The organism is Arthrobacter ginsengisoli (genome assembly GCF_031456935.1).
In the GTDB taxonomy this organism is placed as follows: domain Bacteria; phylum Actinomycetota; class Actinomycetes; order Actinomycetales; family Micrococcaceae; genus Arthrobacter; species Arthrobacter ginsengisoli.
This window is the reverse complement of record NZ_JAVDVQ010000010.1, coordinates 57,542-115,212: the sequence shown is the minus strand read 5'-3', so window position 1 is coordinate 115,212 and position 57,671 is coordinate 57,542. Positions and strand designations below refer to the sequence as shown.

Below are 57,671 nucleotides of genomic sequence, written 5' to 3'. Positions count from 1 at the left end.
CCGGCGTCGTGATCTCAGCCCCGTCGAGGTCACGGAAGCCTTCCTCGAAAGGATCGATGACGTCGACCAGGACCTTCACGCCTTCGTCACCGTGATGTCCGAGACGGCGCTGGCCCAGGCAACGAAGGCCGAACGCCAGTTCGCGGCAGCCGAGCCAGCCGGTGCCCTCACGGGCATACCGGTCGCCGTCAAGGATGCCTTCCATGTGGCCGGCATCCCGACGTCGCTCGGTTCCGTTGTTTACCGCGACATCGTCGCCAAGTCCGACTCCGGCGTTGTCCGCCGCCTCCGGGCCGCCGGCAGTGTGTTCACCGGCAAGACAAACACCGCCGAGTTCGGCCAGTCGGCCACCAGCGACAATCTGCTGGGGCCGGACACTGGCAACCCGTGGGACGTTACCAGGACACCCGGAGGCTCCAGCGGCGGTTCGGCAAGCGCCGTGGCAGCCCGGCTGTCGGCCGTTGCCGTGGGGTCCGACGGCGGCGGATCGATCCGCATTCCCGCTGCCTTCTGCGGTGTGTACGGTCTCAAGACGTCACCCGGGCTGTGCCCGGACGAGAAGGGCTTCCGAGCCATGACCGACTTCGTCGGTGCGGGACCGATGACCAGCACGGTGGCCGATGCCAGGCCGCTGCTGGGCGTACTCGCCGGCCGTGACTACTCCAGGAGGTCAGTGGGAAAACTGCGCGTCGCGTATTGCGCCCGGCCCGAAGGCATGCCCGTCGACCCCGGCGTGGCACAAGCCCTGGATACCGTGGCCCAGCAGCTGTCCGCGCTGGGGCACGAGGTCATCCCCACCGACCTGCCGCTCGAGGGCTGGAACGATGTCTTCGGCCCGCTCGTCCTCGAGGACGAACACCGGGAACGCGGTCACCTGCTGGTCCGCCACGCTGACCAGCTCACCAAGTATGAACGGTCCTCCCTGAGGGCGGCCCTCGCCCTGGATCCGGCAGCGGTGACACGGGCCCACGAACTGCTGCCACAGTACCGGCTGCGGATCGCGGCGCTCTTCACACACTACGACGTGGTCCTCACACCTGCGACGGCGGTTCCCTCGTTTCCGCTGGGCGAGCGTCCGTCGCACATCGACGGGCGGAAGGTGGACCAGCTGTGGGGACCCTTCCCGTTCGCTGTTCCCTTCAACGTCGCCGGCGTGGCGGCCGCGTCCGTGCCCTGCGGGTTCGCGGATGGCCTGCCCGTCGGGGCCCAGTTGGTAGTGGCCGCCGGAGCCGAGCAGCTGCTGCTCGACATTTCGGAAGATATCGAGGAAGCGATCAGCTTCGACCGCCTGGCCGTGGTGTCCCGCTGGAGCCGCGCGGCGGCGCCGACGCCATGAGCCGGTACGTGGCCAAGGAGCGCATCGGGGACGTGGTGTCGCTGGTCCTGGACGCACCGGAGCGCAGGAACGCCTTGTCCTTCGACCTGCTCGCTGAGCTGTCGAAGACCCTCACCGAGGGTACCGACGGAGCCACCGGGATCGTCATCTCGGGGTCAGGCGGCGCTTTCAGCGCAGGAGCGGACTTCACCAACCTGACCGGCACAAGCAGAGACATCGACTTCGACGACGCGCTGGAACGCGTCGTGGAGGCGATCATGTCCAGTCCCATTCCCGTCGTGGCGGCTGTCGAGGGCCCCTGCATTGGTGCCGGAGCGCATCTCGCACTCGCCTGCGACCTCCGCATTGCGGGGGCCGGGAGTTTCCTCCAGATCCCCGCCGTCCGGCTCGGCCTGCTCTACAGCCCACGCGCCATCGCCTGGCTGGCCGGAACGTTTCCCCGGGACACAGTACGTCGAATGCTCCTGCTGGGCGAACGCTTTGACGCAGCCGACGCCGTCGAGGCCCGGCTGTTCAGCAAGGTGGTCCCCACAGGCACAGCGCTCGACAAGGCAACCCAGGCGTTGGCCGCCTTGTCACCGGACCATCTCGACGCCCTGGCCAGCACGCGTGAACTCCTGAACTCGCTCGACGCCAACCAATATGACGAGGCAACGTGGCAGCAACGCCGGAAGAACCTGCTCGATTCGCCCGCCCGGGCGCAGGCCATCCGGCAAGCCCAAGCCCGACATACCTAACACCCGCTAACCACCAATGGAGAGGCAGCCTACCGATGAGCACCACCATGACCCTTTCGCTTGCAGATCTGGCCGGCGCAGACCTCGGCGAGCACACTGCGACCTACGACGATACGTCCGTCATCCTCTACGCGCTGGCGGTCGGTGCCGCCCCTGAAGACCTTGACCTCGTGTACGAACGGGACCTGCGCACCCTGCCGACCTACGCGTGCGCGTTGGGCCTCTGGGCCGTGGAGGCCGCCGGCCGGCTCGGTGCTTACGACCCCCAGCGCTCCCTTCATGGCTCCCAGCGTCTCGTCGTGCATAAGCCGCTGCCGACGTCGGGCTCTATCGTGATGAGCGGCCGCGTGGCCAATGTCTACGACAAGGGCAAGGCATCAATCGTGGAGATCGAGGCGACCTCGGAATTCTTCACCGCCACGTACAACATCTTCCTGCCGGGCCAGGGTGGCTGGGGCGGCGCCCGCGGCCCGTCCTCGTCCACGGCGGAACGCCCTGAACCGACGCACTCGACCGAGTTCCAGACCTCACTGAACCTCGCTGTCCTGTACCGCCTGACCGGTGACCGGCATCCGGTCCACATCGATCCCGCGGTGGCTGAGGCCAACGGCTTTGACCGTCCGATACTTCATGGCCTCTGCACGCTGGGCATCGCCGCCAGGGAAATTGCTGAACAGGTTGGCGCCCATCCTGCCGACCTGCAGGAGCTCGATGTGCGCCTCTCCGCCCCGGTACTGCCCGGACAGAAGCTCCATATCTCCTCCGCAAGTCAGGAAGGTCGCGTCTATTTTGAGGGAACAGCAGGCGAAACTGGCGTCTTGTCCGGTGGCACGGCCACCTTCCACACCACCATGAAAGGCACCAACAATGTCTGATATCAGCGACCTGATTGACTTTGATTCCCTCCTCACCGCCGACGAGCGTGCGCTGCGGGATTCCGTGCGGTCCTTCGTGGATAGCGAGATTAAACCGAACATCGCAGGCTGGTATGAAAAGGCCGTCTTCCCGCTGGAGATCGTCCCGGAACTGGCCAAGCTCGGCGTGCTCGGTATGCATTTAAAGGGGTACGGCTGCGCCGGACGTTCCGCCGTTGACTATGGTCTCGCCGGCGCGGAACTGGAGGCCGGGGACTCGGGGCTGCGCACCTTCGTCTCGGTGCAGGGCTCCCTGGCAATGAGCGCAATTTACAAGCACGGCTCCGAGGAGCAGAAACAGGAGTGGCTGCCGGCGATGGCCACAGGCGAGGCGATCGGCTGCTTCGGGCTGACCGAACCCACTGCCGGGTCGGATCCGGGCGGCATGACCACCTTCGCCCGCCGCGACGGTGGCGACTGGGTGCTCAACGGCACCAAGCGCTGGATCGGTCTGGCCTCCGTGGCCCAGGTCGCCGTCATCTGGGCCCAGACGGAGGAGGGCGTGCGTGGCTTCGTCGTGCCGACGTCGACCCCCGGATTCACGGCCACCCCGATCGAACCGAAGCTGTCGATGCGCGCCTCCATCCAGTGCGACATCGACCTGACTGACGTGCGCCTGCCCGAAACCGCGGTACTGCCGAACGTCGTCGGGCTCAAGGGCCCCTTCTCCTGCCTCAACGAGGCCCGCTACGGGATCATCTGGGGCGCCATGGGCGCGGCCCGCGACGCGTTCGAGGCCGCCCTGGACTACTCCAAGGGACGGATGCAGTTCGACAAACCGCTGGCCGGATACCAGCTGACCCAGCAGAAGCTCGTGGACATGGCCCTGGAAATCAACAAGGGCTTCCTGCTCGCCCTGCACCTGGGCCGCAAAAAGGACGCCGGCACGCTGCAGATAGAGCAGATCTCGGTGGGCAAACTGAACAACTGCCGCGAGGCCATCAAGATTGCCCGGGAGGCCCGCACGATCCTCGGCGGCAACGGCATCACCCTGGACTACTCACCACTGCGCCACGCAAATAACCTCGAATCCGTGCGCACCTACGAAGGCACTGACGAGGTCCACACCCTCATCCTGGGCAACAAGCTCACCGGCGTCCCCGCCTTCCGCTAAATCTTCCTCCACGGGTGGCCCCGCAACGTGGCCACCCCCTTCCTGCACTGCGGCGGTTAGTCGCGTCCAAAGGGGATCACAGTGAAGCCGGTACACACCAGAAAGCACCATGTGGCGCTGGGCGACGTTGATTCTGCCCTGGTGATCTACTTTGCCGCCGTTTTCCGCTGGCACGAGCAGAGCTTTTCTGAGTGGCTGGCCCAACGCTACATGCCCCTGAGCCGTATCCTGGCCTCAGGCCGCGGCCTGCCCATTGTGAACTGTTCAGCCAGCTATGCCGCTTCCATCCGGCAAGATGACATCGTGACACTCGACTCGTGGGTGTCCAACGCCGGCCGGTCTTCTTTCACGTTCGGCACCACTGTCCTCAGCGGCGGCACCGTCGCAGCAACGGTTGAAACCCGCCATGTCTGGGTTGAGGCGAGCCCAAGCGGCGCCTTCAAGTCCGCTAATTTGCCGGAAGCGCTGCGCGTTGCAGCGGGCGAGTTGGCTGGGTCGGAGCAACCATCGGAAGGTGCCCCTAGAATGCCGGCGCGGACCGAGCGACGCTAAAGAACAGGTGCCGGGGCGCGTGATGCAATCAGTGCCTGGAGGTCGGCGACTGTTCTGCTTTCAAGCGGTGCCAGGCGTGGGATGATCATCAGAGACGTCCCGCCGCTGCGCGCGGTTCCACCACGGTAACGAGGGCCTTCGCGTGCTCGGGAGCAGTGTCAGATGGGTTCTAAACGGCGTGTTCTTTCCTAGCGGCTCGCAGACGGACCTGTTGGAGGCATTCGTTCCGATCGGCGTCCAGACGACGGTCTGGGGGCGTGGTCTCAAAAGCGGCCCCCCGGCCGAACAAGAGGCACTCCCCAACGAGGGACACATTCTCGCCGTCCTTGAATGGGCCGAACCGGACTCCGAGTTGATACAAGGCGATTAGAAGGGCCTCGCCGGTCGACGCTTGCTGCATGCCGCTTAGATCGTCTTTGCAGGGGACGTTGCGCTATCCGGTTTCTTCACAGGGATTCATAAGGTTCAGGTACGCATAATGACCGAAGCTCCGGTCAACTGCTATTTGACCGGAGCTCCACCATTTGAGGGTCTCCCGTCGTACCTCAGTCGTTGGCCGCTGCCCTTCGGTGGGCGGCGGGGCTGGCTGGAGGTGGTGAATAGACCTAGTGACAGCGGACTTAGGGGAGTGGGCCCTTGATGTTCGTGTGGGCTTTTCTGTCAGATTTGCTTCTGAGACTGCCCAGCATGAGTGTGCAGGAATCGACTTTTGGACCCTATTCTGACGATGTTTGCGGGACTTCCTGACATCAGGGTGGGGTGTACTTCAATCCGCAGCCGCCTCACTGTTAACCAGGCGGTTGCAGCACCTGCTCCACGCATCCATCGACCCGCCCGAAGGGCCCGCACGGACCGTCACACTCAAGAAGTGCAGGCTGGGCTCATCCGCAGGCTGCTAGTCACCTGGGAAGCCCGGGTGAGGGCACCGTTGAAGGGATTCAGTACTACACCAAGCGCGTGGGGTGGTCAGAGAATACTGCAAGACCTTTAGAAATCCCGGTCGAGGGGTGTGTCATTTTTGTCCTACGCGGAAAACGAGAAGCCCTTCATCGTAGTGGAACATTGCGCGTCCTTTGCCTTCGTTTTGGATTAGCCAGAGGACGCCGCTGTTTAGGGCGAGCATGTCCACACGTCCCGATGTCACCTCTTTTCCATCGAGGCGGAGAGTGACCTCGTCGTTGGGCGACAGCATGTTCCAGTCGTCTATGGGCTCTAGCGGAGGGAAAATTGTCCAAGGCTGCAGTCGCGTCGTCTGGCTCAAGGTACGGACCAGCCTCCTGACAAGGGGGACATTTTTCTTCGGGCGGGGCAAAAGAGAGAGGACAGCTTGGTTCCTTTCCTTAGTATGAAATCAGAGGATGGCAGCAGTGAGATCGCCGGGAGAGGCGCGAGCACCGTGAGCGGGTCAAGGGCCTGGATGGCCGTGCCGTTGTGAATGGTGGGTGCACCGGATGATAGTCCTACGCGCCGGAGACAACCTTGCGGCAAAGGCAGCGCACCGCCCCAGAAGGGTTCGGCCTAAGCATCGGACCGGCCGCCTTCAGATCGTTGAGAGGTTCAAAGAACAACTCAGGGTCTTCTTGCGCGCGGCTCGCTGCCGACCCCGCTACAGCGAAAACCGAAGTCGAACGTTGGCCAGGCAGCCGAACAGGAGCTCCCGCCCGTCTGCCAAAGAGTGACTAGTTCGAGGTGTTGATCCCACCGGCCCTAGGGCGGGCAAGATCTCAGCCGACAGCACGGCATTAATATCTAAACGCACTGCCCAAGGCTTCGGCAGCCCGGCCAACTACAATTCGGCTATTCTCTTGAGGAGTGCCTGCCGGAGGGCGGCAGGACGCTCCAAAGGGACTGTGGACCCTCACTAATCACCAGTGCCTGGGTCAGTCCTCGTCAAGGTCGGGGAGGGCTGGCGCGGCCTCTTGACGCAGCAGATCGGCCAACTCGGCGGCAGTCCGATCGCCGCCGCCGTATAGCACGAGATCCTCAATCGCCCGGCTGCGCTTTTCCGGGATGAGGTGCGCAACGAGGCCACGATATTTCGTGATCACCTCGTCCGTGCTGAACTCGCGGTCCTGCGGTGGAATCGACTCAACCTGCATCGTTTTTCCGCTGCGGAGGCTAATGTCGAGTCGCGTCACGAACCGACGGTCGCGCCCGAGTGAGTCGATCGCTTCGTCGTGTACGACGTCAATCCGATCCATCAGGTCCCAGACTTCCGACCGGGCGAGGGAGGACGCCGAGAACTGGTCGACGTACGCCGAGCCGTCGATCAGGGCCACGGCCGCGCCGAAGCGAAGGTTCATCTGCGCACTCAGCGACTTTCCTGGGTGCTCCATTTTCCACGATGTGCGCCGTGCAACGCTCTCGCTTACGTGGATCGTGATGTGGTCGATGTTGTCCGCTGTGAGCCCCTCGGCACGTAGTTCGATGAGGGCGTCGATAGTGGAGTGAAGCATAATCAGGCAGGCGTGCCTCTTGATCCCGATCGTCTCAATTACCCACTCGGAGCCGAGCCCGCTCGTAAGCTTGTCGAAGTCAGCAGATTCGACCTCACCCAGAATGGTTGCCGCGAGCCCTCCGTACTCGTGCTCGAGAACCCGCTCGGTGCCAACGAATCCGGCGGATGCGAGAGCGGCACCGTAGAGTCCGGACTGCGCCGCCATGCCGTGGTGCATGCGTTTGACCATGGATTTGTACTGGGCGGCCATGAGGCCGCTCGCCCGAGTCGCGGCGTTGCCGATGGCGCTTTCCATCTGAGCGGCATCCAGTCCGAACACCGTACCGGCCGAAACAGCGGCGGCGACGGTACCAAACACCGCACCCGTGTGCCAGCCGATAGTACTGAGGCGCCCTCCGCCCATCGCCATGCCCACCCGTGGCCCTACTTCGTAGCCCAGCGCCAGTGCGCGGAGCAGCTGGGTAAGCGAGACATCGCCGCGAACCTCTGCCGCGGCGAGGCCCGCCGTGACCACGACCGATGATGAGTGCAGGGCGCCGTGTGCGTGAAAGTCATCGAGTTCGAATCCCTGTACGAACGTGCCGTTAAGCAGTGCCGCCGCCGCCGGCGAGACCGAGCGCCCCCAGCCCCACAGCGTCGCACCTGACCCGTTATCGACCAGCCCGATGCCCTCGACCGCCCGACGCGCCCACGGCAGCTTCGCCCCGACGAGCCCACACGCAATCCCGTCCAGCAGCAGCACCCGCGCTCGTTGGATTACATGCTCTGGGAGATCGTCAGCCGTACTCGCGACGAAACGCGCGAGTTCAGGAGTCGGCGATGTCTGCACCATAGTGTCCGTCATCGGGCCGCCTGTGTCGCTGCGTGCGCACCTGCACGACCACCGAAGACGATGTTACGCGTCATGCCGCTCGTGGAAGGGTAGTTGTGGTAGAAAAGGCCGACAATGTCGCCGTTCGCGTACAGCCCGCGGATGGGCTCAAGGGCGGTGTTGAGCACCTGGGCGTCGCGGTTGGTGCGCACTCCGCCGAAACTGAATGTGATGCCGCCCGTTACCTTGAACGCGAGGAATGGGCCGTCAACGATGGGTCGCGACCAGTTGGTGTGCGGCGGTGTCAGACCGACGATCCCGCGGCCGTCCTCGACCGTGGGGTCAAAAACCACACTGTCGTCGATGGCTGCGTTGTATTCTCTGACGGTGCGCTCAAGGGCGCCGGGGTCAACGCCGATCTTCTGGGCGAGTTCGCCAATCGAATCAGCCTCGACGGGCACCGCTGAGCGGTACGCCTCAGGGAAGAGGGGAACTGCTTTTTGGTCGTAAATCTGGAACGCGACCCCGTCTTGCTGGCGCGAAACCGCCCATCCGGTTTTCGCGTAGGTGTAGGTGCGGTGCCGCTCGGACTCGTCGAAAAAGCGTTGACCGTTGACGTCGACGCTAATGCCGTGCGGGTAAGCGTAGCGGTTCACTCCGTTATCCACCTCGACGTTAGGCGCGCTGGCGTCGATCGGCGACGCATGCCCGCCTTGCCACTGTCCAGAGGTGGCGGCACCCAGGGCAACGGCCATATCGAGCACCTCACCCGTGTTGTGCCGGCTACCGCGCACTTTCATGAGGTCAGCGCCTGGGGGCAGGTACCGTGCTCGGCGCTCTGCGCTTGCCTGGAAGCCACCACTCGCCAAAATGACCGCACCAGCCTGGATCTCGTAGCGGCCGTCGGGACCGTCGACGACCACGCCCGTGACTTGCTGGGAGTTGCCCACGATCTCCGAGACGCGCGAGTTGGTGCGGAGCTCAATACCGAGCTCCTCCCCGATCTTGATCCACCGCTCGACAAGCCCGAGGCCCCCTCCGACAGGTCCCAGCACAGTGCCGGGCGGGAACTCAAGGAAGCCATCGCGCTCAACGGGTTTGGGCCACGGGAGCCACTGGTGGCCGTGGTCGGTCATCCAGTCGATGGCGTCGCGCGAGTCGTCGACGAGGACATTTGCTAGCTCGCTGTCAATGAGCCCCTTGGTCACCTGGTTGAGGTCCGTGAGGAACTCGTCCGAGGTATAGGGGCGGACACGCAGGCGGCCCTTCAGTTCCTCACGGGAGTTGTCGGTCAGCAACGTCAAAAGATCGTCGCTTCCGTCGTGGACGAAGCGGAAGCCCATCTTCGAGAAACGGCAGTTGCCACCCATGTCGTCACGCGCCGCCTTCTCAAGCACGAGGACACGCTCTGCTCCCGCATCCGCTGCGGCAACGGCTGCGGCGTAACCCGCACTGGCCCCACCAACAACGACGACATCAAATTTCTCACTCATCAAGGCTCCTATCACAAGAGGCTGCCCGGTCGGCCAGCCACAGAATCTATCTTCTATAGACTGCATGATAGAAGCAAGGTGTACAAGTGGGAATCAATATTTAGTTGTTCTACTTCCCGCTACGGCCGCTTCGCGCTTGCCGCTCGTTGAATGCCACCAGGACGTGTTCCGCCATATGGCGGCATGCTTCCTCTGGCTGGCCTGCCTCCATCGCTGAAAGGACGGCTTCATGCTCCTCCAGGAACCGGGCGACATGGCCGCGACTGTCCCACATGCTCTCAGAGCTGGGGATCGCCTTCTCCCACAGTGGGCGCATCACTTGATCGGCGATGTAGGGGGAGCCGACCTGCATGAGGGCCAAGTGAAACTCGCGATTTTGCCGCGACAGGCTAGCTGCCGATGCGCCCTCCTTTACAAGTTCCCGCATATCGTCCTGCAGCTTCCGCAGCATCGCCAACGATTCACCGTTTGCGCGCTCCGTGGCCAGCTTGGCGAGAAAGCCCTCCACCTCGGCTCGGAACAGATAGAGGTCACGCAGGTCCTGCCTCGACATCTCGGTGACGGTGGCTCCGCGGTGGGGGGAGTAGTTGATCAAGCCCTCCGACTCAAGACGACGCAAGGCTTCGCGCACCGGCGTTGCGCTCACCCCGTAGCGAACACTGATCTCGGTCTGGCGAATCTGCGTCCCCGGCAGAATGTCGCCGTTTTGCAACTCCTTGCGAAGACGCTGCAAGACGTACTCAGCCTTACTCAACGGTCTTTGCCCAAAACCCGATTGTTCTGTGGACGAATCCATTCATGGCCCCCTTTCAAAATCTTCATCATGTACTCGACAGATTCTACAATGTTTGGTTAAGATACGATCTATAGAATGTAGATTGTCGAATAATGAGAGTTTGGAGCCGCCGGATGACGATCCGATTCGAGAAAGACGCCCAGGTCGCGCGGGTGACGATCGACCGCCCCGAGGCGATGAATGCAATCGATTCCCAAACGCGAGCGGAGTTGAGGCAGGTTTACGCCGAGATCGCATCAGATACCGAGATCCGCGTCGCCTTGTTGACCGGCGCGGGCGAGAAAGCCTTCTGCGCTGGCGCCGATCTGAAGAAGACGATGCCGACAGGAGACAATATGGCCTGCGAGGAGTTCGGCGGACGCTCGGACCACCTGCTGGCAGGGTTTCCTGTCGAGAAGCCCGTCGTGTGTGCGATCAACGGCTATGCGCTCGGCGGCGGACTAGAGCTCGCACTGATGTGCGATATCCGGGTGGCGTCGTCAACAGCAACATTCGGGCTTCCCGAGGTTCGCAGGGGAACCATCCCGGGCAGTTCCGGGACGCAGATGCTGCCGCGCATCGTCGGGCGTGCGCATGCGCTTCGGCTCATCCTCACGGGGGACCGGATCGACGCGGAGGAGGCTTTTCGGATCGGGCTGGTGGGCGAGGTGATCGAACCCGGCGCCCTGCAATCTCGGGCGAATGAGATCGCTCATCGCATCGCGCACAACGCGCCTTTGGCGGTCGTAGCGGCAAAGAAGCTGGTCATGCAGTCGCTTGAGATGCCTCTCGCCTCCGGCATGGCGCTGGAGCGCTACGCGTTCGGGCTGCTGCGCGACTCAGAGGACCGCATCGAGGGTCGCACTGCATTCGCCGAGAAGCGCGAACCCCACTATCAGGGGCGCTGACCGGTGCCCATTACTTCAAAGGACGGAACGAGTAGATGACGACATCACTTCGCGATAAGACCGCGATAGTCGGCGTGGGTGCGACCCCCCAGGGCCGGCTACCAGGGTCGACCGCACTGACGCTGGCCGTAGACGCGTTCAAGAACGCGCTCGAAGATTCTGGGCTGCGCAAGGAGGAAATCGACGGTCTTCTCACCTTCCCTGGCACAACCGCTCCCGAAGGTGCCCTCAACTATCTTCGGGTCGGCGAGGCTCTCGGCATCAACCCCCGCTTCACTGGGAGCATGGTGATGGGCGGCGGCACCGCCGGTGCACTTGTGCAGCAGGCAGTGATGGCTGTTGAGACTGGAATGGCCGACGTCGTAGCGTGCGTGTTCGGTGACGCCGCTAAGACCGGCGGGTCCCGGTTCAGTCGTGCCTCCGGCTGGGGAGACCCGTGGTCGTTGTGGGGAATGTACGGGGCCGCCGCGAACTCAGGCGTCGCGGCTAGCCGCCATATGGCGTTGTACGGCACGACGAGCGAACAGCTCGGCGCAGTTGCTGTCGCTTGTCGTAAGCACGCGTCGCTCAACCCGAACGCCGTCATGCGTGACCTCATCACGATCGAGGATCACCAGGCGTCTCGCTGGATCGTCGAACCGCTGCACTTACTAGACTGTTGCCTCATCTCCGACGGGGGCGTGTGCATCATCGTCACAAGTGCCGAGCGCGCCAAGACGATGAAGCAGCCGCCGGTCTATATCTCCGGCATGGGTCAGGCCTACACCAACGAGACCGTCGGCAGAGAGGACTGGTGGTACGTCCCTCACCAGAAGGAAGCGTTAGCGCGTGCATTTCAGATGGCGGGGGCGAAGCCGAGTGACATCGACGTCGCCCAGCTCTACGACAACTTCACTATCAGCGTGATTCTGTGGCTTGAGCACGCCGGGTTTTGCGGTGTCGGTGAGGGCGGCTCCTTTGTCGAGGGCGGCCGAATTGAGCTTGGCGGTGAACTGCCTGTCAACACCGCGGGCGGTAACCTCTCGGAATCTTATATGGAGGGCTGGCTGCACATCGTTGAAGGCGTACGCCAGATCCGCGGACAGGGAGATGCCCGCCAAGTCGAAGACGCGGAGCTATGCCTAGTGACCGGTCGAGGCATGTCCCTCAACACCTCAAACGCGATGATCCTCAGTAAGAACGGAGTCTCCTCATGATTGAGTCCACACCCACCATCTACACCAAACCGCTTCCGGACATTACCGACGAAAACCGCGAGTTTTGGGCCGCGCTAAAACGGAATGAGTTGCGCCTCCAGGAGTGTTCAAACTGCTCGCACCTGCGGTATCCGATCAACCCCTACTGTCCCCAGTGCCTCTCGACCGACCACTCATGGGAGGCACTTTCCGGCCGCGGGTCCGTGTTCTCCTACATTGTGTTTCATCAGGTCTACAACAGCGCGTTCGCCGGCGAGGCACCCTATAACGTCGCCCTCATTCAGCTGGACGAGGGACCACGCATGTTCTCCAATGTCGTAGGTGTCCCCAATGACGCGGTTAAAGTGGGCGACCGGGTGGAGATCTTGTTCGATCCCGTGACTGATGAAGTCACCCTTCCGCGGTTTCGGCCGGCCCAATACAATGCCTGACCTGGCCACGCGGGCGCTGGATGGCGTGCGTGTTGTGGAAATTGCCAACGAGCGTACCCACTACTGCGGAAAGGTCCTCGCAGGGCTCGGCGCCGACGTACTACTTGTCGAGCCGCCCGGGGGCGCCCCAACTAGAGGGGCGGAGCCGCTCGATGAGGCATCCGTCGGGTTCGCATACACGAATGCAGGCAAACGTTCGATCACGCTCGACTTGGACGACCCTGGTGACGTTCGCATGTTCCGCCGCATTCTTCAACAGACCGACATCCTGCTGACGGGTGATGTGCTCCCGATCCTCAAGAATCGAGGCTTAACCTACGGTGAGTTGTGTCAGGAGAACGAGTCGCTCGTGATGGTTTCGATAACCCCGTTCGGGCTTACAGGACCTCTGGCAGCCAGCGATGCGCCCGACCTGGTTTGCCTCGCCCAAGGCGGCCTGCTGTATCTCGGCGGCTACGCGGACGGCGCACCGATCGCCCCACCACAGGAACAGGCGCTGTTCGCCGGCGGATCGTTCGGCTCGGTCGCCGCCCTCATCGCGTTACTGCATGCCGAGGCAACCGGTGAAGGACAGCTGGCGGATGTCTCGCTGCAACAGTGCGTCACGATGGCGTTGGAGAACTCCGTGCAATTTTGGGAGCTGGAGCAACACGTGCGCCAGCGTACTGGCGGTGCACAGAAGAACGCCGGCACTGGACTTTTCACTACGGCCGATGGCTACGTCTACGTCCTTGCGGCCGGGATCGGAGGAAATCGGTTCTGGCCCAATCTCGTGCGCTGGATGCGCGAGGAGGGAGTCGATGGTGTAGACGCGCTAGAAGGCGATCGTTGGGGCGACCGTGACTTTATCGCATCCGACGAGGCGATAAAAACCTTTTCGTCGATCTTCAGCGTTTACGTCGCGTCTCGGTCTAAGAACGAAATTTACGAACGCTCCCAGCATTACCGCGTACCGTGCGCCCCGGTAAACACGACGAGCGACGTACTCCAGAACGAGCAGTTGCGCTTCCGCGGGTTCTTCACGGAGATTGAGTTGGCGCCAGGAACTGTGGCCGAGGCGCCGGGGGCGCCGTACCTGCTCTCGCGAACGCCTTGGACGGGCGGTCTGCGCGCGCCCAATCCAGGTGAGCACACGTCCGCCGTGCTGGCGGAACTCGCGGCGTGGGAGCACCAGACTGCGGGCATCGCATGACCGCGCACGCCGGAGCCTTGGAAGGAGTGCGCGTCATTGACTTCTGCTGGGTCGGTGCGGGGTCATTCGCTACGAAGATCCTTGCCGACCACGGAGCCGACGTAGTCAAAATTGAGAGCAGCGCGAAAGTCGACGGTCTACGCCTCAGTCCGCCATTTGCTGGACGGCTGCCGGGCGTGAACCGCAGCGGATACTTCGCCGACCGCAACTCAAGCAAGCGCAGCATGGCGCTTAACCTGAAGTCCGAGGATGGACGCCGACTGGCCCTTGAGTTGATCCGTGACGCCGACGTCGTGGCCAACAACTTCACCCCTGGAGTCATGGAACGATTTGGACTGGGGCCGGAGGTCGCGCTCGGGATTAACCCGCGAATCGTGTACCTGTCAATGTCAATGCAGGGTTCGGGGGGACCACATCGCCACCACATCGGATACGGTTCGACCATGGCAGCGATAGCTGGGCTTCACGACCTAACCGGTGAGTCCAGCCGTGATCCCATCGGCACCGGGACGAACTACCCCGATCACATCCCGAATCCTACACATGCCGCGATCGCCGTACTTGCAGCCGTGCGCCACAGCAGACGGTCCGGGCACGGGCAGGCTATTGACATTGCCCAGGTGGAGCCGATGGTTTCGGCTCTCGGAGCCGCGATCCTGCAATCATCCCTTTCTGGTAGGCCTCAGCACAGACGGGGCAACCACCACCCGACAGCTGCCCCGCACAATGTGTATCGCTGTGCCGGCGAGGATCGATGGATTGCAATTGCTACGATGACCGATGATCATTGGAGCCACCTCGTGGTCGAGCTGGGTCTTCGGCCGCCGGTGGCCTGGGCTTCAGCAACAGAACGCAAGGCTGCCGAAGCGGAGCTCGACGGGCTCGTTGCGGACGCAGTCGCCAGGCGCGACGCTGTTCAGCTCGCCCGTGCGCTCAATGCGCGGGGTGTGCCTGCTGGAGTGGTCTCGACGGCGGCGGATCTCGTCGACGATCCCCAACTGATCGCGAGAGAGCATTGGCAGCACCTTGAACATCCCGAGATGGGCCGCACAACGTACGCGTCCCCGCCGTTCCAGCTGTCCGCGACACCTGGGCGCCTGTCCCGACCGGCTCCGTTACTAGGGGAGCACACGATCGAAGCGGCGGAGCAGTTCTTAGGCATTGGCTCTGATGAAGCTGCCGAACTGGTTCGGTGCGGAGTCCTCAGGTGAAAACTGCGTTGCAACGGTGGAAAAGGAGAAGCTCATGAAGATCATCGTGCTCGTAAAAGAGGTCCCGGACACATACGGTGACCGGAAGCTCAATTTGGAGACTGGACTCGCCGACCGCGACGCGTCAGACCGCGTTCTCGATGAAGTGGGAGAGCGCGCTCTGGAGGCGGCCCTCCAATTCAAAGACAAGACTCCCGGGACGGAGGTCACGGTCATATGCGCCGGGCCAGAGTCTGTGCCGAAAAGCCTACGGAAGGCACTGGCAATGGGCGCGGATGCAGCTGTGCATGTCTGCGACGGTGCGCTGGCCGGTGCTGATCTCGGTCTGACGGCCGAGCTTCTCGCGGCAGCAGCCAAGAAAGCGGGATTCGACCTCATCCTAACGGGTAATCTCTCTACGGACGGTGCAGGAGGCGTGATCCCGGCGATGGTCGCCGAATGGCTCAACGCCCCGCACGCGACGTTCCTAAGTGCGTGGACGCTTACGACAGACAGAGTTGTTGGATCCCGCGCAACCGACGGCGGCGTTGTGGCCCTGGAGGCGCCTCTACCCGCTGTCGTGTCCATTACTGAAGCTTTTCCCGATCCTCGCATGCCCAGCTTCAAGGGCCTTATGGCGGCGAAGAAGAAACCGCTTCAGACCTGGACACTCTCTGACCTCGACGTGAATGCCGAGCCCGTCGTACCCCGATCCATCATGACCGCGATAGCCGAGAAACCTTCCCGGGCCGCGGGTATTAGAGTCGTCGATGACGGCAAGGCCGGCACACAGCTGGCGCAGTTCCTGCTCGAGAACCGATTGGTGTGAGGCCCTCATGAGTAACGTCACCCCCCCCAGCATCCTCGTCGTCGCCGAAGCAGACCCTAGCGGCACGCTCTCGAGTTCCGCCGCGGGCCTGATCGGCGCAGCGGCCGACGTCGGTACGCCGGTCGCCCTAGTCGTAGCCAAGCCTGGCACGGGTGCCAGCCTCGCCGCCGAGGCCGGCACGCTCGGCGCTGTGCGTGTGCTCGTAGCTGAGGTCGAGGACGTCGATAGGGCGCTGACCACACCCTTACTCGACGCCCTGGTGGCAGCGGTTGCGCTCGTCAGTCCCGAAGCGGTCCTCGTGTCAAACTCGATCGAAGGACGCGACCTCGCCGGACGCTTCGCAGTTCGAGAGAGGGCAGCTCTCGCAGTCGACGTCGTCGCGCTGATACGCGACGAGGATGGCATCCTCGCACACCACTCCGTCTACGGCGGAGCCTATAACGTCGCGTCGGCGGCGACATACGGACCTCTCGTTGTGACAGTCCGTCCCGGCGCAATCACCTCGCGTGCGGATGCCGCGGCCCCGGTCGTTGAGACGTTCACGCCGACGCTCACACAGCAACCCTCGACCGTAATAACCGGTTTCGAGGCAACGCTCGCGGCCTCGTTGCGTCCCGAGCTTCGCAGCGCCGCGACGGTCGTGTCGGGCGGGCACGGGCTGGGCTCTCAGGAGAACTTCGCGCTCGTCGAACAGCTTGCCGATGTGCTCGGGGGCGCAGTGGGCGCCTCCCGCGCTGCCGTAGACGCCGGCTGGATTCCTCACGCGCACCAAATCGGCCAAACCGGTTGCTCCGTCACGCCCGACCTCTACGTCGCCCTTGGCATCTCGGGGGCCATCCAGCACAAAGCAGGGATGCAAACAGCGAAGACGATCGTAGCGATCAATAAAGATGCGGATGCCCCGATCTTTGAAATAGCCGACTTCGGTGTGGTGGGAGATGTGTTCACGGTGGTGCCGCAGCTGATCGCGGCTCTCGAGTCAGAGAAGAAGTAGCATGGCTGTCCCCACCCGCCCGATCCGTCGCGGCCTGCCCCGTGAAGAAGGCGGGACTCCGTGGCCGCAGGCCGTCAAAGTCCCCGCCCCCGCTCCTTCGCCCGCAGCTCGGGTTGCAAAGCGGGCGGAAGCATCTGCTCCCCCCGCGACAGGTGAACGTCTCGAGGTATCCAGCCCGGACGCATCGTTGCATCGCTCAGCGAGCACGGGTGCCCGTCGACGCGTCCGTCACGGTCTTCCTCGAGTGCCGGGTGGGCGGCCGTGGCCGTCAGCCAATGACGCCGCCCTGGAGCTGGCTGATTTGCCCCGTTCAAATACGGCTTTTGCAAGTGCTAAAGCGGATGCTACCGCCGCCGCCGTCGTCCCTGGCGATGGTTCCCCAAGCAGAGGGGGCATTCAGGCTGTCGCGCCGGTTGCCAGTCCAAGCACCAGTTCGGCGGGTAGGAAGGGGGTGCGGCGGGGCTTGCCGCGGATTGGTGGCGGTGAGCCATGGCCTGGATCCAAGCAGATTGCCGATGCCGACGCTGCGGCTCTGGCTGACGCGTCCAGTGCAGTAGCCCCCCGAGCGCAAGACATGGCACCTGTGGATCAGCCCTCGTTGAACCACGTGCCGATCGCTGAACTTGTCGAAGCGTCCGATAGTAGGAAGATGGAGACTGACATCCCAGCGGCCACGGCACCTTCCGGGCCCAAGCTGGAGCGTCGCCGCATCCGGGAGTTCACTAAGGGAAAGCCTGTGGTCGCCGTACTACTAGGCGGGGCCGGTCTTTTGCTCGCTGCATCCATGGCGGTGGTCTTCACGCGATGGCTTATATCACTGGCGTTCATGCAGGACTTCCTGAACACTTATCCCGGGGAGGCTCATCTTCCCGAGGGCGTACCAGTCGGGATTCCCGCGTGGTTGGCGTGGCAGCACTTTTTCAACATCTTTCTTATGGTGCTTATCATCCGCAGCGGTCTACAGGTCAGGGCGGAAAAGCGGCCCCCGTCATACTGGTCACCGCGATGGAACCCCGCAAGGAAGATCAGCATCAACCTCTGGTTCCACCAGACTCTCGACGTGCTCTGGATCGTGAACGGAGCGGTGTTCGCCGTGCTGTTGTTCGTTACCGGACAGTGGATGCGTGTGCTTCCCACAACATGGGAAGTGTTCCCGAACGCATTGTCAGCGGCGGTCCAGTATCTGTCGCTGAACTGGCCAACGGAGAACGGCTGGGTGAACTACAACAGCCTCCAGGTGCTGGCTTACTTTACGACGATCTTCGTCGCTGCCCCCCTCGCTGTGATAACCGGTGTGCGGATGAGCGGAGTGTGGCCCAAGAATGCCAAAGCCCTCAACAAGGCATACCCCGTAGAGTGGGCGCGGGCGGTCCATTTCCCGGTGATGCTGTACTTCGTCACGTTCATCATCGTGCACGTCGCCTTGGTGTTCGCGACGGGTGCACTGCGAAATCTGAACCACATGTACGCTGCGCAGGGCTCGACAGACCCGTCGGCGTATGCAGCGAACTGGACAGGCTTCTGGATCCTTTTCGCCTCAATGGCCATTATTATGGCCGGCTGGGCTGCCGCACGTCCGCTCATCTTGTCTGGCCTCGCCCGCGCCTTCGGCAAGGTCTCCAGCCGATAACTCCACCCTCACAGGTGAGAGGTCGTCTTCGACGCCATGATCCCAACGGGGGTCGATGCAATCGCAACCGCATTTGATTTAGCCACTTGATGCAGAGTTGTCCTCCCGCTCCGTGCTCGCACGGGGCGGGCGGTCAAAACGCACGATCCTTTCTCGTGGTGAAACCAGATGACTAAGGTCCGATTGGATTTGGTGGCCATAGGTGATCATGGAGCGCCTGCGGGTTCGTTCCTGTGAGCCAGTTGTGCCAGATGCCGGCCGCGAGGGCCAGGAGCAGTGCAGCGACGCGTACCTGACGTCTTCGAGGTGGCCTTAGAGGGTGAGCCGGCCTTTGGGGGTATCGAAGACTGACTCTATATATTGCCGGATGCCTCCGAGTTTGCCCAAGCGTGGCTTCTCGTCCTTGCCGTCGGGCTTGATGAGGTGGGTGCCGAGGTCCTCGGCGATTGACCGTTCAAAGTCTTTGTTGGCGAAGCCTTTGTCACCCAGGAAGACCTGGCCCGCGCGAACGAGGTGGTGGTTCTTGTCCAGCACGGCCTGGGTGACTTTCCCGTTCCTTGCTTTCGGGTTCGCAGGCCCCAGATGAACGGCATTCTTCCGGGGTGCTGATCAGGTACAGGCGGAACCCAGAAGTATCGCGAGTGCGAGGCGCAATGGCCGGCATGTGCGCCCAGATCGCTGCGTTTGACGTTTCCCGATATCACGCAGGGCATCGGTGTGGAATCAACGCGCCGGAGCACCTCATGCCAGGACGAAGTGTACTTGGCCAGGAGGGTGATCGTCACAGAGATCAGTGTCCATGCGGCCCGGAGACGTTTGTTGTAGCCGAACTGCTGCGGGATGCTAAGGAAACATCCCGGTCAGTGCGTCCGGGCGTACCGATTCATCTGGTTTCTGAGGAGTATCCGAGCAGTTGCTGCGCCACCGCCAGGCAGAGCACCTCCGCATCCGACAAGCGGGCTTGCGCCCGGGGCCGCCGGTCCCGGGACACGCCATGATCCGGCAGGAAATGGTCGGTGAGAAGGACATAGTGTGTGGTCAGGAGAGTGCTTAGTTTCGTGTCACATACCGGGTGTGACACTCTCCGCCTGGCTTTAAAAGCTCCCCACCGTCCCGGGCAAGAGGAGTTACTCATCTAGGGAGGGGAGTCCACGCGGGAGAGGCGTCCCTGCCCGAGGAAACCGCTGCAGGCACTTGGTCAGCGCGCGGCGCGCGCCAGGATGCGCTCTGCACGGAGGAAGACCGGACGATCAACCATGGCACCGTCCACCGCAATGGCGCCATAGTCCCCAGCGTCCACAACACGCTGCGCCCAGGCGATCTCGGCGCGGGTCGGTGTAAAAGCGTCCGCAACTATCGGCACTTGATTTGGATGGATACAGAGCTGGCCGCCCATCCCGAGTGCGCGCGCTGATGTCGCGCTGCTACGGATGAGATTCTCGTTGCGGAACTCTGGGTTGGGAGAGTCGAGCGGGGGGCCGAGCCCTGCGGCGCGCGATGCGAGTACGAGGGCACACCGTGCGTGATCGAGCATGATGGCGCTTGTGGCATCTACGTCGACGCCAAAGTCCAGTGCCCCGAAGCCGAGCCTTACGACTGCGGGGCTCGCTGCCAGCTTGACCGCCACGGCCAGCCCTGCCGCGGTCTCCACGAGCGGCACGATCGGCACACCTGGCAGTGCGGCCGCGACCGTTTCGACATCGGCGAGAGACTCTGCTTTCGGTAATAGGACTGCGCGGAGGTGTGCACCTCTCGCTGTCGTGAATGCATTCCCCAAGGCATCGAGATCACCGGCGCCACCTTCGCTGAGCGCGTTGATACGCACCGCCGCCCAGAACGCCGGATCTGGACTGGTCAGGGCCGCCAGAGTGTCGCGACGGGACTGAACCTTCATGTCCGCCGGAACCGCGTCTTCCCAGTCGACGATCACGAGGTCAGCGCCGCATGATACGGCTTTGGCGAAGCGGTCGGCGCGATGGCCAGGAACGAACAGGGCTGTCGCAGCCTCCGCGATGGGCGAGCCGGTCATGCGGGCTCGCCCACGGGAAGCGAGCCGTCGCCGACAGTGTGCTCAACGAGCCTCACCGTCCCTCCTCGACCAGGCTGAACGACTTCATAAACACTCATTCCCCACTCCTTCATCGTTATCCTCGTGTCCTCGTGCATCCAACCCGCGTATGGGAATAGATCTGCTTGCAGGTGTCTCGTTAGGGTCTTCCCGTTCTTCGCTGAACGGAAACATGCCATCGCGTTCGGCACGGTTGCGAAGACGGTCCCTTCCCGCCTGGGTGCGTAAAACACCACAGTTTCGGGCAGGCTCGGGGGTTGGTGGGTTTCGATAATGAACTGCCGTGTCCCTCGATTGAAGGGGTGCTGGCAGCTTCGGCTAACTGCCCCTGTAAGCCTCTTTTCCAAGTTGAGTGCTTAGACACACTCCTCCCAAGCGACCACGGGGCCTTGTCTTCAGACACAATATTTACCAACCACGATGACTTCCGGATCGAGGAAGGAGCGGAGGGCCGCTGTTCACCGACCCTCCCCTCGCGGCCCCCTTTGGTGGTTCCGTCCTTGCCTCGCCCTAGTTCCGGTGGGTCATCCCGCAGCGCTGAGGGCGAGGATCTGAGCTGGACCGTCACTCACAGAATCCAGTGTCGTCACGGTCGCTAGGAGTTCGGCGGCGCGAGATAACCCGAGTCTTGCATCTACGCAGGCGTGGAATTTCTCAACGATGCGGGTAGCGGCGAGCATCTCGCCAGGTGCTCGCCCGAGGGCCACTGGTGTGAACTCGACATGCTCTGAACCGTCGCGGAGAGTCACCGTAACCCGAGCGCCGTAGCGGTCCTCGACCCGATCGTCCGGCGCGTCAAGATCGTGCACAACCGTACGTTCCAGTAGGGCGCGGATCTCTGGGGTGGACACCCGTTCACTCGTGAAATCATAGAGCGTCACGTTGCCCGACAACAGCGCACGGGCAACAGTGTACTGGACACTGAACTTGGCCTCTAGCGCCGTCGACGGCGCAGGACGATCGACGTGGGTGCGGCGTCGAGGATGTAGCTCAATGCGCACTTCCTTGATGTCATCGGCGGCGAGCGGCGACAGGGCCCTGGCGGACTCCACCGCCGAGTGAGTACTGCCGCAGCAGGGGTACTGCTTGATGATGATGCCTGGAGTCAGGATCGACCAGCCCTCGGACCCGAACCCGAGGGACACACCTTCGGGCCCCCGGCTGTCGAAGACGCGCAGGAAACCCTGCTTGTGCTCGAAGATGTCGGCTCGTGAGTACGCGCCGGATCGGGCGAGGTAGGCTGCCAGCACGCCCGACTCGGATGCTCGAGCGACCTGCAGGGGCTTGGCAGGCGTCCCGAATGACGCCTTCAATCCGTTCGCGAATGCAACGGCTAGTCCCAGCGCTGCAGCGGTCTGCTCGCTGGATAACCCGAGCAGCCGCGCGGACGCGGCCGCGGCCCCGATGCCCCCCAAAGTGGCGGATGGATGCCACCCGTGGTCATAGTGATGAGGGTTGACAATGCGCCCGAGCCGGCACGATACCTCGACGCCCACGATGTAGGCATCCAATAGGTCAGCACCCGTCGCGCCTACCTCGTTTGCGGTGGCCAACGCCGCCGGAAACACGACCGCGGTCGGATGCCCTGCCATGTCGCCGCTGGAGTCGTCGAAGTCGAGCAGGTGCGCCGCGTACGAGTTGACGAAGGCCGAGCGCGGGGCGTCGAGATGACCGGCCCTGCCCAGCAGGGTCGGCTCCCCCGTACCCCCGCCCGCCACGAGGAAGTCGAGAACGCCATAGTCGGGGCTACGCCGTGCGCCGATCGTCGTACCCAGCACGTCTAGAATCGCAAGGCGCGCAACCCGCCTCGCCTCGGCGGAGATTCCAGGGTCGGGCGAGCTCACCCAGTCAGCGAGTTGCTCTGTTATCGTGGCAGCCATCGTGTCCTTTCTGGTGTTGCTCAGAGTCCAAGGTAGAAAATGCCCTCGGGCAGTGGGATGACGAGCACCTGTGTGAGCCCGTAAATGGCGGCCGTGCCGATGAGCCCGGCGATCACCGCGGTCCTCCTACGCATTTCCGCACCGATAATCAGCGTAAGGACCAGGAAGACGAAAGCGGCGATGAGAAAGCCAACCAGCGCCGTCGTTAGGATGAAGCCCATAACGACGCCGAACCACAGCAGCCCTCGCTTCAACACGACAGACGGTGACATATCCGCGATCTGATAGTCGTAGGCCCCGGCGCTGAATGCCCCGCCCTTCTTCATGATGACGATCTCGCGGATGAGAACGATCGTGCCGATGATGACGATCCCGAGTGAAAGGTAGAAGGGAAAGCGACGCGCTACCTCCGAGAAACCCGAGGCCACAACAGCACCGAAGATACCGACGGCGACGATGAGGACAGCGAGCCCAATGCGGAGCAGTTTGGTGGTGAGCGTCTCGGTGGTGTCTCCGGCTTGGGTGCTTTCCCCCGCTACTTCGTTGTTACTGGTGATCATGACGGGTCTCTCCTGGCTGAATCGCTTCTCCCTGCACTGCTTCTGACTGTATCCTCGCCGTTTGTATTGCCATTGCTGTCGAACGTTTCAGTGGCCTCACCACCAGGCACCATGGCCGCAACGGTGACCGGGGCGGCGCCGGCGACCTTCTCCTTGATTTTCTTTGCCAAGGTGGCGAGCTTGCGCTGCTCGAGGACGGCGAATACGATCGCGGCCGCGAGAACGGCCATGAGGGCCAGTACGCCGGGGCGCGTCAGCCACTCGAAGCCGAATCGGCTCACGCTGACGGTGAAGTAGCGCTCGGAGGCAGGTCCGAGGACGAAGCCGATCAGGAGGGGGATGCGCGGCCACTGGAGCTGCTTCATCACGAAGGCGATAAGCCCGAGGATGAGCACCACGACGATATCGGCCCAGTTACGCGTCGTCTGGAAGGCAGCGAGGATGATCACGACGACGAGGAACGGCGCAACGCGACGGGCGGGCACGATCGTCATAAGCGAGATCGGACGAGCGAGGAGGATGCACAACCCTGTACCGAGGACGGTCGCTAAAGCGAGCGTCCATACGATCATGAGGAGGAGCGGCATATTCTCCTCTTCGAGCATTGACGGTCCAGGCTGCACCCCCATGAGCACGAGTGCACCGAGGATGATTGCGGTGGTAGCGCTGCTCGGGATGCCAAAGAGCATAGTGGGGACCATGTTGCCGCCCTCAGCGGCGTTGTTACCCGCCTCGGGAGCGATGACGCCGCGCACGTCGCCACGCCCGAACTGGTTGTCCTTGCGCACCGTGCTGGCCGCAAGTCCGTAGCAGAGCCAGTTGATAACGGCGCCGCCAATACCGGGGATCATGCCCAGCACAGAGCCGATCGCCGACCCTTGAATCACGAGAGGCCAGTTCTTGAGGGTGTCACGCATCCCCTCGCCTATACCACCGGAAAGCTTCTCGGAGTTCTTCGCAATTTTCTTGTTCTCGACGAATAGCTCGACGATCTCGGGAATCGCGAAGGCCCCCAGCGCAATCAGGACCAGACCGAAGCCACCATAGAGGTAGGCGATGTCGAAGGTGAACCGCAGGTCAGTAGTCGCGGGCGCGATTCCGACGGTGCTGATGAGCATACCCAGCAGTCCGGCGAGCACGCCCTTGAGCGGCGCCCCCTTGCTGAGAATCGCAACCAGGCTAAGGCCAATCAGCGTCATCATGAACAACTCGGGAGAACCGAACGCGAGGACAAGTGGACGGGCGATCGGCAGGATCGCGAACAATACGGCCGCACCGAAGAGCCCACCAAGCATCGAAGCGAAAAAGCCCGCGCCCAGCGCCCGCCCGGCTTGACCCTTCCTAGCCATCGGATAGCCGTCCATGATTGTCGCTTGACCACCGGCACTTCCCGGTAACCCGATGAGAACGGCGGGGAAAGTATCACCCGTGTGCATAACGGCGATCATGCCTATCATCAGCGCAATGCCGGTATAGGGATCCATCCCATACATGAACGGTAGGAGCAGCGACATCCCCACGACTCCGCCGATACCAGGCATGAATCCGAGGAAAAGCCCCAGGAATACACCACCCAACATCCACAGCATCCGCTCCAGCGTGAAAATCTGGTTTAGCGCCTCAAGTGCAGCCTCAAGCACCGTGCGGACCTCCCGCTTCGGTCGCAGAACCTACAGGCGCCGCGGCGAGCAGTAACTCGGTCGCGGCGAAGGCTTTCCAGATTTTTGACGACATTGGCAATCTCCAGGATCTTGTCGGGCCGTGCATGAATTGATTGGTGACGGTCGGGAGGACCGCAGTCAAGTTCAGTGAGCTTATTACACTTTCTATAGTCTGTATACCTTCCCAGTGATTTGCCTTTGCTCCAGCTTGTAGTCACCTTGCCCGACACATATGCACTCAAGAGAGCACTGGCGCAACCGAGGAACCCGCAAACTCCCGCGCCCCGAATCCGCTTTCGGCCCACTTGGGTCACCACTCTCGGCCGCGATTCTGGTCCTGCAATAGCGCCCAAACCCAGCGAAAACTCCAGCCCGGGGGGGGGTAGCGCCCATAGAGTTAAGGCTCGGCAGCACAACGTCACTGTCGCCCGCGCCGGTACATACCGCCCGCCCTTTTGCTGGCAAAGCGGTAGGCAAGAGCCGGATCTTTTTCGGGACAGGATGACAGGGCTTCCTAGGCCAACATGCGATGAGACACTTGCCTGCACGCAGTCTGTATTCTACTCTCTATAGAATCAGGTCTATCGGGTTGCTACTCTCACCCGGAATCCCGTCACAGGACAACAAGCAGAACTCAAAGTTGAGGAGAAGCATGAAGAATTTGTCGCATGATGCACGTAGCTTCCGACGTCGTACCTTCGCATCCATCGCTGGACTTAGTGTGGTCGCACTACTCTTCACAGGATGTGCCCGCCCGTCGGACACTCCGCAGACTGATGACCCCGCAAAGTTCTTCGCGGGCAAGACAATCCGGTGGGTTGTTCCCTACAAGGCCGGGGGTGGAACCGACACCTCCGCACGCGCCCTGTCCGCGCTGCTCAGCGATTACATCCCAGGCAACCCGAAGATCCAGATCGAGAACATCGAAGGCGGTAACGGCGTCCTCGGATCCAATGAGTTCGCGCAATCCGACCCGAGCGGACTGGCGATCCTCCTAACCTCCTCGTCAACCAACAACGCCGTGCTTTTCGGCGACCCCGCGGTTAAATTCGACTTCGCGGACTTCGCCCCAATTGTAGGTATCCCGGCTGGGGGGACACAGTATGTCGCGCCCGAAACCAAGATTTCAAAGCCACTCGAGCTCTGGAACTCCGCTGTACCGTTCGTCTACGGCGGCATCACGGCCGGCGGCGGCGAATTACCCCGCATCCTCGCAATGGACATGCTTGGCATCGACGTCGAGCATGTGTGGGGGTACGAGGCACGCAGTGCGGTGCAGATTGCCTTCAGCCAAGGCGAAGTCAATATCGATGGACAATCGACGGCCGCTTACCTTGAGTCGATCGCGCCCCTGGTGGACCGCGGGGAGGCTACTCCGGTCTACACGGCCGGCATGATGAAGGACGGCAAACTCGTTCGTGATCCCGCTTTCCCTGACCTCCCGCATGCCGTAGAGCTATACGAAGAGAAGTACGGCAAGCTTCCCGACGCCAAGCTGCTCGAAGCCTACAAGTTCCTGGTACTGACAGGCCACAATCTCCAGAAGGAACTATGGGTACAGAACGACGCTCCCAAGGTGGCGATCGATGCCTACCGCAAGGCGTTCGTCGACATGCAGAAAGACCCAAAGTTCGACGGGGTTCGCACCGCACTCGGTGGATACGATTTCCTGATGGGCGAATCCCTCGAATCTGACGTTAACACCGCACTTCTTGACCCGCCCCAGGACATCCTCGAATGGCTTGCCCAATACGCTAAAACCGAGTACGGAGCGGACCTTTCCCGGGGATGACCTCGAACATGGATTCCACCACGAACACACAGCAGTCGACAGAGACCAAAGCCGCACTGCCCGGCGGCGCGACCCGCGCCATTGGAAGGTGGGCTGCCTCGATAACAAACTCCTCCTTGCCCTCGCACGTCGCACACCACGGGCGCCGAATGATCGTCGACTACCTCGCAGCCAGCGTCGCAGGCTCGACTAACCCCCTATCCCAGCGGCTGCGGGAATTTCTGGCCGAAAACGAACCGGGCACTCGTGCCACCGCCATCCGCGGCGCCAGCATGACTGCCTCGGCGGCCGCATATACGAACGGCGTTGCAGCGCACGGGCTGGAATTGGACGACGGCTACACACCCGGTTCTGTGCATCCTGGGGCTGCGGTCATCCCCGCTGTCCTTGCCGTTGCGGAGGCCACAAGGGCAAGCATTGACGACGCCGCCCGAGCCGTCGCCGTCGCTGTAGAGGTGACGTCGCGGATCGCCGCTGCAGGCCACCCGGCCGTTCTCAACGCAGGCTTCCACAACACCGGGGTGACAGGCGTGTTCGGAGCGGCCGCGGGAGTAGTCAACCTCCTCGGCGGCAACGAACAGCAATACTGCGATGCTCTCGGCCTCGCCGGTTCGCACGCAGGCGCCCTCCGCGAATACCACACAGCAGCATCGGAGGTCAAGCGGCTGCACGCGGGCAAAGCAGCACGTGATGGCGTCATGTGTGGTGAAATGGCGATGGCAGGCATCTCCGGTCCCGACACTGTACTGGAGGGGCCCAATGGGTACTTCTCAGCATTCGCTCGGGGGGACTGGAATCCCGACGTGTTGCTCGGAGGGCTCGGTGAGGACTGGGTTTGCACCCGCACGTACATCAAGCCCTACCCATGCTGTCGTCACTTGCACGGACCCATTGACGCGGCCCTGGCGCTGCGGGAAACCGGGCAGTTCGACATCGATGACGTCGAATCGGTGGAAGTTTCGACGTTTGAGATCGCGACCCGATTGCGTCGTGCACCAGCGAGTACCCTCCTAGAAGCGCAGTTCAGCATTCCCTTCGCTGTCGCCGCAGCTCTTCGACTCGGGTCGGTGACGCTGGACTCTTTCCGCCCCGAGTGCATCGCGGACGCACGGGTACAGCAGCTTGCTGCACGCGTCACCATTGATGCGGATGCGAACGCGACAGCGGCCTACCCGCACGAACGCCCCGCGACGGTCACCGTTACAGCACGAGATGGACGCACTTTTGCACACCATGTCTCGCAGCCATTGGGTGAACCTGGAAACCCGATCGACGACGACGCGTTGAGCGCAAAGTTTGAATCTTTGGTCTTCCCGATCATGGGCGAAAGCCTCGGGTCCCAAATGCTTAACGCAGCGTGGCGAGGAAACGACATTACCGAAATCACTGCTGCACTCGGCGCCTGATGGTCTACATCTTGCAAATCTGAGCGGGCCGAGAAATTGCGTCCAGTCCGAGTTCGAGATCCTCGACTCCACCTGAAGACCAGACGCAGGAAGCGGCACGCTCGGAGCGCAGGTCCGTGTGTTCGTTTTGGCCAGGGGTTCAAAGGGCCGTAGTTGTGCGGGTTGGGATTGGGGGTGGGGGTGTTCCTGCCAGGGCAATTGAGTGATAGCTGGGGCCGACCGTCCCGCCCCCGATCTCTATTCGTGCATGGTCGCGGGTCCGAAGCAGATCTTCCACCTGTTTCCAACTTCGATGTGAGCATGGCGCTGGTTTCGAGTTGACCTGCCACTAAGCCTAGCAATCACTTCGGAAGAGGCGGCCCATATCGAATTTTCGTCTGGCGCCACAAAAGCCAGGGAACCTGACTCCGAAACGCAGAATGTTTCGCTTAATCGGTGTATCAGCCAAAAGCTCGATAAAAAGGAGATGTCCGTAATGACGCTCGAGAAGGTAAGGGTAAAAATTTACCCCAGTTCGGTGGAGAAAAGAGACCTTGACTTAGCTAGGGCAATCGACTATTTGCTACCCGTGGCATTCGAAAATCGGCAAGGACTATTAGTCACGCGTTGCAGTGCTTATGAGTACCATGTGGAGGTGTCCAGGGCCGTTCCCTGCGGCGTCATCCTGGAAAGTCGCACCTAAGGCGCAGGCCCGACATGGCCGTAACAGTCGAAGACTGAGCTAATCGGTTCCAACGATTGGGTCAGATTACGTTGGAGAATGGCCTGCTCGGCCAGCAGGAACATCCCGAGGTTCGCGCTGCGGTCGAACACTGCCTCGCCGCAGCCACGCCCACCGGAAAACCGGCAGGCGTCCTTAACAGCTGACACCATTCAGCACTACCTGCCCAACGGCACCAACTTCATCCTCGACGGCGCCGACGTCCCTCCTCGTCCGAGGCACTGAAGCCCTCGCCGCCCAATACGTCAAGCCAGGCGGCACCGCCGCCAGCTACGGACAACCTAGGACTTTCCCATGAGCGTTTCAGAGATTTCCTTTGCCATTTCATCCGAGCACGAAGCTGCGCTCCTCACCTCCGTGCCCACGGGCTTGCTGATCGGCGGGCAGTGGCGGGACGCGTCCGACGGCGGCACGTTCGACGTTCACGACCCCGCCACCGGACAGGTTCTCGCCACCCTCGCCTCGGCCACCAGCGAAGACGCCGTCGCGGCACTCGACGCGGCGGACAAGGTCCAGGCTTCCTGGGCGCGGACGGCACCGCGGGTGCGGGCGGAGATCCTGCGCCGGGCCTTTGATCTGGTCACCGAACGGGCCGAGGACTTCGCGCTGCTGATGACCCTCGAGATGGGCAAACCCCTGGCCGAGGCCCGCGGCGAGGTCACCTATGGCGCGGAGTTCCTGCGCTGGTTCTCCGAAGAAACCGTCCGCGATTACGGCCGGTACCTCACCGCCCCCGAGGAGAAGAACAAGATCCTGGTCCAGCACAAGCCCGTGGGACCGTGCCTGCTGATCACGCCGTGGAACTTCCCGCTCGCGATGGCCACGCGCAAGGTCGCCCCGGCCGTCGCCGCAGGCTGCACCATGGTCCTCAAACCGGCCAAGCTCACCCCGCTGACCGCGCAGTACTTCGCGCAGACCATGTTGGAGGCCGGCCTGCCCGCCGGAGTCCTGAACGTCGTCTCCTCCGCCAGCGCCTCCGGCATCTCCGGCCCGCTGCTGAAGGATTCCCGGCTGCGGAAGGTGTCCTTCACCGGCTCCACCCCGGTGGGCAAACGGCTCATGGCCGACGCCGCGCATAACGTGCTCCGCACTTCCATGGAGTTGGGCGGGAACGCACCGTTCATCGTGTTTGAGGACGCGGACCTGGATAAAGCCGTCGACGGGGCCATGGCGGCGAAGATGCGGAACATGGGCGAAGCCTGCACCGCGGCCAACCGGTTCCTCGTCCACGAATCCATCGGCGCCGAGTTCACGGCGAAGTTCGCCGCCGCGATGGGTTCCCTGGCCACGGGCCGCGGCACCGACCCCAAAACCCAGGTCGGCCCGCTCATCGATGCCGGCGCAAGGGTTGACGTGCACGCCCTCGTCACGGCCGCCGTCGATGCCGGCGCCACCGTCCTCACCGGCGGCACCCCCAACGAGGGTCCCGGTTACTTTTACCCGCCCACCGTCCTCGCGAACGTCCCGAACGACGCCGCGATCCTCGGTCGGGAAATCTTCGGCCCCGTCGCCCCCATCACAACCTTCACTACCGAGGACGATGCCATCCGTCTCGCCAACGCCAGCGAATACGGCCTCGCGTCCTACGTCTACAGCCGCGACTTCAACCGGCTCCTGCGCGTAACGGAGCAGATCGAATTCGGCATGGTCGGCTTCAACGCCGGTGTCATCTCCAATGCCGCCGCACCCTTCGGCGGCGTCAAGCAATCCGGCCTCGGCCGCGAAGGCGGCTCCGAAGGCATCGCCGAATACACCACCACCCAATACATCGGCATCGCCGACCCCTACGCCCCTTAGGCTAGAGCTCTCGGGAATCCCAGCCGGCGCCGGCTACTTCGACAAACACCAGAAACTGCAGGTTATCGCTGAGATTGAAATAGAGGACAAGCTCCCAGGGCCGCTCGGCCTGCGCAACAGCATGAAAACCGTTCTTAATCTGGGCCTTGATAAACCCCGATTTTTTTACCTTCCCTCCAGCTGTAGGGTGCGGCGGGAGAGTCAAGGCGCAGGACCGGTAGAGCATCCCCCTGCTCATCCGGTGGTCACGGCCAGGACGGCCTTCGGAACACGGCTGCCAGCGCGAGCTGAACCAACTCGGCAGCCCGTGGACGCCGTCCCAAAACCTCGAAGAGGCTGCTTTCCGTCCGCGTACCACCCAATCCTCGTTCGCGAGTTCCTGCATCGTCACGGACGTCCCGTGGGCGAGCCGAAGATCAGCGTCGACGATGACGCCTGTTTGGGTCGTCGATGAGGGGGACGAGAACGAACTTTTCCGAGGAAACCGTTTCGTGCACACCCAAAGCATTGAAATGTTCACCCCGCCTGAGCTCAGTCGATCCTGGAGGGCGTCCTGTTTCAGATTTTGGATCGAAAGTTCCATGCCTAGATACCGTTTCTTGAAGCGGCGGATAACCAAGGGAACAAAAGTGCTGGCAAGGTCCCGATCGCGCGTCTCCGCGGCATTCCCGCTACTTCGGCAAGGTCCGCTTTCGGCGGCATACAGCTGTTGTTCCACCAGAGGGTGTGGGCAACGAGCGTCTTGCTCTCTTACGTGAGCTGGACATCATCGGAGAGCCGCCTAACAAGGAATTGCCGCACATCGTTCTCGAACTTCATCCGTTGTTGCCAAGCAGCGGATGGCGTGTAGTAAAGCGCCCGGCGGCGGCCATGATTGGTCCGGCCTGGTCGACTTTCGCCAGCAAATCAGGCCGCGCTTCGTTGAGCATGCGCAACCTAAAGCGGGTGCCTACCTATTTGAAGCTCATGTAGTAGTGGCTGAAGAGCGTTTGGCTTTTCGATTTCGGGGAAATACGGCCCGGAGGTGCTGCCGCACGGTCAGCTCGCTGTACCGGCTGACAGCGATCAGCGAGGACAGTCCGGTCAGCAGGACGATAACGCCGCCGACGGCCACCGCCCAGCGCGGGCCAAATTCCGTGCCGATCCACCCCATCAGGGGCGCGCCCAAGGCAGTCCCGCCCTGCAAGACCGCCAGATACAGGGCCAGAACCCGCCCGCGGAACTGCGGCTCCACCGACAACTGGATGCTGGTGTTGCAGCTGTTGAGGAAGGTGATGGAGGCCAGGCCCACCGGAATCAGGACGGCGGCGTAGAGCCAGAACGACGGCGACAGACTGCCTACGAGCGTGAAGAACCCCAGCCCTAACGCGCCGCCGAGCAGGAAACGGAGCCGCGGGCCGGACCTGCGTGCCGCGAGTAGGGAGCCGGCCAGTGTCCCCACTGCCATGATGGAGCCAAGGAGGCCAAATTCTTCCGGTCCCATCCCGAACTCTGCGGTGGACATCAGCGCATTGGTAAGGGGGAAATTCATCCCGAAAGCTCCCAAGATTCCCCCCATAACAAGGATGAGTACCAGGTCGGGACGACTGCGGACATAGCGCAGGCCCTCCGCGACCTGGTGCTTGCCACGGGTTGCCGGCACGGCAGGATCCAGCTCGGATGTACGGATCCGCCAGAGGGAAAGTAGGACCGCGGCGAAGCTGGCCGCGTTGAGAAGAAAGACGGGGCCGGTGCCCATCCACTCAATAAGCACGCCGGCAATGGCCGGTCCGGTAAGCCGGGCCGTGTTGAACGACGCAGAGTTCAGGGACACGGCATTGGAAACGTGCTCCTTCCCCACCAATTCCGCGACAAACGCCTGACGCGCTGGACCGTCCATGGCGCTGGCCAGACCCAGACACAGAGCCGCAAGGTAGACGTGCCACAGCTGCGCCGACCCGGTCACCACCAGCAGCCCTACCGCCAGCCCACACAGGCCCATGGCCGCCTGAGTCCACAGCAGGATCAGGCGTTTACGGTAGCGGTCTGCAAGGACTCCAGCGTAGGGGCCCAGCAGCAGCATCGGCAGGAACTGCAGCCCGGTGGTGATGCCGACGGCGGTTCCGGAATGGTCCGTGAGGACGGTCAGCACAAGCCAGTCCTGCGCGATCCGCTGCATCCACGTGCCGATATTGGAGACGAGCGCCCCGCCTGCCCACAGCCGGTAGTTGCGGTTCTCGAGTGCCCGGAACATGGCGCTCATCGAGCACTCAACTTCTGCATGAGGTGGGCGGCGCGGCTGAGGATGAGTCTGTCTTCTGCGCTCAGTCCGGCGACCCGGTGGGCCAGCCAGGCTGTCCGCTGTTCGCGGGCTTCTGCGAGGACGTCCTCACCGGCAGGAGTGATAGTGACCCTTATCTGGCGGCCGTCTGTGGGATGGGCTGTCCGGGAAACGAACCCCTGCCCTGTGAGGGCGTTGACTATCCGGGTCATGGACGGTGCCTGGACGTGTTCCCGCTCTGCGAGTTCGCGGAGGGTCTGCGGGCCCTTGCGCAGTTGGGCGAGGACCGTGTACTGCCCCGGGGTGATGACATCACCGGTTGCCTCGGCGCGGAGCCTTCGGGATGTGCGCATCACCGCCGTGCGGAGTTCGATTGCCAGGATGTCCGGTCTGGTGCTGTCGCCAGCCTCGTGGTCACCAGTCTCTTTGGAAATGGTCATTGAATCCGTTGCGCCTCCTACATTTACAGTTAGCAATGCTAATTAGCTCCGCTAACGATTGTTTCCCGAATCAGGCGCGGCCGCAAGTGGCGCCGTCGAAGAACGTGTGGAAAGGACCGGCACCCGAAGGTGGCGACCCCTGGCACCCCAACGGCGGTGCTGAAAGCGTCCTACCTAGCCGGACGTCGCTGGCTGGCCCCTGGAGTTACGTCTACCTACTGTCTGCCATCGACGCACACCGCCAGTTCTGACCCCGGCGTTGGCGCACAACAAGACCAGGTCCTGATGCCGGAAGCCTTCCAAAACGCCGAAATAGTCATAGAGCGGGAGTTCTCGCAGCTACTTCTACTCCCGTGCTTTGAACGCCGATAACGGATCTTCCGTCAGCCTACGGCCGCTTTGGCTAAGCACAACGACGGCGGACGATAGCCTTGAGGCCCCCTTACCCTGACCGTCGACGCTCGTGGTACCGCCGTGAGCCGGCACTCGAGGCCGGGCTGCCCGTGCGGGGCGAGTGTCGTCAATATGACTGAGAAGCTCAGGTTCGTGTACCAGCAGTGTCTACCGTGTGGTGTTCGGTCACGAATGGCCCGAGCAGCGTCTTGAGGTGGGAGTGGACTTGGCCCGGCGTTTGGCCGGATTCGAGCATGCGGGTGCCGGCGTGGACGACGGAGTTGATCATTTCGGCCAGTGATTCGGGATCGGGAACCCCGAGTTCTGTGAGCGTCTCGATGAGCGGTTCCTGGAGCTGGCGGTGCATCCGGGTGGCTTGCTCGTCGAGTTCGGCACCGGGGGCCAATGCCGCCAAGGCTGCCCCGACGGCGTGGGCTCCTTCGGCGACAAGGTCCACGTTGGCCGTGGCGTAGGCCAGGATCCGGTCGGCTTTGGTGGGGGCGTCGGCCATGGCGGAGGTGACCCGTTCGGTCCAGCGCGGGAAGATGTCGCGGACCAGGGCCTGGAGCAGGTCCTGCCGGGAGTCGAAGTACTGGTAGACGCTGGGTCTTGAGAGGCCTGCCCGCAAGGCCACATCGGCCATGGTCGGCGCTTCCGAGGTTTCCTGCAGGAGTTCGTGGGCAGCGTCCAGTAGTGCGCGCTCCTGCGCGGCGCGGTGCTCCACGACGGTGGCGGCACTGATTCTGGGCATTACGGGATCCTTTGACGCTGACTAACCTACGCATCAAGAGTACGGCGGGCGACGGCGGCCTGCCGAGCGGGCCGCCGTCGTCGTACCCGGAGCCGTGGATGCTAGCGGACCGGGGCAGGGGCCCCTAGGCGGCCATCCACCATTTCAGCGACGCGGTCGCAGTAGACGAGGACGTCGTGGTCGTGGGTAACCATGATGGTGGCGACGCCGTGGTCATGGCTTTGCCGGGCGAGGAGTTCCACGACTTCGCGGCTGCGCGCCCGGTCCAGGGACGCAGTCGGTTCGTCCACGAGGAGGAGTTTCGCCCCGGTGACGAGTGCCCGCGCGATGCCGATGCGCTGGCGTTCGCCGCCGGAGAGCTGGGCGGGGCGGTTGGCGGCACGGTGGGCCATGCCGACGGATTCCAGCAGGGCGACGGGGTCGAAGGTCTTTGGTCCGCCCGCGAGCCGGTTGACCAGCCGGAGTTGGTCCGCTGCGGTCAGTGCCGGGATGAGGTTGCCGGACTGGAAGACGAAGCCGATGTTGGCGAGCCGGAAAGCGGCGCGCTTCCCCTGGCTCAGTTGGGAGAGGTCCTGGCCGTTGACCGTGACCGTTCCGGAATCCGGGGCGGCGAGGGCGCCGGCGACGGCGAGCAGGGAGGATTTGCCGGAACCGGACGGCCCGACAATGGCAAGGAACTCGCCCGGGGCAACATCGACGCTGACGTCATCGAGGGCTGTCACCTTGGTGTCGCCGTCGCCGAGTTCCATCACCGCGTGGCGGATGGACAGGCCGGTGGTTCGGGGTGCGTCGGCGAGGCTTGCGCCGGCCGCCGTGAATGTGGGGTTGGTCATCGCTGTCCTCCAAGGGCATTAAGCGGGTCGATCCGGGAAATACGGACCACGGCCACGGCGGCGCCGATCAGGCCCAGGCCAATGGTGAGAGCCGTGGCGATGGCGATCGGTGCGGCCTCGAGTGCGAATGGCATGGCCTCGGGCATGGCGGCACCCAGTCCGAGGCCGGCGGCCACGCCCAGCGCGGTGAATCCCACCAGCAGGATGGCGGCCTGGGCCAGTCCGTCCCGCAGCAGGTAGCCGGTAGAGGCACCGATGGCCCGCAGCACCGAGATTTCGTGCTTGCGTTGGATCGTCCACACGGTAAAGAACGCACCGACCACGAGGGCGCAGATCGCGTAAAGGAAGACCTGGATCATGCTCAGGGTCATGGTCTCGGCCTCATAACCGGGAGATGCATTAAAAGCGGCGGACAGGGATTTGCTGGACGTTCCGGCGGCGGTGTCGCCGGCGGCAAGGTCCAGCTTGGCGCCGGGCTTCGCCTGGACGGCAACGACGCTTGCGGTATCGAAGTCCAGCGAGGACAGCTGCGCAGCGCCGGGAGCTCCGGCCGCGGCCTGGCCGGAGGCGATCAACTGCCAGGTTTTCCAGGGCAGGTAGGCCACGTCGACGTGGCCGAAGGTGGCCTGGCCGTCGGTGAAGCCAACTACTTTGAGCTGCGTGCCGATCCGGTCCAGCGTCACGACCGTGCCGAGGTCGATGCCTTCAGCCTTTGCGGTCGAGGACACAACAATGCCGTCCGTATCGCCGAGTCCGCTGCCCGCGGAGCGGGACGGTTCCAGGAAGGATCCGGGTTCGATGCCGAAAAGCGTGAGGTCGACCTGCTTGCCGGAATCGGTGGTGGCATTGGCCATACCCACGCCCATCTTCTCAGCGGCGGCCACGCCCGTGACGCCCCGCCAGGCGGTGAGCTGCCGGTCATCGATCACGGAGCGGGAGAACGCGTTATCGGTCTTGGTGCCCTGGTCGAAGGCGAAAGCGGTGACCGGCATCGACTTGAGGCCGGACACGCCATCGTTGACGAGGCCCGAGGACAGGCCGGAGAGCATCACCATCAGTACGGCGACGAGGGCAATGACACCGCCCATCAGGCTGAAGCGGCCACGCGCGAACATCAATTCGCGGAGTGCAAGGAACATTGAAAGTCCTAATCTCGATGGGAAAGAAAGATCCTGACGCCATGTCGGCATCTTTCTGACATCTTGTCAGAAAGAGATCAAGCTTCCAAAATTCAGCCGCCGCGACCCAAGGGCCGCAGCTTCACAGTTTGAATCACGTGACTGCGGTCACTGAAATGGCGCAAAAGCAGCGCTGAGATGACTTCTGCAACCTACTTCCAGTCGTCCGTGAAATAGCCCAACGACCAGCGTTCGGCCCGCCGCATGGCTCCGATAGGGCCTACAGCGTCGGACTACCCAGGACCACCGCCGCCGCCGCCGCCGCGCCCCGACAGTGAGCGACTCCAAAATAGCCAGCAGCGGCTTTTTGATTCACCAGGACGACAGGCTTTACGGCCGGGATGTACTAGAACGCCAGCGAGCTCTTGCGAACGCCGAATCTAGAATCTACACTCTAGGGAAGCGGTCAAGTGTGGCCGTCATCACTGAGAGGGAAAGCAATGTCGCTTGCGCTAGCCGCGTTGTCACACGCGCCGTCATTTGGAAACGTCGATCCGGGCGGGACGATCTTCGCGGAAATCAACGATGCCCTGGGCGAGGTTCGGTCGTTCGTAGAGGATTTCGCTCCCGATGTCACGGTGATCTTCGGCCCGGATCACTTCAACGGCGTCCTTTACTCGATGATGCCGCCGTTCGCCATCGGCGCGCAGGCTGTCGGCGTCGGCGACTACGGGACATTCGAGGGCCACCTGCCCGTTGACTCCGAAGTGGCACGTGAGTTGCACGCGCTGACCATCGCGCAGGGGATCGATATCGCCCGTTCGGAACGGCTGGAGGTCGATCACGGCGTGATGCAGCCGCTGGAATTCCTCTTCGGCGCGGGATTCACCCGTCCGTTCGTGCCTGTTTTCGTCAACGCGCTTGGTAAGCCCCTCACGCCCATGTCCCGTATTCGGATGATGGGCGAGGCGATCGGCCGGGCGGCCCAGCAGCTGGACAAGCGCGTTCTCCTGGTGGCCTCGGGCGGCTTGTCGCATAACCCCCCGGTCCCGGTGTATGACGGTTCGCCTGAGCCGATTCAGCAGCGCCTCGTTTCCTATTCGCCGTCGAAGGCGGACCGGGCTGCCCGCGAGGGCAAGATCATTGAGGGCATCCAGGCCATTGCGGATGGCCGCGCCTCGAGTGCACCGCTTAACACTGAATGGGACCAGAAGCTGCTCGACGTGTTCCGTTCGGGCTCCCTGACCGACGTCGACAACTGGGATAACGACGAGTTCATCGCCGAAGGTGGCAGTGCCGCCCACGAGATGCGGTCCTGGATTGCAGCCTTCAGCGCCCTGTCCACCGCGGGCGACTACAACCTGGTGGTCGACCGGTACTGGCCCGTCCGGACCTGGGGCGCCGGGTTCGGCATCACAGCGGCCATCCCCAACGCAGTATGAGCCAGAAGACAATGTGGGAGCAGATCGCGGATCTGCCCCACACCCTTGAATACGTGCAGGTGGGGGAGTGGAACACCCGCGTCCTGTCCGTCGGCGCGGGGGAGCAGACGCTGGTGCTCCTCAACGGCACGAGCGGACACATCGAAGCGTGGACCCACAACATACGGGTACTGGCCCAGACGTACCGGGTCATCGGATACGACTATCCGGGGCACGGCTATTCGACGCTCGCCGACGCCGATCTGGAAATCCCGGACTATGAGGCACACTTGCTCGAACTCCTCGACGTACTCGGACTGGATCGGGTGCACCTCATCGGGGAGTCCCTGGGCGGCTGGATAGCGATCAAGTTCGCTGCGCACCACCCCGAGAGACTGCGAAGCGTTGTCCTCAGTGCACCCGGCGGTCGAATGATCAGCAACAGCTCGATGGCCCGGGTGAGTCCGGTGAGCCGGAAGGCTGTCGAGGAGCCGACGTACGGGAACGTCAAGGCTCGACTGCAAGTGGTCATTCACGATCCTGAACAGATCACCGACGAGCTCGTCGAGGTCCGTCGGGCCATTTATGGGCGCCCCGGCTTCATCAAGTCAATGGAGCACATCATGGCGCTCCAGGTGCCTGATATCCGGGCGCGAAACCAGGTCACCGAGGAAGATTATGCGGCCATCCCCGTGCCGGCATTGCTCGTGTGGACCGACCACGAGCCAACTGGTGGCGTAGCGACCGGCGAGTCTCTGGCGGCAGCAATACCGGACGGTGAATTCGTGCTGATTCGCAACGCCGCCCACTGGCCGCAGTGGGAGGACCCCACCAGCTTCAACGACAAGACACTCGACTTCCTCCGCAGAAAGGCCTGACACAGATGTCGGACATCATCACGGAGATCGCTGGAGATCTCTACAACGCGCGCACACTGCGCACCCCTATCGAGTTCGTGCGCCATCGACTGCCGGACAACGACAAGGATGCGGCCTACCGCATTTCCGAGCTCGTGACGCAGCGGCGGGAAGCCGCAGAAGGCCGCTATCGCGTCGGCCGCAAGGTAGGCCTGACCAACCCGATCGTGCAGCAGCGCGCCGGGGTGGACGAGCCCGACTACGGGATCATCCTCGACAACATGACGTTTGAGTCGCCGATTGAGCGGCCCGCGTCAGCGTACTTCCACCCGAAGATCGAAGCTGAGATTGCCTTCGTCCTGAAGTCCGACATCCTGGATTCGGACTTGGCCTCAGTCGAAGCCGCCATCGATTACGTCACGCCGGCAATGGAGCTGGTGGATAACCGCTACTTCAGCTACAAGATGGGCATCGTGGACACGATCGCCGACAACGCAGCCTGCGAGGGTATTGTCACCGGACCGGTTCGCATCCCCTATGGCGAAATCGACCTCAAGCAGGTCGAAATGGTCCTGTACCGGGGAGAGGAAGAACTGACACGCGGCACTGGCGGGAACGTTATGGGCGATCCCATCAACGCGATCCAGTGGCTGGCCGAGACGTCGATCAGGATCGGCAAGCCACTCCGTGCTGGCGAGATCCTGCTCTCCGGGTCCATTGGGCTGATCGTTGACTGGGATCCCAACGTGACGTACACCGCCAAGTATTCGCACGGGCTGGGAAGCGTCGTCGCCCTTCTGACGGAGGCCGTCGATGCGTGAGATCACCATGGAAACGCGTGTGGCCATCGAGCAGCTCATCTCGGAACTGCTATGGCGGCTGGACCACGGCAAGGCTGACACCACGTGGGAGCTGTACACGGAGGACGCAGTCACCACCGGACCACTCGGGAACATGGATGGCCGGGACGCCATCAAAGCCTGGGGCGAACGCCGCGCGAAGATTACAGGCGTCGTAGGACGACACATCATCGGTGGCATTCGGCTGGCATGGGTGGGTGAAGAACTCCACGGCTGGACGCAGTACATGACTTTCCGGGATTCCTCGGAGAACCCGTTGATGCCTGCCAGCGTAGGCGAATTCCGCGAGGTCTACCGGCAGGTCGACGGGGACTGGAAGATCGCACGGCGCGAGATCGCGCCCATCTTCGGCGGGCTGAACGCCGCTGCGCATGCGAAGCGGCTCGCAGAAAGCACAGCCGAATGAAGTGGGACAGCCGCGGCGGGCAACCGCCGGCGCTTTTGCACCAGGCGCTTCCGTCCCTGTCGGTGACGGAGTGGGCTCTGGCTGCAGGCTACGACGGCGTCGTCGTGGACCTCCAGCATGGCGAGGTCGGGCTGGAAGCAGGGTGCACAATGTTGCGCGCTGCGCCCCGGGATTCGGCGTACACCTATGCCCGGGTGGGAGGTCTGGATCCGGCCCCCATCCTGCGGCTGCTCGACAGCGGTGCACGCGGGATCATCGCACCGACCATCGAGTCCGGGGAACAAGCGCGCATGCTCGTGGAAGCGACCAAGTATCCGGGGGTGGGGAACCGGAGCCTCGGCCCCAGCCGCCCCAACCTGTATCCGGGCCAGCCCTACACCGAGGCGGGGAACCGCGCGGTGTCCACGATCGCCCAGATCGAGACAGTTGCCGGCGTCGAAAACGCGGAAAGTATCATCACCACTCCCGGGCTCGACTCGATCTATATCGGACCGGCGGATCTGGCAGTCTCTTACGGACTTCCGGGGAGGGGGGACTGGGCGGACGGTCCGGTGCGCGATGCCATAGTGCACTTGTCCAAGGTGACCAGGGCGCACGGCGTCACGCTGGGTATCTATTCCGGATCAAGCGCCTACGCAGCTGACCTTTTGGACCGGGAGCTTGTCGATTACGTCGGCCTCGGCATCGACCTCATATTCCTGAGCCGCGCGGCACAGGACTCCATCAAGACCCTGAGGGGTGCAAAATGAGCGACCGCAAGGACGTTATTATCATCGGAGCGGGCCCGGTCGGATTGACGCTCGCCAACCTTCTTGGACAGTTCGGCGTGAGCACGGTGGTCTTCGAAGGCCGCGACGAACTCATCGACTACCCCCGCGCCGTGGGCATCGATGACGAGGCACTGCGGACCATGCAGACCATCGGACTGGTGGACAAGGTGCTTCCGCACACCGTCCCGGATCAGAAGATCCGAATCGTCAATGGCGACCGAAAAATACTTGCGGAGATCAACCCCACAACCCGCGAGTTTGGCTGGCCCCGCAGAAATGGCTTTATCCAGCCTCTTGTCGACAAAGTACTCCTCGAAGGTCTCGCCCGGTACCCGCACGTCGAGGTGCGCTTCGGCAGCCAGGTGAGCGCCTTTGCCTCAGATTCCGACGGCGTGACGGCTACCATTAGTACTGCGTCGGGCGAAGAACAGGTGACCGGTAGCTACGTCGTCGGCTGCGACGGCGGCCGGTCCTTGACCCGGCAACACCTTGGGCTGGCATTCGAAGGCGAAACGCGGTCGACCCGCGGACTTGTCATCGACGTCGCCAATGACCCCATCGGCACCCCACATGCGGTCTTTGGCGGGGATCCAAGCCGTGGTTACGCGACACTCAGCCTGCCGCATGGAATCCGCCGCTGGGAATTCACGCTGTTCGAGGGTGAATCTGAAGAGGTCGCAGAGGACGATGCGTTCGTCTTCTCCCTCCTAGCCCCCCACGTGCCCGATCCCGCTGGCCTGAACATCATCCGCCGTCGGGTCTACGCCCACCACGCCCGTGTAGCCGAGAAGTTCCGCGTAGGACGATTCCTGCTGGCCGGCGATGCTGCCCACGTTATGCCGGTGGTTGCTGGCCAAGGCTGGAACTCCGGCATCCGGGACGCGCTGAACCTGGGGTGGAAACTGGCTGCAGTGGTTCAGGGGAAGGCCAGCGACAAGCTGCTCGATTCCTACGAAGGTGAACGGCGTGAACATGTCAAAGCCATGGTGGCGTTGTCGTTGAATATGGCGAACCTCGTCACCGACCACAACAGACTGCGCACGGCGGTGCGCGACATGGCCGCGGCAGTTCTAGACAAGCTGCCGAAGGCCCGCGCCCGGCTCAACAGCCAGGGCTACAAACCGATGCCCAAGTACGACCAAGGCGTCGTGGTTCCGTCCGAGCTCCCCACGTGGAAGGCGTTGCCTGATCGGGCGGATGCCCCGCGCGCAGTGGGCACGTTGTTCCCGCAGCCCACGGTCCGGAACGAGGACGGCTGTTCGGTCCTTCTGGACGACGCCACCGGCCAGGGATGGCGGGTCATCGTATGGAACAACGATCCACGCGCGTTCGTCAGCGAGGCTGAGGCGCAGACGCTGGCGGGTCTCGGCGGAACCCTTGTTCACGCCGTGCCGGCCTCGCAGCTGACGTGGGCGAAGGCTGCGGCAGCGCCTGGGGTACGAGTGGTTGGCGACGAAAGCGGCCTTTTGAAGGCCTGGTTCGACGAGAGGCCATTCTCTGCGATCGTTGTGCGACCCGATCACGTGGTCGCCGCCGAATGCATCGCCCAGGAACTGAACGACGTTCTAAAGAAAGTATTCAGGGCGGCCGACGTCACATTGGCCACTAAAACGCATAATAGCATTATGAATGCATAATTCATTGACAAATGCTTAATCAAGAATTACTGTTGCTGCAACTCGCCAGTACGGCGGTGGGCGTAGAGCCCGCGCAGCATTCACTCAAGGGAGAGCGAATCTTATGAACATCAAGAAAACCCGTGCAGCGACCGTTGGTGCCATGGCTCTTGCACTGACACTCAGCGGCTGTGCGTCCGGATCTGTTGACGGCAGCGGCTCCACGGCGGCCGCGAGTGGCTCCGCCGGGCTCACCAGGGTCACCTACGGGCTGTTTCCGTCCAGCACCGTTGCGGCTCTCCAAATTGCCATCGACAAGGGCTACTTCGAAAAGCAGGGCATCGATCTCAAATTGGTCGTGGGTGCTGGCAGCAGTGCGGCACAGTTGCCCGCTCTCGCAACCGGGGAGCTCGACTTCATGCTGGCCAGCCCGGTCACGGCCCTGACGGCAACCACGCAGGGTCTCGATGTCCGCATCGTTGATGGTGTTACCCAGAACGATCCCAAGATCGTGGAAGACTCCACCGCCGTGGTTGTCGGTGCCTCATCGGGCATCAAGAGCGCCCGTGATCTCGAAGGCAAGAAGGTCTCGGTCAACGCACTGGGCAGCATTGGAGAAATCGGCATCCGTGAAGCCGTGGCCAAGGATGGCGGGGACCCGAAGAAGGTGACGTTCGTCCAGTTGTCGTTCCCCGAGGTTGCAGCTCAGATCGAAGCTGGCCAGATTGACGCAGGGATGGCGGGTTCGCCTTTCATGCAGCAGGTAGTGGCCAAAGGTGGCCGGGTGGTCAGCGACTTTATCCATGACACAGGCCTGGGCGCGAATGAACTCGTTACGATCTCCAGTGGCAAACGCGTGGACAGCGACACTGACTTGGTCAAGCGGTTCACCGCGGCCATGAAAGAGGCTTTGCCGTTCCTGACTGAGAATAATGATCTGATCCGCGCGGCAATGCCTGCCGCGCTCGGCACTGATCCGGCCGCCGCGGCGAAAGTAAAACTCTCCATTTACAACCCGGACGTTTCGCAAGAGACCATCCAGTTGTTCGCGGACTTGCTCGTCAAATACGGCATCGTGAGCACTAAGCCAGACGTTGACAAGGTGATCTGGAAGCCGTAATCCCGCTGTCGGGGCCGCTCGTCGGCCCCGACCGCATATTGATCGCAACAACTGAGAGCAGAACAAAACCGTGGAAACGCAAACTCCAACCCTGAGCAGCGTGGCTGTGAGCACCCTGCCTACGCGGGAGCACAGAGTTCGTCGTGCTGCCCGGTGGACTGCTGTCGGGCCCTACGTCCTGGGTGTCGCCGGCATCCTCGCCGCACTCATCGTCTGGGAACTCTACTCAGCCTTTGGCCCGGTCAGTCAGCACCACCTGCCACCGCCGTCGGTGGTGCTTCCAACATTCTTCACCAACCTGACCTTCACCCAATTCTGGCTGACCATGGGGCAGACGATGTGGGCTTGGTTCCTTGGGCTCGGCATCGCCACCCTCGGTGGTGTCGCCATTGGCCTGCTCATCGGATCCAGCAACTTCCTGCGGTCTGCGACGCACACTACTATCGAGTTCCTCCGCCCCATCCCGGCCGTGGGACTGATCCCTTTGGCTGCACTGCTGTTCGGACCGAGGATCGGCGCCGAGCTCATGATCGTCGTTTACGGTTGCTTCTGGATCATCATGATCCAGGTCCTGTACGGCATCACCGATATCGACAAGGTGGCAAATGACACAGTTCACACCATGCGGATGACATGGCTGCAACGGGTCCGCCACCTCGTACTACCCACGCTTTTGCCATACCTGATGACCGGCATTCGGATCGCGGCCACAGTCGCACTGATCCTCGCGATCAGCTCCGAGCTCATCGTCGGCACGCCGGGGATCGGCCGGTCAGTCGCGCAGGCCCAGCTCAACGACAACCCGCCAGCCATGATCGCCCTTATCCTCACAGCCGGTCTGCTGGGCATCCTGGTAAACCTGATATTCCGCTTCATTGAGCGCAAAGTGCTCTTCTGGCACAGCTCAGTCCGTTCGGAGGTGGCGGTATGATCGTCCTCAAACGCCTAGGTATGTGGTTCGGCCTGCCGGCCATCCTCATCGCCATCTGGTGGGCGGCCACAGCCCAGGGAGTGAACTTCTTCGTACCCAAACCGGACAAGCTGGCCAGCACTTTTGCCAAAGTCTGGTTCAGCGAAAGGTTCTTCACGGACGTTCTCCCCAGCATGGGGCGACTGTCCATCAGCCTCTTGATCTCCATAGTCCTCGGGGTGGTCCTCGGGGTTGCGATTGGGCTCTCACGGAATTTGCGCTGGCTTCTCGAGCCACTGCTCGAATTCATCAGGGCGGTACCCTCAACGATCCTCATTCCGGTTCTGCTACTGCTGATCGGTATCAATGACACGATGAAGGTCACCGTCATCGTCCTCGGCTGCCTCTGGCCCATCCTGCTGAATACTGTGGAAGGCGTGCGATCCCTTGATGAAGTCCTGACCAATACCGCCCGCGTCTACGGCCTCCGTGGATTCGACCGCATCCGCTACCTCGTGCTGCCGGGCGCCTCACCGCTCATCATGGCCGGCATCCGCCACAGCCTCGCGGTCGGCCTCATCCTCTTGGTCGTCTCGGAGATGTTCGCTTCGACCGACGGCATTGGCTATTCGATTATTAACTTCCAAAACCGCGTCGCGATCCCGGAAATGTGGAGCGGCATCGTTCTCCTGGGAATCATAGGAGTGCTGCTGTCGGTAGCTTTCCAAGCGATCCAAAAGCGCGTTTTGGGATGGTACTACGGTCTAAAGGAGGCCTCAAATGACGGCTAACAAGTCGGAAGTCCGACTCAGTGTCCAGCAGTTGCGCAAGGTCTACGGTGTAGGCAGCCGCAACGAAGTAGAGGCCGTACGGTCCCTCACCTTCGATCTGCATGCCGGCGAGTTCGCCTGCCTGGTGGGGCCGTCCGGTTCGGGGAAAACGACGCTGCTGAAATGCATCGCCGGCCTCCTGGACCCCACATCCGGCGAGGTGGTGCTCGACGGCCGGCGCGTTGCCGGCCCTGCCGAGGGCATGGCAGTGGTCTTTCAGGAGTACAGCCGCAGCCTGTTCCCTTGGCTGAGCGTTGAAGAGAACGTCGAGCTGCCGCTGAAGACCTCCGGCGTGCCCAAGGCCGAACGCAAGGCACGTGTCAGCGAGGCGCTGGAGGCCGTCAGCCTCTCACACGCGACCAAGAGCTACCCGTGGCAGCTCTCCGGTGGCATGCAGCAGCGCGTCGCAATTGCCCGTGCTGTCGCCTCCAACCCCAGCGTGCTGCTCATGGACGAACCCTTCGCAGCAGTCGACGCGCAAACCCGCGGAGAGCTCGAAGACCTCGTCCGCGACGTCTGGCAGCGCCTCAATATGACGATCCTCTTTGTGACCCACGATATCGACGAGTCCGTCTACCTGGCTGAACGGGTGCTGGTGCTCTCAAGCTCACCGACCATCATCCAGGCTGACCTGCACATCGACCTTCCGGACGTGCGCAGCCAGGCTGACACCAGGTCGCTTCACCGCTTCGGCGAACTGCGCCATCAGGTCTACGAGGAGGTCCAGTTCGCCAAGATCAACCCGGGTGGCGAGCGGACGGCAGCCCACGGGGAGTTGCGCTCATGAGCCCCCGGGCAGCCGCTGACGTCAGCACTAATGGAACCGCCAAGCCGGAAACGGGCAAGCGTCGCCGGGTCCACCAGTCCACCCCTGAGAATGAACGGGCCATCCTGGAAGCGGTGCTACAGCTCGCTGTCACCGAAGGCTATGAAGGTACAACGATGGCTGAGGTGGCCCGTGTTGCCCATCTGCCGATCGGGTCCGTCTACTGGCACTTTGAAAACAAAGAAGGCTTGTTCGCCGCGCTGATCGACTACTGCTTCGAAAACTGGAAGACGCGTCACCGGGGACCGGAAAACAGGGCCATTCTCCGTACGAGCATCGCCGGATCTGCGGCTAATTCTGCCGACCCGGCGAACGCGCAGGAAGCATTCTGGATCATTGGACTGCTCTTTGCGCTGGAGAAGCGGCTGGCGGGGAATGCTGCACGCCAGAAATACCTGGAGGTGCGCGATGAGATGTACGAACTGATGGTCGAGGCTGTCACACCGGGTATCCCCGCCGCAGCCTTGCGGGTGAAACCAGACCTCGCCCGTAAGATCGTCATGCTTGGCCGCGCGCTAACGGACGGTTTTTACATATCGGCATCCGCGGGAGACGAGATCGACTTTGCCGAGGCGGCGGAGCTCTCTGCGCTGGCTATGGAGAAGCTCGTCCAGCACTACGCCGAGCTCGGGGCCGCGGCGGATCAACCATGAGCGGTTCGGACCGGGTGGCCCTGGTGATTGGCGGCGGCCGCGGCATTGCGGCCGCGGCTGTCCGCGCGCTGGCGGGCGATGGGTACCGTATTGCCGCGCTTTCTCCTTCCGGGAGCGCGATGGAGCTGGCCCGCAGCCTGGGCGGGGTGGGAACCCAGGGTTCCAACCGGTCCGTGGCGGACCTGCAAGCAATCACGGACTTGGCGCTGACCACATACGGACGCATCGACGTCGTGGTTAATAGTTCCGGACATGCCGCCAGAAAGCCTGTGCTGGAGATCAGCGATGACGAGTGGGCAGAGGGTTACGAGATGTACCTTCTCAACGTCATCCGCATGACTCGGATCGTTACCCCTCACATGGTTACCGCGGGTGGTGGGGCGATCGTCAACGTCTCCACGAGTTCCCCCTTCGAGCCCAACCCGAACTACCCGGTCTCAGGCACGTTCCGTGCGGCGCTGGGTACTTTCACCAAGTTGTATTCCGACGAGTACGGGCCCTCTGGAATCCGGATGAACAATGTTCTTCCAGGCTTCACCAAGGAGGATCCGAGCACTGTGCCGGGGGAATGGACCACCCGAATACCTTTGCGCAGGGCTGCCAGTACGAAAGAGGTGGCCCGCGTCATTCGGTTCCTCGCCAGCGAGGAATCCAGCTACATCACAGGCCAGAACATCCGCGTGGACGGCGGCGCGTCCCGCTCCGTTTAGGAGCCGACGCTGAAAGAGAGGTTACAGCTATGTCACTTGGTGTGATTACCGAAATGGGTTATCTCGCAATGCGGACCCGCGACTACGATGAGTCGCTCGAACTGGCGACTGACGTCCTCGGTCTGCGCATGACACTCAACGACGACAACCGGGCCTACTTGTCCGCGGCGGACCGTCACCACGAGCTCGTCTACGTGAAGAGCGAGGAGGACGGCATTGACCATATTGGCCTTGTTGCCGACAGCCCCGAGGGTTTGGAGATCATCCGGAAGCGCCTCGAGGCCGGAGGATTTCCGATCCTCACGCGCAGTCCCCTGGAACGGGAGATCGGCGAGGGCTTCGCCGTCATGGGCCCCGAGGGATACGTCTATCACGTCTATGTCGGAATGAAGTCGTTCCGGCATGGTCCAGCGTCCTTCGGGCCGGACCGCTACGGCCACATCAACATCCACCCCCAGAATCCGACGGCGATGAAGGACTTCCTGGTGGAGTTTTTCGGTTTCAAGGTATCCGACGTCATCGGTAAGGACTTCGGCTATTTCCTGCGCTGCAACCCGGACCACCATGGCATCGCGCTCATCAAAGGACGCGGCACACTGCACCACCATGCATGGCAGACGCAGTCCGTGGCCGACCTTGGACGGCTCGCGGACCGCTTGTTTGCCCGGGGCCGTCGTCTGATCTGGGGCCCGGTCCGTCATGGCGCGGGCCACAACATCGCCGCTTACTACGTGGAGCCCAACGGCACGGTAGTAGAGCTCTACACGGACCTTGAGCAGATCCACGAAATTGATCGTCCTCCCATCGAGTGGAGCCAGGACGACCGGACGTGGTTCAACCGGTGGGGCGTCTACAACGGCGAGGATTTCCGCTCACATGGGGTCTTCCCGGTCTCGCTGGGCTAAGAGGGGTGCCGTTCCTACTCCTGGGACGGCGCGGCCTCTGAAGCGGCGCGGAATTCAGCGTCTTCAATGATGTCGATGGTCCGCATGTAGTGCTCACGCAGCAGTTTGGTGGCCGTCGGTGCATCCCGCGCGATGGTCGCCTCGAGGATCGCGCGGTGCTCGGCCTCGATGTCCCGCGATTGTGCACGCTGATCCGGGGCGGTCCACAGCCGGTAAAGGGCGGTGGCTTCACCCAAGGTTGCTGCGAAGTCCTGCAGCAGCGGGACTCCGCACGCTTCCAGGAGCTTTGCGTGGAACCCTTGGTGGGCAACGAACCATTCGGCTGTGATGTGGTGCGGATCTTCACTGTCGCGACGTGGCGTCCGTTCCAGCCGATGGTGTAGTGCAACGAGGTCGGATTCCCAATCGACGTCTCCTCGCTCAATGGCCAGGGTCAGGCCGTATTCCTCCACGCGACAGCGGAGCCCGCCCAAACCACGCAATTCTTCGAGGCTGTACTCCGAGATGAAGAACCCGCGGTTGGGGCGGAACTGCAGCAGCTTTTCACCTGCCAACCGGACCATGGCCTCACGGACCACGGTCGAGCTGGCGGCGTAACGCTTTGTCAGCTCGCCGATCTGCAAGTTTGTTCCAGGGGCCCACTGTGCAGCGAAGATGTCGGCCCGCAGCATTTCGCGGACCCCCTCGCTAATCGTCTCTGCATTCGCTCGTCGTGCCATGCATTAAGCCTACACATACGCAATGATCGTTTGAAAGTGCGTTATTGCGCAGGGAATGCATTCTGCGTACTGTTCGAGCAATACGAAAAGTCTCCGATGGCGGATGCCGTCGGTACCAGAAAGGATTTACATGCGCTACGCGAGTTACCTCACCCCAGCAGGGCAGCCCACCTGGGGTCTAGAGGTGGACGGCCAGCTGTTCGACTTGGGTCCCAGCGGCGTCAATCTTTCTCCCTCGCTTCAATCAGCGATTGTGGATGGCCTGCTTACCAAGACGCCGGAATCGGACGGTGCGCCGGTTCAGCAGGTGGAAGGAACCCGATTCCTCCCCCTCCTGTCTGCGCCGGGCAAGGTGATCTGCATCGGTGTCAATTACCGCAGCCACCGCGAAGAGACCGGGCGGGCAGACGTCGGAAAGCCGACGGTGTTCGCACGTTTCTCCGACACGCTTGCCGCGCATGGAGCCGACTTGCCGATTCCCCGCGAGAGCGACATGTATGACTACGAGGGCGAGGTCGCCTTGGTCGTGGGAGCTCCCGCGGATCACGTCCGCCCGGAGGATGCGTTCAAGGTCGTCGCCGGCTACGCCGCTTTTAATGATTTCAGTGCCCGTGACTGGCAGCGCCACACCGGACAGTGGACCCCCGGGAAGAACTTTCCGCTCAGCGGCGCATTTGGTCCTTATTTCATGACCGCTTCCGAGGTCGGAGACGTCACCGAACTCGTCGTTGAGACGAGGGTCAATGGAGAAGTGCGGCAGCGCGCTGCGGTTTCGGACCTCATCTTCGACATCCCCGCGATCCTTGAGTACGTGACGGCATTCACCCCGCTGTCCCCGGGTGACGTCATTGTGACCGGCACCCCCGGAGGCGTGGGACTGTTCATGGAGCCGCCGACGTTCCTCGCCCCCGGCGACGTCGTCGAGGTTGAGGTCGGCAAGCTCGGTACCCTGCGCAACGTTCTCGTCGCCTAAAGATGCGTAAAGGCAACTCCATGGACGACTTCGATGTCGCGGTTGTAGGGGCTGGTCCGGTCGGCCTGACAGCGGCGCTGCTGCTCGCCGACGGCGGTGCCCGGGTCATTCTGCTTGAAGCAGCGGAGGCGCCGATGGACCTGCCGCGCGCCATCAGTATCGCCGACGAGACCTTCCGGACCATGGACCGGTTGGGTCTGGCCGGTGCCTTGAAGGCAGAGTCGCTCCTTGGCACCGGAAGCCGCTACTTCGGGCTGAACGATCGGCCTCTCGCCTCGTCCAAACCGGTTCCTTCGCGAATCGGACATCCAGCAAAGTCCCAGTTCGATCAACCTGTGCTGGAAAACCTACTGTGGACGAAGGCGCGCGACCACGAGCACATCGAATTTCTCGTGGACGCCCAGGTGAACGCCGTTACCCAAGATGCCCAGGGGATAACAGTCGGCTTCCGGTCCGCCCTCGGAGCCGGCACGGTTGCTGCGTCATGGCTAGTCGGCGCTGACGGCGGCCGCAGTTTCGTCCGTGAAGCTCTAGGCATTGACCTGGTCGGATCAACCCAACAGGAGCGTTGGATTGTCATTGACCTGCTCGACGTCCCGGGGACCCGCGAGCCGTACGCCGAGTTTCACGGCAACGGAACACGCCCCTACGTTCTTGTCCCTGGAATCAAGGGGCGGCTGCGCCTGGAGTTCATGCTTTTCGACGGCGAAGACGCGGACGCGATGACGTCTCCGGCACAAATTCTTGAGCTGTCCCGGCCTTTCCATCCGGAGGTGGGGCCAGAGGATGTCAGGCGTGCCGTCGTCTATGTCGCCCACCAGCGCATCGCGCGTACCTACCGTTCCGGCCGCTCCTTCCTGATCGGCGATGCCGCGCACCTCATGCCGCCCTTCTCAGGGCAGGGGCTGAACGCCGGGCTGCGCGACGCACTCAATCTCAGCTGGAAGCTGTTGGAAGTGCTCCGCGGCGCAGGTACGGACCGCCTCCTGTCCACCTACGAATCCGAACGCCGCACCCATGCAGCGAAAATGGTGAAGGTGTCGCGCCGGACCGGGGCCGTCGTTATGGCTGTGGGCGCACTGAAGACCAACGTCCGGGACATCGCCTTCCGCACGGTCAGCCTCATTCCCGCGGTTCACCGGTATCTGGGGTCCATGCGTTTCATCTCACCGCCGGATTACCGCAACGGCGTCGCCATCAAGGCGGGACGGGATGTCGATCGCCGTTTGGCGGCATCGGTCGGTTTCGCACTTAGCCAGCCGTCGGTGACCGACCCGGACGGCTGGACGACGCCGCTCGACGCTCACCTCGGCGACGGCTGGTCCCTGTTGACTCTGGAAGCAGAAAGCCCGTCATCGCATAGGCCGGATCCATTCTGGGCCTTGCTCGGCGCCCGCCAGCTTCGATTGGCTGGCACGCCCGTTTCGCCGACTGAGGAAGACAGTGCTCCGCTGCTGCTCGACGCCGGGCGGGTGCTCGCAGTCCCACACCTGGGGAAACCTCACACCCTGGTGGTTCGTCCGGACCGCTACGTCGCAGCGGTATTCACGGACGACAGCGAACAGTCAGTCATCCAAAGTCTGCGTTCGTACGTCAATCCACACCCACGGCGATAACAATTACAAGGAGTCACGGAATGCCCAACATGCAGGAATCGCGGTCCGAAACCGCCCGGTTCGATGATCTCTATTGGGAACCTCGCGCAGAGCCCATCGTCGAGGACGATGCCTTTCTGGCGGAGATCATCGCACAAGCGGAACTTCCCGTGCTGCTCGCCGCGATCGCGGCGGCGCTCGGCGATACGTCGTCACTGAGCAGCGACCTACAACCTCCGCTGAGCCCGGTGGACACCCAACCCCATCCGCACGGTGGCATGTCGCCCGATCAGCAGGAACGCGCAAAGGAAGTGGCGTTGGCCGGGTTGCGCGAGCTCCGGGACAACGGGATCACAGCAGTTGATCTGCTCCCGGATGAGACCGTCACTGATCTCCTGCGTTTCCTCACCGCTGGGCGTGAGCATTGGTACGGTTCGCTGAAACATGAGCTTGACCTCGCCGCGGACAAAGGCGGAGCGCCGCAATGGCATTTCGATGACGTAGCTGATGGTCGCGAGTTCCCCGTGCTCATCGTCGGGGCAGGGATCGCCGGTATCGCTGCGGCACACAGGTATAAGCAAGCTGGCGTGCCCTTCATCGTCGTCGAGGACGCTCCAATGCTGGGTGGGACGTGGGCCAAGAACTCCTATCCGGGTGTCCGGCTCGACACCCCGACTTTCGGGTATTCGTACTCGTTCGCGCAGAGAGGCGACTGGCCCCACCAGTTCGCGCAGGGAAGGGACGTTCTCGACTACGTCCGCGACGTCGCCGAGCGCGCGGGAATCATTGAGAATATCGAGTTCTCCACCCGGCTGAACCGGCTGCGCTGGGACGAGCGGGCCCGCATGTGGAAGGCAACCACCCGCGATGCCGCCGGGAAAGAGCAGACCAGGAGCTTCGCGGCTGTCGTGAGCGCCCTCGGTCAGTTGGACCGCCCCCACATCCCCCACTTCGAGGGCATCGACCAGTACCGCGGTGTCACCATGCACTCACAGGAGTGGTCACACGAGGCGGACTACGCGGGAAAGCGCGTAGCCGTGATTGGCACAGGCGCCAGCGCCTACCAGATTGTGCCGGCACTGGCAGATGACGTTGAGAAACTGGTGCTCTTCCAGCGCACCGCGCCCTGGATGCTGCCGGCACCGAACTATCACGACCGCGTCACCGACGCCTTCACCTGGCTGCGACGCAAGGTGCCGCACTACGCGCAGTGGAACCGCCTGTGGGCGACGGTCCAGGGTATCCCCGGCCGATTGCACACCGTGACGGCAGAGGAAGGCTGGGAGGGAGCACCATTGAGCGTCTCCCGCAAGAACCAAGAGGTCCGGGACGTGCTGACCGGGCTCCTCGCAGCTCAATTCGAGGAACGCCCGGACTTGCTCGCTCATGCTGTTCCCAACTACCCGCCGGGCGCAAAGCGGATGCTCCGTGACAACGGGGTGTGGGCCGACGCCCTCAAATCCCCGCACACGACGGTTGTGACTGCGGGTATCGATCGGTTCTCCGAGCACGGGATCATCGACAGCCATGGTGTTGAGCATGAAGTCGACATCGTCGTCTTCGCGACCGGATTCAAGCCGTCGGATTACCTCGATGAGGTGGAGGTCATCGGCCGCGACGGTGTGGAGATCCACGACTTCTGGAAGGGCGATGCGCGAGCCTACAACGGCATCACGGTTCCCGGCTTCCCCAACTTCTTCCTCATCTACGGCCCTAACGTCGGAGGTGTCGTCGCCGGGAGCCTGCACTTCATGATTGAACGGGCCGTCGAGTTTTCCCTCAAGTCTGTTTACGAGATCCTGCAAAGGGGTGTCTCCGCCATCGACGTGAGGCCCGCGGCCTTGGACCGCTTCGTGGACTGGATCGACGCCGGCAACCGCCGGATGGCATGGGGGCAACCCTATGTCCACACGTGGTATCAGAACGCGCACGGCCGTGTTTCGCAAGTCTGGCCCTATACGAACGCGGAGTATTGGCAAATTACCGAGGCGGTCAGCGAGAGCGATCACGAGTTTATTGCGTGAACCCCATGCTCAGGATTCCCACAGCTCAAGGTGCCGTGCGCGCGCATCTCCACGCAGGAGTGATCGATGCGCGGGGAGTGCGCTACGGGACACCGAGGACTGATCCCCGGTTCGGTGAGATCGACGCGATTTCGTCAGGCGAAGTACAGGCTCCGCCGATAGCCTTCCCACAGACGCCAGGTATGCTCGACAGCTTGCTGGGGCCCGCCCTCGGTGAGCTCGTGCAGCAGGAAGATGCGTTCACGCTTCGGGTCCAGGCGCCGACGGGTGCCGACGGACTTCCCGTCGTGTTCTTCATTCCCGGAGGCGGCTTCACGACCGGCTCGGGCGAAAGCCGATGGTACGAGTCGCCAACCTTCGTGCATGACGCGCGCATCGTCCTCGTCACGGTGAACTACCGGCTCGGTGTGTCGGGGCACTTCGGTCCGCTCGGGGACCCGGCAGAGTCGACCAAGCCGGTACGTGATCTCCAGGCCGCATTGGAGTGGGTGCGAGAGAACATCAGCTCTTTTGGCGGGGATCCCGGGAGAATAACGATCGCGGGAGATTCTGCGGGGGCGTGGTACGCCTACGCGCTCAGTACCGACCCCCGCATGCGCGGTTTGGCCGCGCGGACCCTGCTGATCAGCATGCCTCGGTTGGCACCGCTGCCCGTGGACATCTGGCTTCGGCATCGGGCGGCCGTCATCGACGCCGTGGGCTCAGAGACGTCTCTGCTGACCGCGCCGGTCGGGGCGCTACTTGCCGCGCAGGGACGCGCCCGGGCCGGCCTCCAGGCCTTTCCCTACATGCCCGCGGAATCACAGGAGACGCCAAGCGACCTTGCACGTTACGCCTCCTCCGCCCAGAGAATCCATACCGACGCTGTCCTTCTCATCACGACAGCCGAGGAGTCTGCCGGTTTCCTTCGTAACCAGCCGCGCGCAGATTATTCGAAGGCAGACGTGGAACGGTTTATCGAACGGACATTCACGGACCCGGCAAGCGTGGCGGCCTTTCTACAGGCCGATGACGATCCCGATGCCTACTTATGCATGGTGCGTGCCGCGACGTTGGCGCAGTTTCGTACTTCCGCACTCGAGATCGCTACGAATGCACCCGTCTCCGCCCAGGTCGTGCGGCTGGATCATCGGAGCAAGCTCGAGGCAGCCTACGCGCCACACTGCTTCGTTCTGCCGTTCATCTTCGGTGACGTCGCCCAATGGCGCGATTCCCCGATGCTCGACGGCGCTTCGATGTCAGAATCAGCGCGGGTAACCGTCGCCATGCGAAAGCTGGTCACTGATTTCGTTTACAGGGGAGTAACGACGTCCGATCGATTCGACCCTCTTACTCCACAGACACTCAGCCTTGATGCTGACGGTATCCGCCTGGAGCCGGCGCTCGAGGCCGGGCTGGGCGTGCGCGAGACTGACAGTAAATAGGCCACCGGTTGGAGTGCGGTCTTAAAAATCGTTGAGTTTTCCCCGATCAACGGATGACCGGCACGGCAAGGCAGTGAAAGCCGCAACAAGGTAAAGGATTCCTAGCTATGCATGCAGAGACAGATTGTCTCGTCGTTACCATTCACGCTCGAAGAGAATTGGATGCCGCTTTGGACCGGGCTGTCGATCTTTTGAAGCCCGTAGCCATCCTCAGACAGGTCGGCATCTCGGTAACGCGCTTGGCCCCTGACCGCTACGAAGTGTGTCTCAAGGGCGACATCCCACCTGGCACAACGATGGAAAGCTGGGGCACGTTCCGCAGGCGGGCAGGCGGAAGGTCCAGCCATTCACGCTACATCTAAGAGGAGAGCAAAGTGACACGTATAGGAATCGTGGCCGAGCTAGGCCGCGAGACGAGGGTGGCGGCGACGCCTGTCACCGTCAGGCAAATGGTGGAGTTGGGCTACGAGGTTGTAGTCGAGAAGGGTGCGGGGGAGGCGGCGTCTTTCCGTAATGAGGCGTATGCCGAAGCGGGTGCGCTCATTGTGGGTGCCGATGAGGCGTGGGGGAGCGAGGTGGTGCTGCGGATCAACCCGCCCACCGGGGAAGAAATCGGCCGCCTGGCCGACGGGGCGACGCTGATCGGGTCGCTGAGCCCGGGTCTGCGGCCGGAGCTGGTGGAGGCGCTGGCGGCGCGTCCGATCACGGCCCTTGCCTTGGATGCGGTGCCCCGGATTTCGCGGGCACAGTCGATGGACGTGCTCAGTTCGATGGCGAACATCGCCGGGTACCGGGCCGTGATCGAGGCCGCGCATGAGTTCGGGCGGTTCTTCACGGGCCAGGTGACCGCGGCGGGCAAGGTCCCGCCGGCGAAGGTCCTGGTCGCCGGCGCCGGCGTCGCGGGCCTGGCGGCGATCGGTGCTGCGAGCAGCCTCGGCGCGATCGTCCGCGCGACCGACCCGAGGCCCGAGGTCGCCGACCAGGTCAAATCCATCGGCGGGACCTACCTCAAGGTCGAGGTCGCCGAGGAGATGAAGTCCACCGACGGATACGCCAAGGCCACATCTGAGGCGTACAACGCCCGCGCTGCGGAGATCTACTCCGAGCAGGCACGGGATGTGGACATCATCATTACCACCGCCCTGATTCCGGGGCGTCCGGCGCCGAAGCTGCTCACGGCCGATGACGTGGCGGGGATGAAGTCCGGCAGCGTGATCGTTGACATGGCCGCCGGCCAGGGCGGCAACGTGGAAGGCTCTGTCGCCGGAGAACGCGTAGTCACCGACAACGGCGTGGTCATCCTGGGTTACACGGATCTGCCGGCCCGGTTGCCGGTTCAGGCGTCCCAGCTGTACGGGACGAATATGCTGAACTTGCTCAAGCTCCTGACCAAGGACAAGGACGGGGTCCTGCGGATCGACTTTGATGACGTGGTGCAGCGCTCGGTGACGGTGGTGCGGGACGGGGAGAAGACCTGGCCGCCGCCCCCGGTGCAGGTCTCCGCAGCACCTGCAGCCACGACCCAGGTCCCGGCCGCCGAAAGCACTGCGCCGAAGAAGACGGGGCTCAGCGCCGCCGGTAAGGCCGGGCTCTTCGCCGCGGGTATCGCGGTGCTGTTCCTGGTGAACGCGGTGGCCCCGGCGCCGCTGCCGCAGCACTTCACGGTGCTGATGCTCTCGATCGTGGTCGGTTTCTACGTCATCGGAAAAGTGCATCATGCCCTGCACACGCCGCTGATGTCCGTGACCAACGCGATCTCGGGGATCATCGTGGTCGGTGCGCTGCTGCAGGTCACCTCCGACAACATCGTCATGCAGGTGCTCGCCGCCGTCGCGGTCCTGCTGGCCAGCATTAACATTTTCGGCGGCTTCGCTGTGACCCGCCGGATGCTCGCGATGTTCTCCCGCGGTGAGAAGGCCCGTTCATGAGCGCCGTCCCCGAAGCAGCAGCCCGAATCGTATCGAGGAGCCTTACCGTGTCTGACACCGTGTCCGGTCCGTTGACCGCGGAATCCATTGCGGGGGCGGCCTACATCGTCGCGGCCCTGCTGTTTATCCTCAGCCTGGCCGGCCTGAGCAAACACGAGAAGGCCCGCGCCGGGGTCATCTACGGCATCACCGGCATGGTGATTGCCCTCGCCGCGACCGTCTGGCTGACCCTGCAGGGCGCCTGGGGGACCGGCCACGGCCTGACCGGGCTGGTGCTGCTGGTCGCCGCGGTGCTGGTCGGCGGCGCCATCGGGCTCTGGCGCGCCCGCGTCGTGGAAATGACGGGCATGCCCGAACTCATCGCACTGCTGCACAGTTTTGTTGGCCTCGCCGCGGTGCTCGTGGGCTGGAACGGGCACCTCGAAGCCCCGGACCTGGCCGGGGACCTGATGGCTGTCCACCATGCCGAGGTGTTCATCGGCGTCTTCATCGGCGCGGTGACGTTCACGGGGTCGATCGTGGCGTTCCTGAAACTCTCGGCCCGGATGAAATCCTCACCCCTGATGCTGCCGGGCAAGAACGCGATCAATCTCGGCGCCTTGGCCGGGTTCGTCGCCCTGACGGTCTGGTACGTCAACGACTCCCAGCTCTGGCTCCTCATTGTGGTCACCGTCCTGGCTTTGGGGCTGGGCTGGCACCTGGTGGCCTCCATCGGCGGCGGCGACATGCCCGTCGTCGTGTCCATGCTCAACAGCTACTCCGGCTGGGCCGCGGCCGCGGCGGGTTTCCTGCTGAACAACGACCTGCTTATCATCACCGGGGCCCTGGTGGGTTCCTCGGGCGCGTACTTGTCCTACATTATGTGCAAGGCCATGAACCGGTCC

49 protein-coding genes and 2 pseudogenes (2 of these 51 running past the window's edge) are annotated in these 57,671 nt (G+C 62.9%); 36 read left to right on the top strand and 15 right to left on the bottom strand.

The annotated features are described in order from the left end of the window. From J2X01_RS13085 to J2X01_RS13065, 5 genes are all read left to right on the top strand, one after another. Positions 1-1,336 carry the 3' portion of an amidase gene (locus J2X01_RS13085; protein WP_310057905.1) on the top strand. The gene continues 47 nt to the left of window position 1, outside the view, so only the last 1,336 of its 1,383 coding nucleotides appear in the window; its start codon lies beyond the left edge, outside the window; it ends in the stop codon at positions 1,334-1,336. Beyond that, positions 1,333-2,073 (top strand): enoyl-CoA hydratase/isomerase family protein, encoded by a 741-nt coding sequence (locus J2X01_RS13080; RefSeq protein WP_310057902.1) that lies wholly within the window; start codon positions 1,333-1,335, stop codon positions 2,071-2,073. Before J2X01_RS13085 ends, J2X01_RS13080 begins: the two co-directional genes overlap by 4 nt. A gap of 47 nt (positions 2,074-2,120) precedes the next feature. Next, positions 2,121-2,948: a MaoC/PaaZ C-terminal domain-containing protein gene (locus J2X01_RS13075; protein ID WP_310057898.1), complete on the top strand. Its 828-nt coding sequence runs from the start codon at positions 2,121-2,123 to the stop codon at positions 2,946-2,948. After that, positions 2,941-4,101 (top strand): acyl-CoA dehydrogenase family protein, encoded by a 1,161-nt coding sequence (locus tag J2X01_RS13070; RefSeq protein WP_310057894.1) that lies wholly within the window; start codon positions 2,941-2,943, stop codon positions 4,099-4,101. Before J2X01_RS13075 ends, J2X01_RS13070 begins: the two co-directional genes overlap by 8 nt. A gap of 81 nt (positions 4,102-4,182) precedes the next feature. After that, complete coding sequence (locus J2X01_RS13065) at positions 4,183-4,653, top strand: acyl-CoA thioesterase (protein ID WP_310057891.1); 471 nt, start codon at positions 4,183-4,185, stop codon at positions 4,651-4,653. A gap of 1,880 nt (positions 4,654-6,533) precedes the next feature. Here J2X01_RS13065 and J2X01_RS13060 read toward each other — a convergent pair. The 3 genes from J2X01_RS13060 to J2X01_RS13050 form a co-directional block, all read right to left on the bottom strand. After that, positions 6,534-7,943 carry an MmgE/PrpD family protein gene (locus J2X01_RS13060; RefSeq protein WP_310058078.1) on the bottom strand — a complete coding sequence of 470 codons (1,410 nt, stop codon included), beginning with the start codon at positions 7,941-7,943 and terminating at the stop codon, positions 6,534-6,536. A gap of 8 nt (positions 7,944-7,951) precedes the next feature. Further along, positions 7,952-9,415, bottom strand: coding sequence for an FAD-dependent tricarballylate dehydrogenase TcuA (gene tcuA / locus J2X01_RS13055; protein ID WP_310057888.1), 1,464 nt, complete (start codon positions 9,413-9,415; stop codon positions 7,952-7,954). A 109-nt stretch (positions 9,416-9,524) separates the two neighbouring features. After that, positions 9,525-10,211, bottom strand: a complete 687-nt coding sequence (locus J2X01_RS13050) for a GntR family transcriptional regulator (protein ID WP_310057885.1) — start codon at positions 10,209-10,211, stop codon at positions 9,525-9,527. Positions 10,212-10,324: 113 nt separating this feature from the next. Here J2X01_RS13050 and J2X01_RS13045 point away from each other — a divergent pair, with 113 nt between their 5' ends. The 8 genes from J2X01_RS13045 (at position 10,325) to J2X01_RS13010 (ending at position 18,560) form a co-directional block, all read left to right on the top strand. Next, the gene (locus J2X01_RS13045; RefSeq protein WP_310057883.1) at positions 10,325-11,098 is read left to right on the top strand and encodes an enoyl-CoA hydratase/isomerase family protein; all 774 of its coding nucleotides are present in this window, start codon (positions 10,325-10,327) and stop codon (positions 11,096-11,098) included. 35 nt (positions 11,099-11,133) lie between these two features. After that, on the top strand, positions 11,134-12,294 hold the full coding sequence (locus J2X01_RS13040; protein WP_310057880.1) for a thiolase C-terminal domain-containing protein: 1,161 nt from the start codon (positions 11,134-11,136) through the stop codon (positions 12,292-12,294). Next, positions 12,291-12,725 carry a Zn-ribbon domain-containing OB-fold protein gene (locus J2X01_RS13035; RefSeq protein ID WP_310057877.1) on the top strand — a complete coding sequence of 145 codons (435 nt, stop codon included), beginning with the start codon at positions 12,291-12,293 and terminating at the stop codon, positions 12,723-12,725. Before J2X01_RS13040 ends, J2X01_RS13035 begins: the two co-directional genes overlap by 4 nt. Beyond that, complete coding sequence (locus J2X01_RS13030; RefSeq protein WP_310057874.1) at positions 12,679-13,917, top strand: CaiB/BaiF CoA transferase family protein; 1,239 nt, start codon at positions 12,679-12,681, stop codon at positions 13,915-13,917. The genes J2X01_RS13035 and J2X01_RS13030 overlap by 47 nt, the downstream gene beginning before the upstream one ends. Continuing rightward, a complete protein-coding gene (locus J2X01_RS13025) occupies positions 13,914-15,128 on the top strand; it encodes a CaiB/BaiF CoA transferase family protein (protein WP_310057871.1) in 1,215 nt (404 codons plus the stop codon). The genes J2X01_RS13030 and J2X01_RS13025 overlap by 4 nt, the downstream gene beginning before the upstream one ends. 34 nt (positions 15,129-15,162) lie before the next feature. Beyond that, positions 15,163-15,936 carry an electron transfer flavoprotein subunit beta/FixA family protein gene (locus J2X01_RS13020; RefSeq protein ID WP_310057868.1) on the top strand — a complete coding sequence of 258 codons (774 nt, stop codon included), beginning with the start codon at positions 15,163-15,165 and terminating at the stop codon, positions 15,934-15,936. Between the two features lie 7 nt (positions 15,937-15,943). Next, positions 15,944-16,930 carry an electron transfer flavoprotein subunit alpha/FixB family protein gene (locus tag J2X01_RS13015; protein ID WP_310057867.1) on the top strand — a complete coding sequence of 329 codons (987 nt, stop codon included), beginning with the start codon at positions 15,944-15,946 and terminating at the stop codon, positions 16,928-16,930. A gap of 649 nt (positions 16,931-17,579) precedes the next feature. After that, positions 17,580-18,560, top strand: coding sequence for a cytochrome b/b6 domain-containing protein (locus tag J2X01_RS13010; protein ID WP_310057865.1), 981 nt, complete (start codon positions 17,580-17,582; stop codon positions 18,558-18,560). A 192-nt stretch (positions 18,561-18,752) separates the two neighbouring features. Here the strand turns inward: J2X01_RS13010 and J2X01_RS13005 are convergent. The 5 genes and pseudogenes from J2X01_RS13005 to J2X01_RS12985 all read right to left on the bottom strand — a co-directional run. Next, positions 18,753-19,641 (bottom strand): annotated as a pseudogene (locus tag J2X01_RS13005) (transposase family protein); the annotation flags it as partial. A 117-nt stretch (positions 19,642-19,758) separates the two neighbouring features. After that, on the bottom strand, positions 19,759-20,589 hold the full coding sequence (locus tag J2X01_RS13000; protein WP_310057862.1) for an HpcH/HpaI aldolase/citrate lyase family protein: 831 nt from the start codon (positions 20,587-20,589) through the stop codon (positions 19,759-19,761). A 563-nt stretch (positions 20,590-21,152) separates the two neighbouring features. Then, positions 21,153-22,508, bottom strand: coding sequence for an MmgE/PrpD family protein (locus J2X01_RS12995; protein WP_310057859.1), 1,356 nt, complete (start codon positions 22,506-22,508; stop codon positions 21,153-21,155). Between the two features lie 20 nt (positions 22,509-22,528). Beyond that, positions 22,529-23,068, bottom strand: a complete 540-nt coding sequence (locus J2X01_RS12990; protein WP_310057856.1) for a tripartite tricarboxylate transporter TctB family protein — start codon at positions 23,066-23,068, stop codon at positions 22,529-22,531. Continuing rightward, positions 23,065-24,708 (bottom strand): tripartite tricarboxylate transporter permease, encoded by a 1,644-nt coding sequence (locus J2X01_RS12985; RefSeq protein ID WP_310057853.1) that lies wholly within the window; start codon positions 24,706-24,708, stop codon positions 23,065-23,067. Before J2X01_RS12985 ends, J2X01_RS12990 begins: the two co-directional genes overlap by 4 nt. A 742-nt stretch (positions 24,709-25,450) precedes the next feature. Between J2X01_RS12985 and J2X01_RS12980 the strand changes: the two genes are divergently transcribed. The 3 genes from J2X01_RS12980 to J2X01_RS12965 all read left to right on the top strand — a co-directional run bounded on the left by J2X01_RS12980 (position 25,451) and on the right by J2X01_RS12965 (position 30,445). Beyond that, a complete protein-coding gene (locus J2X01_RS12980; protein ID WP_310057849.1) occupies positions 25,451-26,521 on the top strand; it encodes a hypothetical protein in 1,071 nt (356 codons plus the stop codon). Beyond that, complete coding sequence (locus J2X01_RS12975) at positions 26,518-27,927, top strand: MmgE/PrpD family protein (protein ID WP_310057846.1); 1,410 nt, start codon at positions 26,518-26,520, stop codon at positions 27,925-27,927. The genes J2X01_RS12980 and J2X01_RS12975 overlap by 4 nt, the downstream gene beginning before the upstream one ends. Before the next feature lie 1,015 nt (positions 27,928-28,942). Beyond that, on the top strand, positions 28,943-30,445 hold the full coding sequence (locus J2X01_RS12965; protein WP_310057843.1) for an NAD-dependent succinate-semialdehyde dehydrogenase: 1,503 nt from the start codon (positions 28,943-28,945) through the stop codon (positions 30,443-30,445). 1 nt (position 30,446) lies between these two features. Here J2X01_RS12965 and J2X01_RS12960 read toward each other — a convergent pair whose 3' ends face one another. From J2X01_RS12960 to J2X01_RS12935, 6 genes are all read right to left on the bottom strand, one after another. Continuing rightward, positions 30,447-31,163 (bottom strand): LysR substrate-binding domain-containing protein, encoded by a 717-nt coding sequence (locus tag J2X01_RS12960; protein WP_310057840.1) that lies wholly within the window; start codon positions 31,161-31,163, stop codon positions 30,447-30,449. A 246-nt stretch (positions 31,164-31,409) separates the two neighbouring features. Then, positions 31,410-32,687, bottom strand: coding sequence for an MFS transporter (locus tag J2X01_RS12955; protein ID WP_310057838.1), 1,278 nt, complete (start codon positions 32,685-32,687; stop codon positions 31,410-31,412). Further along, positions 32,684-33,145, bottom strand: coding sequence for a MarR family winged helix-turn-helix transcriptional regulator (locus tag J2X01_RS12950; protein WP_310057835.1), 462 nt, complete (start codon positions 33,143-33,145; stop codon positions 32,684-32,686). The genes J2X01_RS12955 and J2X01_RS12950 overlap by 4 nt, the downstream gene beginning before the upstream one ends. Before the next feature lie 538 nt (positions 33,146-33,683). Next, positions 33,684-34,289: a TetR/AcrR family transcriptional regulator gene (locus tag J2X01_RS12945; RefSeq protein ID WP_310057832.1), complete on the bottom strand. Its 606-nt coding sequence runs from the start codon at positions 34,287-34,289 to the stop codon at positions 33,684-33,686. A gap of 101 nt (positions 34,290-34,390) precedes the next feature. Then, the gene (locus J2X01_RS12940) at positions 34,391-35,122 is read right to left on the bottom strand and encodes an ABC transporter ATP-binding protein (RefSeq protein ID WP_310057830.1); all 732 of its coding nucleotides are present in this window, start codon (positions 35,120-35,122) and stop codon (positions 34,391-34,393) included. Continuing rightward, on the bottom strand, positions 35,119-36,261 hold the full coding sequence (locus J2X01_RS12935; protein WP_310057827.1) for an ABC transporter permease: 1,143 nt from the start codon (positions 36,259-36,261) through the stop codon (positions 35,119-35,121). The genes J2X01_RS12940 and J2X01_RS12935 overlap by 4 nt, the downstream gene beginning before the upstream one ends. A 479-nt stretch (positions 36,262-36,740) precedes the next feature. On the opposite strand from J2X01_RS12935, the gene J2X01_RS12930 reads away from it, so the two are divergent. The 13 genes from J2X01_RS12930 to J2X01_RS12870 all read left to right on the top strand — a co-directional run bounded on the left by J2X01_RS12930 (position 36,741) and on the right by J2X01_RS12870 (position 48,124). Then, on the top strand, positions 36,741-37,682 hold the full coding sequence (locus J2X01_RS12930) for a 3-carboxyethylcatechol 2,3-dioxygenase (RefSeq protein WP_310057825.1): 942 nt from the start codon (positions 36,741-36,743) through the stop codon (positions 37,680-37,682). Beyond that, the gene (locus J2X01_RS12925; protein WP_310057823.1) at positions 37,679-38,539 is read left to right on the top strand and encodes an alpha/beta fold hydrolase; all 861 of its coding nucleotides are present in this window, start codon (positions 37,679-37,681) and stop codon (positions 38,537-38,539) included. Before J2X01_RS12930 ends, J2X01_RS12925 begins: the two co-directional genes overlap by 4 nt. Before the next feature lie 5 nt (positions 38,540-38,544). Continuing rightward, positions 38,545-39,339, top strand: a complete 795-nt coding sequence (locus J2X01_RS12920) for a 2-keto-4-pentenoate hydratase (protein ID WP_310057820.1) — start codon at positions 38,545-38,547, stop codon at positions 39,337-39,339. Further along, positions 39,332-39,784, top strand: a complete 453-nt coding sequence (locus tag J2X01_RS12915; protein ID WP_310057817.1) for a nuclear transport factor 2 family protein — start codon at positions 39,332-39,334, stop codon at positions 39,782-39,784. The genes J2X01_RS12920 and J2X01_RS12915 overlap by 8 nt, the downstream gene beginning before the upstream one ends. Beyond that, the gene (locus J2X01_RS12910) at positions 39,781-40,533 is read left to right on the top strand and encodes an HpcH/HpaI aldolase family protein (RefSeq protein WP_310057815.1); all 753 of its coding nucleotides are present in this window, start codon (positions 39,781-39,783) and stop codon (positions 40,531-40,533) included. The genes J2X01_RS12915 and J2X01_RS12910 overlap by 4 nt, the downstream gene beginning before the upstream one ends. After that, positions 40,530-42,191 (top strand): bifunctional 3-(3-hydroxy-phenyl)propionate/3-hydroxycinnamic acid hydroxylase, encoded by a 1,662-nt coding sequence (locus J2X01_RS12905; protein WP_310057812.1) that lies wholly within the window; start codon positions 40,530-40,532, stop codon positions 42,189-42,191. The genes J2X01_RS12910 and J2X01_RS12905 overlap by 4 nt, the downstream gene beginning before the upstream one ends. Before the next feature lie 103 nt (positions 42,192-42,294). Further along, positions 42,295-43,290: an ABC transporter substrate-binding protein gene (locus J2X01_RS12900; protein WP_310057810.1), complete on the top strand. Its 996-nt coding sequence runs from the start codon at positions 42,295-42,297 to the stop codon at positions 43,288-43,290. A gap of 106 nt (positions 43,291-43,396) precedes the next feature. Continuing rightward, entirely contained in the window at positions 43,397-44,221 is an 825-nt protein-coding gene (locus J2X01_RS12895) for an ABC transporter permease (protein WP_310057807.1), read from the top strand. After that, a complete protein-coding gene (locus tag J2X01_RS12890; RefSeq protein WP_310057804.1) occupies positions 44,218-44,991 on the top strand; it encodes an ABC transporter permease in 774 nt (257 codons plus the stop codon). Before J2X01_RS12895 ends, J2X01_RS12890 begins: the two co-directional genes overlap by 4 nt. Then, positions 44,981-45,817 (top strand): ABC transporter ATP-binding protein, encoded by an 837-nt coding sequence (locus J2X01_RS12885; RefSeq protein WP_310057801.1) that lies wholly within the window; start codon positions 44,981-44,983, stop codon positions 45,815-45,817. Before J2X01_RS12890 ends, J2X01_RS12885 begins: the two co-directional genes overlap by 11 nt. Then, a complete protein-coding gene (locus J2X01_RS12880; RefSeq protein ID WP_310057796.1) occupies positions 45,814-46,509 on the top strand; it encodes a TetR/AcrR family transcriptional regulator in 696 nt (231 codons plus the stop codon). The genes J2X01_RS12885 and J2X01_RS12880 overlap by 4 nt, the downstream gene beginning before the upstream one ends. Beyond that, the gene (locus J2X01_RS12875) at positions 46,506-47,219 is read left to right on the top strand and encodes an SDR family oxidoreductase (protein WP_310057795.1); all 714 of its coding nucleotides are present in this window, start codon (positions 46,506-46,508) and stop codon (positions 47,217-47,219) included. The genes J2X01_RS12880 and J2X01_RS12875 overlap by 4 nt, the downstream gene beginning before the upstream one ends. Before the next feature lie 29 nt (positions 47,220-47,248). Continuing rightward, positions 47,249-48,124, top strand: a complete 876-nt coding sequence (locus J2X01_RS12870) for a VOC family protein (RefSeq protein ID WP_310057793.1) — start codon at positions 47,249-47,251, stop codon at positions 48,122-48,124. A 14-nt stretch (positions 48,125-48,138) separates the two neighbouring features. Here the strand turns inward: J2X01_RS12870 and J2X01_RS12865 are convergent, their stop codons facing one another. Beyond that, positions 48,139-48,843, bottom strand: a complete 705-nt coding sequence (locus tag J2X01_RS12865; protein ID WP_310057791.1) for a GntR family transcriptional regulator — start codon at positions 48,841-48,843, stop codon at positions 48,139-48,141. A gap of 130 nt (positions 48,844-48,973) precedes the next feature. On the opposite strand from J2X01_RS12865, the gene J2X01_RS12860 reads away from it, so the two are divergent. The 7 genes and pseudogenes from J2X01_RS12860 to pntB all read left to right on the top strand — a co-directional run. Then, the gene (locus tag J2X01_RS12860; protein ID WP_310057789.1) at positions 48,974-49,816 is read left to right on the top strand and encodes a fumarylacetoacetate hydrolase family protein; all 843 of its coding nucleotides are present in this window, start codon (positions 48,974-48,976) and stop codon (positions 49,814-49,816) included. A 2-nt stretch (positions 49,817-49,818) separates the two neighbouring features. Next, positions 49,819-50,841, top strand: a pseudogene (locus J2X01_RS22140) (FAD-dependent monooxygenase); the annotation flags it as partial. A gap of 3 nt (positions 50,842-50,844) precedes the next feature. Continuing rightward, complete coding sequence (locus J2X01_RS22135) at positions 50,845-51,432, top strand: hypothetical protein (RefSeq protein ID WP_510183409.1); 588 nt, start codon at positions 50,845-50,847, stop codon at positions 51,430-51,432. A gap of 20 nt (positions 51,433-51,452) precedes the next feature. Then, positions 51,453-53,435 (top strand): flavin-containing monooxygenase, encoded by a 1,983-nt coding sequence (locus J2X01_RS12850; RefSeq protein WP_310057783.1) that lies wholly within the window; start codon positions 51,453-51,455, stop codon positions 53,433-53,435. A 182-nt stretch (positions 53,436-53,617) separates the two neighbouring features. Further along, positions 53,618-54,859, top strand: coding sequence for a carboxylesterase family protein (locus J2X01_RS12845; protein ID WP_310057780.1), 1,242 nt, complete (start codon positions 53,618-53,620; stop codon positions 54,857-54,859). Between the two features lie 374 nt (positions 54,860-55,233). Beyond that, positions 55,234-56,787, top strand: coding sequence for a Re/Si-specific NAD(P)(+) transhydrogenase subunit alpha (locus tag J2X01_RS12840; RefSeq protein WP_310057777.1), 1,554 nt, complete (start codon positions 55,234-55,236; stop codon positions 56,785-56,787). After that, positions 56,784-57,671 carry the 5' portion of a Re/Si-specific NAD(P)(+) transhydrogenase subunit beta gene (pntB, locus tag J2X01_RS12835; RefSeq protein WP_374724972.1) on the top strand. 588 nt of this gene lie beyond the right edge of the window, so the window shows 888 of its 1,476 coding nt (coding positions 1-888); the start codon lies at positions 56,784-56,786; its stop codon lies off the right edge, out of view. Before J2X01_RS12840 ends, pntB begins: the two co-directional genes overlap by 4 nt.

Excerpts from the sequence above, each read along its gene's own strand:
- J2X01_RS13080 (WP_310057902.1), top strand. The coding sequence starts at position 1,333 with ATGAGCCGGTACGTGGCCAAGGAGCGCATCGGGGACGTGGTGTCGCTG.
- J2X01_RS13075 (WP_310057898.1), top strand. The coding sequence starts at position 2,121 with ATGACCCTTTCGCTTGCAGATCTGGCCGGCGCAGACCTCGGCGAGCAC.
- J2X01_RS13070 (WP_310057894.1), top strand. The coding sequence starts at position 2,941 with ATGTCTGATATCAGCGACCTGATTGACTTTGATTCCCTCCTCACCGCC.
- J2X01_RS13060 (WP_310058078.1), bottom strand. The coding sequence starts at position 7,943 with ATGGTGCAGACATCGCCGACTCCTGAACTCGCGCGTTTCGTCGCGAGT.
- tcuA (WP_310057888.1), bottom strand. The coding sequence starts at position 9,415 with ATGAGTGAGAAATTTGATGTCGTCGTTGTTGGTGGGGCCAGTGCGGGT.
- J2X01_RS13050 (WP_310057885.1), bottom strand. The coding sequence starts at position 10,211 with ATGGATTCGTCCACAGAACAATCGGGTTTTGGGCAAAGACCGTTGAGT.
- J2X01_RS13045 (WP_310057883.1), top strand. The coding sequence starts at position 10,325 with ATGACGATCCGATTCGAGAAAGACGCCCAGGTCGCGCGGGTGACGATC.
- J2X01_RS13040 (WP_310057880.1), top strand. The coding sequence starts at position 11,134 with ATGACGACATCACTTCGCGATAAGACCGCGATAGTCGGCGTGGGTGCG.
- J2X01_RS13035 (WP_310057877.1), top strand. The coding sequence starts at position 12,291 with ATGATTGAGTCCACACCCACCATCTACACCAAACCGCTTCCGGACATT.
- J2X01_RS13030 (WP_310057874.1), top strand. The coding sequence starts at position 12,679 with ATGAAGTCACCCTTCCGCGGTTTCGGCCGGCCCAATACAATGCCTGAC.
- J2X01_RS13025 (WP_310057871.1), top strand. The coding sequence starts at position 13,914 with ATGACCGCGCACGCCGGAGCCTTGGAAGGAGTGCGCGTCATTGACTTC.
- J2X01_RS13020 (WP_310057868.1), top strand. The coding sequence starts at position 15,163 with ATGAAGATCATCGTGCTCGTAAAAGAGGTCCCGGACACATACGGTGAC.
- J2X01_RS13015 (WP_310057867.1), top strand. The coding sequence starts at position 15,944 with ATGAGTAACGTCACCCCCCCCAGCATCCTCGTCGTCGCCGAAGCAGAC.
- J2X01_RS13010 (WP_310057865.1), top strand. The coding sequence starts at position 17,580 with ATGGAGACTGACATCCCAGCGGCCACGGCACCTTCCGGGCCCAAGCTG.
- J2X01_RS13000 (WP_310057862.1), bottom strand. The coding sequence starts at position 20,589 with ATGACCGGCTCGCCCATCGCGGAGGCTGCGACAGCCCTGTTCGTTCCT.
- J2X01_RS12995 (WP_310057859.1), bottom strand. The coding sequence starts at position 22,508 with ATGGCTGCCACGATAACAGAGCAACTCGCTGACTGGGTGAGCTCGCCC.
- J2X01_RS12990 (WP_310057856.1), bottom strand. The coding sequence starts at position 23,068 with ATGATCACCAGTAACAACGAAGTAGCGGGGGAAAGCACCCAAGCCGGA.
- J2X01_RS12975 (WP_310057846.1), top strand. The coding sequence starts at position 26,518 with ATGACCTCGAACATGGATTCCACCACGAACACACAGCAGTCGACAGAG.
- J2X01_RS12965 (WP_310057843.1), top strand. The coding sequence starts at position 28,943 with ATGAGCGTTTCAGAGATTTCCTTTGCCATTTCATCCGAGCACGAAGCT.
- J2X01_RS12955 (WP_310057838.1), bottom strand. The coding sequence starts at position 32,687 with ATGAGCGCCATGTTCCGGGCACTCGAGAACCGCAACTACCGGCTGTGG.
- J2X01_RS12950 (WP_310057835.1), bottom strand. The coding sequence starts at position 33,145 with ATGACCATTTCCAAAGAGACTGGTGACCACGAGGCTGGCGACAGCACC.
- J2X01_RS12945 (WP_310057832.1), bottom strand. The coding sequence starts at position 34,289 with ATGCCCAGAATCAGTGCCGCCACCGTCGTGGAGCACCGCGCCGCGCAG.
- J2X01_RS12940 (WP_310057830.1), bottom strand. The coding sequence starts at position 35,122 with ATGACCAACCCCACATTCACGGCGGCCGGCGCAAGCCTCGCCGACGCA.
- J2X01_RS12935 (WP_310057827.1), bottom strand. The coding sequence starts at position 36,261 with ATGTTCCTTGCACTCCGCGAATTGATGTTCGCGCGTGGCCGCTTCAGC.
- J2X01_RS12930 (WP_310057825.1), top strand. The coding sequence starts at position 36,741 with ATGTCGCTTGCGCTAGCCGCGTTGTCACACGCGCCGTCATTTGGAAAC.
- J2X01_RS12925 (WP_310057823.1), top strand. The coding sequence starts at position 37,679 with ATGAGCCAGAAGACAATGTGGGAGCAGATCGCGGATCTGCCCCACACC.
- J2X01_RS12920 (WP_310057820.1), top strand. The coding sequence starts at position 38,545 with ATGTCGGACATCATCACGGAGATCGCTGGAGATCTCTACAACGCGCGC.
- J2X01_RS12915 (WP_310057817.1), top strand. The coding sequence starts at position 39,332 with ATGCGTGAGATCACCATGGAAACGCGTGTGGCCATCGAGCAGCTCATC.
- J2X01_RS12910 (WP_310057815.1), top strand. The coding sequence starts at position 39,781 with ATGAAGTGGGACAGCCGCGGCGGGCAACCGCCGGCGCTTTTGCACCAG.
- J2X01_RS12905 (WP_310057812.1), top strand. The coding sequence starts at position 40,530 with ATGAGCGACCGCAAGGACGTTATTATCATCGGAGCGGGCCCGGTCGGA.
- J2X01_RS12900 (WP_310057810.1), top strand. The coding sequence starts at position 42,295 with ATGAACATCAAGAAAACCCGTGCAGCGACCGTTGGTGCCATGGCTCTT.
- J2X01_RS12890 (WP_310057804.1), top strand. The coding sequence starts at position 44,218 with ATGATCGTCCTCAAACGCCTAGGTATGTGGTTCGGCCTGCCGGCCATC.
- J2X01_RS12885 (WP_310057801.1), top strand. The coding sequence starts at position 44,981 with ATGACGGCTAACAAGTCGGAAGTCCGACTCAGTGTCCAGCAGTTGCGC.
- J2X01_RS12880 (WP_310057796.1), top strand. The coding sequence starts at position 45,814 with ATGAGCCCCCGGGCAGCCGCTGACGTCAGCACTAATGGAACCGCCAAG.
- J2X01_RS12875 (WP_310057795.1), top strand. The coding sequence starts at position 46,506 with ATGAGCGGTTCGGACCGGGTGGCCCTGGTGATTGGCGGCGGCCGCGGC.
- J2X01_RS12870 (WP_310057793.1), top strand. The coding sequence starts at position 47,249 with ATGTCACTTGGTGTGATTACCGAAATGGGTTATCTCGCAATGCGGACC.
- J2X01_RS12865 (WP_310057791.1), bottom strand. The coding sequence starts at position 48,843 with ATGGCACGACGAGCGAATGCAGAGACGATTAGCGAGGGGGTCCGCGAA.
- J2X01_RS12860 (WP_310057789.1), top strand. The coding sequence starts at position 48,974 with ATGCGCTACGCGAGTTACCTCACCCCAGCAGGGCAGCCCACCTGGGGT.
- J2X01_RS22135 (WP_510183409.1), top strand. The coding sequence starts at position 50,845 with ATGGTGAAGGTGTCGCGCCGGACCGGGGCCGTCGTTATGGCTGTGGGC.
- J2X01_RS12850 (WP_310057783.1), top strand. The coding sequence starts at position 51,453 with ATGCCCAACATGCAGGAATCGCGGTCCGAAACCGCCCGGTTCGATGAT.
- J2X01_RS12845 (WP_310057780.1), top strand. The coding sequence starts at position 53,618 with ATGCTCGACAGCTTGCTGGGGCCCGCCCTCGGTGAGCTCGTGCAGCAG.